Source organism: Prosthecobacter sp., from assembly GCF_029946185.1.
Classification (GTDB): Bacteria; Verrucomicrobiota; Verrucomicrobiia; order Verrucomicrobiales; family Verrucomicrobiaceae; genus Prosthecobacter.
Genome location: NZ_JAQSEA010000073.1, coordinates 1 through 57,671, shown reverse-complemented (window position 1 = coordinate 57,671; position 57,671 = coordinate 1). Strand labels below are relative to the sequence as shown.

Here is a 57,671-nt window from a genome sequence, read left to right as displayed (position 1 = left end):
CCTGACGCGAGCTGGCTGGTAAAGACGATGACCCTGCCTGACACCGACGACATGGCCATGCCCCCTGAAGGCAAGGGCGACCGCGTCACTCCTGCAAACATCGACCTCATCAAGAAGTGGATCACCGAAGGTGCCAGCTTCGGAGCTTGGAAAGGCGTCGAGTAATTTTCTTTTAGCGCTACATCTCATCACGGAGGGCGGAGCCTTGGGCTCCGCCTTTCTTTTTCCCCTTTATGAACACACCTTTTCGTTTCACCACCTGTCGGGCCGGATCTGAAGCCACGCTCAAGCGCGACATCGCCAGCCACTTCGTCGGTGAACTCACGCCTGCGTTCATGAAGCCGCAGTTCATCACCTGGAAGGTGAAGCATCCAGGTTTCAGCCCGCCGAAAAACCTCAGCCACTTTGCGCGGGTCAGCGGCATCTCGCTTGGATTGTGTAAAACAATTGGCGAACTCGTCGAACACACCCGTAATCTCGGCACCAAGCCGCTGCGCCTGCACGTCTTCCCGCGCATCACCGCCGAAGACGGCGTGGAAGCCGCCACCTGGCAGCCCATCGACACGCTGACTGCTGAAATCACCCAGGCACTTGAGCAGGCGGGTGTAGCGCTCGAAACAGCACCCAGCATCTCTCAGGGCGATCTCATTCTCGATGTCATCGTGGGCGAGACTCCGGAAGAGCCGCTCTTCCTCGGCTACCACGAGCATCAGTCCGGCATGCACACGCATCCCGGTGGTCTGCCACGCATCTCACTGCCTGCAGACGTCCCCTCACGCGCCTGGCTCAAGCTTGAACAAGCCCTCGCCTGGCGTGGCTGGGATCAGCTTGATCTGAGCGGACAAACCGCCCTCGACTTGGGTTGCGCCCCCGGCGGTGCCACCTATTCGCTGATCCAACGCGGCATGAACGTCCTCGGTATCGATACGGCTGAAATGGACCCGCGCGTCCTCGATCTCGCCAAGGCCAAGGGCGTCCGATTCGATCACTGGCGCACTGCCGCAGGCCGGCTCAATCTCACCGCCCTGCCGAAAGAAGCCGCGCTGCTGCTGTGCGACATCAATCTCGCCCCGCCGCTGGTGATTCCCGAGATTCAACGCATTCAGGATGCGGTGCAGGCGCGTCGGCTGATCCTCACGATCAAGCTCAACACCCCGGCCCTCGAAGACAGGGCCCACGAGTTCATCGATACTATTCGTGACTTTGCCCCCGCCCCCTTGTTTGCCACGCAGCTTGCGGGCAACCGCCGGGAGATCTGCGTGACGGCAGGGTGATCCCGCTGAAAAGCGCTCCCTCCAACTGTCAGCCTCGTTTCCTGCTTCCACCCTTAGGGTGCTTGTTTTGACAACGAAGGTGAGCATCCCTTTCAAAATCAATCCATTGTGAAATTCACCCTGGAAACAAAGGGTTTTCTACCATCTGGGAATCCTCAGTTCCAGGCCCGCCCTCGGCACGAATGACCGGCACAACGGTCTTTCGTCCGGCGCTGTCGCCGGACTCGGCGTCACATCCATCAGGCCAGCAAGGAACCACTGAACAAAACGTATTGGCATCCTCAAAACAGCCACGCCATGCCCTGCTGCCACATCCAATCTCTTGAGCATCCGGCTTTTCCGGCGACACTGATTCCCGATGCGGAGCGTTTCGCCAATTATGTGGGCGGGGTGCCGCTCAATCGGATCGGAGAACCTCTGCCAGCCAGAGTTCTCACAAGTGCGCTTCATCTGGAGATGAAGCTGTGGAAGCAGCCCAAGAAATTCCGTTGGTATGTCAATGACGCGCAACTAAACTCATGGGGTGTCATGGCGAACCGAACAACTGCTCCTTATGCAGAGTATCCTCGATTTGTGCAGCAAGCTCAGTGCAACATCTTTTCCAAGATCAATCCGCCCGAAAGCGTTACCGATTGCCGTTTAGAAGCATACGACAAATGGCTGCTTAGCACGCAGATGGAATTCAGAAGCAATGGTTTGGCTAATGCAGGTCTTGAAGTTTGGACACCAAACGGGAATAACAAGCCTCCGGAACTCGGCACAATTGGTCTGGCGCAAAAACTCATCAACATTTACGTTAAATACGAGCTTTGTTGGCAGGTGGCTGGCAAGTGCTTGAATGCTGTGCAAGCTGCCTATGCAAATCCGCACATGCCTCACCTGCCCCAGTATCTGTGTGCGTTGCATGCGCCGATTGACCGGATTCTGTTGAAGGAGATATACAAGCTCGGTTTGGGCAGGCAGCTCCAAGAAATGAAGCTTCTCAAAGGAGAAAATCTGATCCAGTCTTTCGACGGATCTTCCCGCCCTTGGTCCAAACTCAACTGCCTGCGTACTTATTACGGCCTGCAACTCATACTGCGACGGATCGCTATGCACACTTGGAAAAAAAGCTGCGCCTGCGCAGAATCAGCCCGCAAGGCAATCCAAGGATGTGCCGATTGGTTTAATGAGAACTATGGCGAAGAACACCCGTGCGGTGAAGGTCAGAAAGACTGGATACAAACCGCCTGCGATTTGCCGGAGCAGTTGATTGAGAAGATGCTTGAACGGTTAGTCTGTAAGACTTAGCCATGAATTCCAGACGAATATGATGGCAAGAGGCTAAAGGTTACTTTTCAGCTTTGCTCAGTCTTGAAGCACGCCAGGCTGAAATCTTCTGTATTGACAAATCGGATAAGCGAGATAGCGGCAAGTCGAACTTTTCGCCATCATCGCGCCTTATCACAACGGTATCTTGCGTCAGCGCTAGAATCTCAGCGCTTATCGTCTGCCCATCTCTGCTTTCAAGCTCCAGAAAAGCGCTTTTCCCAGCGCTCTGTTTTGGTTGGCGTCTTTTAGATTCGGTTTGAACTGGCTTTGCCGACCCGCGCGTTTCCGATTCTGTCTCAAGAACCGGTATGGCTTTGGGAACAGTCGTCGGCTCAACCAGTTCTTTGTTAGCCAAGGTATTTTTGTGATGGCTCACGATTTGGCCCAGGCTTGTCCAGACAAACCAAGCGGAGAGCACTGTTCCTACTGCTATACCCAACAGTACCACAATCCTCCTTCTTCTTAGCATATCGACGAAGCCCCACAATAACCCTGCTGCACATCCCCAAATCAATGCAGCCCCCATCCACCCCATCCAGCAGTTTGTAGATGCCTCAATGCCGTCACCAATAGAAAGGCCGTAATTCTTTTGAAGCAACCAACCCATGGGGGTATGGAAAATTTTGATTGCGAGCCAGAGGGCCAACAACGTGCCGATTACTCCCGCGAGTGCGTTGCTATTATCGCCACCTTGACTCTGGCTGGTGCTGGCAGCCGTGGGTTCAGCAGAAACTGGGGATTGAACGGGAGGTATATAAGACGTTGTGGTGGCTTTTGGCGGATTGACGCTTTTGGCGGAACCGACCCATTGGCTGCTACCAACCTGTCTGCGATTTACATCAACTGTATAAATGTAACCGCTACGTTGAATAGAAACTGTACTGATAGTATATCCCTTCAAACCGTCATCTGGTTCAGTGCCAGCATACTCGCTAAAAAGAAAACGACCACTTTCGTCCAAAACACTCACATAGTTACCATTCTGGTAAGCTGATCCAATAGCCATAAATAAATCCTCCTTCTTTATGTATCAAATGGCATCACCCTTCATTTATTCGCCTGCTTTATGCTAAGCCAATCTTTGATGTGCTCATCGAATTGAGGGTCAAGTGCTATTCCTATGCCAAAAACGACGATCAAAAATCCTGTCCAAAACCGAATTTGCGGAGAGGGATTTTTGATACCAAATACTACGATTACCCATCCAATTGTGCGAAAAATGTCACCAATGATTTTGCCAATAAGGAACGAAATATTCATAAAAAAGAAACAACTCACTTAACCCGTGGGGATTTTTCAACTTAATGCAACACATTCTCTCTTAAACCTCCTACCACCACACCATACAGCCCCTCCCTGCGGCCACCTTCATTCCACCCATAGTGCCTCTAGGGGTGGAAACGGGAAACGAAGCCGACGAAAAGAAATCGTCCCCATGGGGAACCGCGAAAAAAACGCCGCAAACCCAGAAACGGAGCTGGAAATGGGCCGCGCGGCGCATGAGCGCGATGCCATTCCTGCCCGCGCCGGTTAAGCGCGCAGCGGCACGACCTTGCGGTCAAGATCATGGGTGGCGTGAATACGGCGCACGGTACCACTGCGGGTACGCATCAAAATCGAATGCGTTTCCACGCGGTGATCCACCAGACGGCAGCCGGGCAGCAAGGGGCTGTCGCTGATGCCCGTGGCGCAGAACAAGGCGCTCTCCCCCACGATGAGTTCATTCACGCGGAAGACCTGATTCATCTCTGCTGCAGGCGTCATCGCCGCGACCTCAGCACGATGCTCCTCATTGTGAAACCACATGCGCAACTGCATGTCGCCACCGAGACATTTCAGCGCCGCAGCGGCCAGAATACCTTCGGGCGAGCCACCCATGCCAATGTAAAGATCGCAATTCGACTCAGGCATCGAAGGCGCGACCGCAGCCGCGATGTCGCCATCAGTCACCATGCGCAGCGCCGCGCCCGAGCGGCGGATCTCCTCGACGATGTCGTGATGGCGCGGGCGATCCATGGTGGAGACGACAAGGTCGCGTTCACGCTTGCCCAGAGCTTCCGCGACGAAGGAGATGACCTCCTGCAAAGGCATGTCGAGGAAACAGCGGTCACCCCTGCCCTCCAGCGCCTTTTTCACCGCCGGGCCGTAAGCGATCTTGTGGCTGTAAAAGCTCGGGATGCTTTTCATGGCGCATGGGGCACCGTCAGGAATCTGCGCCGCTGCAATGACGGAGATGCTGTTGGGCAGGCCCTTGGCAAGGTTGCTGGTGCCGTCGATGGGATCGAGGGCGATGTTGAAGCGAGGTGACCCATCCCGCCAGGTGCCCAGGTGCTCGCCGACGAAAATACCGGGAGCGTTGTCCTTGATGCCCTCGCCAATCACGACCTCACCACGAATATCGAGGATGTCGAAGACGCCGTAGATCGCGCTGCAGGCCGCGCCATCGGCGAGTTCCTTTTCACCCCGCCCGAGCCAGTGGATCGCCTGCAAGGCGGCGTTTTCCGTGGCACGCACGAATTCAAATTCGAGCACGCGTTCGAGATCGTAAGCACTGCGGAGCGGTGGGAGAGATGAGGACATACTTGGCGATTTTGAATGACAAATGCCGAAACGACGAATGAAAAAATTGCTTCATTCGCATGACCTCTACTTCTGACACGTCGGGCAAAAGAACGTCGAACGCTGCCCCTGCACGATCCGTTTCACCGTCGCCTCACACACCCGGCAGGCTTCGTCCTCGCGATCATATACCCGCAGCGTCACCTTGAAATAACCCGGCTCGCCGCTCTCGTTCACAAAATCACGCAAGGTGGTGCCGCCCATCTTGATCGAAGTCGCCAGCACCTTGCGGATGGCCTGCACTAGCTTGACCAGCTTTGGCTTCGTCACCTTCCCTGCGGCTTGCTGCGGATTAATCCCCGCCATGAACAGCGCCTCGCTCGCATAAATGTTCCCCACCCCCACGACGACATGCGCATCCATGATGACCTGCTTGATCGCCGCCGTCTTGCCTTTGCAGACGGCTTGCAGATGCGCCGCCGTGAAGTCATCGCTCAGCGGCTCCGGCCCCAGATCTCGCAGCAGCGCATGCTCCATGGGGTCGCCCTCAATCCACAGCGCCGCACCAAAGCGACGAGGATCGTGCAAGCGGAGCTGCTTGCCGCTTTCGAGCGTGATGGCGAGATGATCATGCTTCTTGAACGGCGTATCCGCCGGCAGCACCCGTAGATTGCCCGACATGCCCAGGTGCAGCAGCAGCGTGCCTTTGGCGGTGCCAAACAGCATGTATTTTGCGCGTCGCGTTCCTGTCTCAATCCGGCAGCCTTCCAGCTCATGAATCGTGTCTGGCACCGGCCAGCGCAGCCGCTTGTCCCGCACGATCACCTCCCGAACCCGCTTGCCAAGCACATGCGGCGAGACCCCGCGCAGAGCGGTTTCGACTTCGGGGAGTTCAGGCATGGGAATATTTAAAGTTGCGAGCGGATGGCTTCGATCACTGTCGGAGATACGCGAAAATTGGTCTCCTGGGTCAGCCTAAAAACGGCCTGATCAAAATCGAGCAATTGGAGCCGTGCGGCATCAGCAATGACAGCCAGAATACCTGAGACGCGAAATCCGAGGCGTTGGGCAATCTGGCGGCCTTTGCGCTCATCCATGAGCAACAGATCAGCGGCTTGATCGTGGGCCAAGCGAATGGCGGCGGCTTCTCCGGCATCAAGCCGCGCGAGTTCGCTGTGAGTCCATGACGAAACCGGCGTCACCACGGCCAGCCAGACAGGAGGCGTTTTGATCCATTCTCGCAATGTGGCAGGCGATTGTGGATGCTGGCATTCAGCGAACACTTCTGGCAGGCAAAGGATACGGCCATAAAGAATAGGCAGCACATCGACATGACCGATGGCGACGAGATAGCGCAGCGGAGAAGTATCGCTGATAACGATCACGCGACACGAAGGGCGCGGAGGTTGCTGATGTCATCCAGCACTTCATTGGCGGACGGATCAGGCCAAGCGCCGTGAGCAGCCAGAAAATCCTCGGTCTCCCAGCGCGAAGCATGACCGAGCAGCTCGCGGACTTCCGCCGTTGAAAAGGTACCCGAACGATAGGCCTGCACCGCATAGCCCTCGATGAACCGGGAGCGCACTTCATCCACCGCGTTACCAATGGAGGCAGCCAGATTGTCCGGGATGGTCATGGTGAGTGTCATGGATCAAAATACGACCCGAACCAGACCTTACAACCGTTTGCTAAGGGCTGTTTCCACCCTAGCTCGCTCCTACTTCCCCTCCAAGGCCTGCTCCAGCGCGCGCCAGGCGAGCATGGCGCACTTCACGCGCTGCGGGAATTTTTGGACACCTTCGAGAAGGATGAGTTCGCCGAGGGCGTCTTCATTGGCTGGAGCGCCGTCTCCCATAACGACACGCCGGAAGTCTTCGCGCACGGCGGCGGCTTCGTCCTTGGACTTGCCTTTGATCTTCTGCGTCATCATCGACGCACTGGCCTGACTGATGGCGCAGCCCTGGCCGGTGAATTTGAGGTCTTCGATGGCACCTTGGTCGGACAAGCGGACCCAGACGTCGATTTCGTCACCGCAGGAGGGATTGTCGCCATGGGCGTGGAGGCAGGGCGGCGGGAGTTCGCCGCTGTTGCGCGGGTTCCTGGAGTGATCAAGGATCACCTGCTGGTAGAGGTCACGGAGGTCGTCGGAGAGCATGGTCGGAAAACGTATAGCACAGGCTGGCAGCCTGTCTCACGTGAAGAACTTACGCGCGAGGAGCAGTACTTCGACGAGGCGATTGATCTCTTCGAGCGTGTTGTAGAAATAAAAGCTGGCGCGGGTGGTGCCGGGCACCTTGAAACGCTTCATCAGCGGCTGAGTGCAGTGATGCCCGCCACGCATGGCCACGCCATGGCTGTTGGCGAATTCGACGAGATCGTGCGGATGGGCAAAATCGAGGTGGAAGGCGGCGAGCGCGCCACGGTGGCCGGACTGCGGGCCGAGGATGCGGATGCCGGGCACCTCGCCCATGCGCTGCACGGCGTAGTTGGCGAGGTTGTGGTCGTGACGCTGGATGTTTTCGAGGCCGATGGCCTGCAGGTAGTCAATGGCGGCCCCGAGGCCGATCACACCGGCGATGTTGGGCGTTCCGGCTTCAAAACGATGCGGCGGCGCCTTGTAGCTGCTGCTCTCCATGGTGACCGTCAGGATCATCTCCCCACCGCCATGCCATGGAGGCATGGTTTCCAGCAGGGCCATGCGGCCATAAAGCACGCCGATGCCCGTGGGTCCGCACATCTTGTGGCCGGAGAAAACGAAGAAGTCGCAGCCGAGATCCTGCACATTGATGGGCATGTGGCCGGCGCTTTGCGCACCATCCAGCACCGTCACGGCGCCGAGGGCTTTCGCCTTGGCGATGAGCTCCTTGGCAGGGTTGATGGTGCCGAGGGAGTTGGAGATATGAACGAAGGCGAAGAGCTTCACCTGTTCGGTGAGCAGCGTTTCGATGGCCTCGCCATCGAGCGTGCCGTCGTCCAGCACAGGGATGTACTTGAGCGTGGCCCCGGTGCGCTGGGCGAGCATCTGCCACGGGATGATGTTGCTGTGATGCTCCATCCCGGTGATCAGGATGACATCCCCTGCCCGAAGATTCTGCGTACCCCAGGTGTTCGCCACGAGGTTGATGCCCTCGGTGGTGCCACGGGTGAAGATGATCTCGTCCTCCGAAGCGGCACCGATGAAATGCGCCGCTTTTTTCCGCGCTGCCTCAAAGGCCTCCGTGGCACGGTTGCTCAACTCATGCAGCGCACGGTGGACATTGGAGTTGTCGCGCTCGTAATAGAGCGAGAGCGTCTCGATGACCGCACGCGGCTTCTGGCTGCTGGCGGCGTTGTCGAGATATACCAGCGGGTGCCCATTCACCTGCTGGTCGAGGATGGGGAAATCAGAGCGTATGCGGTGCCAGTCCATGATCTTGGACCCAGGCATTAGCGTGAGACCATGCTCTGACGTGGCGCAGCGACGGTGGGTGCCGTCTTGCCAGCTGCGTAGATGCCACGCATTTCGACCTGACGGGCGCGCTCCTGCATGGAGGCAGGCTTGCCGTTTGCAGGCAGATCATTTTCTGCAATGTAGCCGAGCAATGCCGAACCGGTCTGATCCAAAATCCTCACCGGATACGTGTTCTTAAAAGCAGCCCACGTCTGGCTGCAACTGGTGAAGCCGGCAGAAAAAATAACGAGGAAAGCGAGGCGGAAAAATTTCATTACAATTGTTTTTATCATGCCGTTCTAATTCTGTAAACAACTAGATGCTCAGCGATTGAAGGCCACTTGGGAGCCGACAAGGCCGTCCATTGGCTGCATTCCACGCGCCTTCTTGTTCTGCACCTCTCGGGCGCGCATTTCCAAAGTCTGGCCGTCAGCCCTGCCTTGGCCATTCTCGTCAGCAAGCATCAGGGCATAAGGAGCAAGACGCAATGCCGTGCCGATAAGCCCGCAGTTGCTTAGCAACAGACAGGCGGAGATGGCAAAAATCAGGCGGGATTTCACAGGCATTTATCGTTATTATCACAACCGCCTCTGAGAGTAAACATATATGATGGCGCTGGATCAGGACGAAACTTGCGCTTTATGCGGCAAACATTCCCCCTGCCCCGCCGTATTGCACAGCCGTCCGACCAACCCCCATGAAGAAACTGCTTTCTCTCCTCCTCGCCCTCACCGTCTCGCTCCAGGCTGAGATCGAACTCAAGCAGGGCGACAGCATCGCCATCCTCGGCAATGCGCTGCCAGACCGCTCGCAGTATTCCGGCTGGCTGGAGTCGATGCTCACGCAAGCCAATGCCGGCAAGGACCTCACGTTCCGCAATCTGGCCTTCTCCGGCGATGAGGTGCAGACCTGGCACCGCATCGACAACTTCGGCACGCGCGACGAATGGCTCACCAAGGTTAAGGCGGACGTCATTTTCGCCTTCTACGGCTACAATGAATCCTTCAAGGGCTACGAAGGCATTGAGGAGTTCAAAAAGAACCTCGCCAAATTCCTCGACGACACCAAGGCGCAAAACTACAGCGGCAAAGGCGCGCCACGCATGGTCCTGTTCTCGCCCATCGCCCTGCAAAAGCTCGCCAGCGCCAGCCTGCCAGCGGTGGAGGAAAAGAACACCAACATCCAAAACTACGCAGCCGCGATGAATGAAGTCGCCGCCGCGAAAGGCGTGACTTTTGTGGATCTCTTCCAGCCCAGCTCCAAGGGCCTGCCGGAGGGATCGACGCTCGACGGCCTCTACATCACCGACAGCGGTGAAAAAGCCCTCGCCGAGTCCGCTTTCAAGTCCCTCACCGGCAAGGAAGCCCCCCAGGTGAATGAAAAACTGCGCCACGCTATCATCGACAAAAACTGGGAGTGGCACCAGCGCTACCGCACCGTGGACGGCTACAATGTCTATGGAGGCCGCTCCGGACTGGCTTACGCCGCTGGCATAGGCGCTTTCAAACAGAACGAGCGCAATCCCGAGAAGCCCTACATTTCCAATTACGAGGTGATGATGGAAGAAATGGCCCAGCGCGATGTGAAGACGGCCAACCGCGACCTGCGCGTGCACGCCATCGCCAAAGGTGGTGATCTCGTCGTCAAAGACAACGATCTGCCACCTGTGGAAAAAGTCCCGACCAACATGCCCAACCCAAAAGAGGGCAAGGAATTCAACAAGGTCCCGATGACCGGCATGACCTTCACTCCCGAAGGCCTCGTGGCATTCCCGGACGCGAAGGAGGCGATGAAAAACATCCAGCCGGAAGCCGGGCTCAAGATCACGCTTTTTGCCGATGAAAAAATGTTTCCCGCGCTGGTGAATCCGGTGCAGATGGCCTGGGACACACGCGGCCGCCTTTGGGTCAGCGCCTGGCTGAACTACCCTGAGCGCACCCCCACCAGCACCAAGGGCGACAGCCTGCTCATCTTTGAAGACACCAATGGCGACGGCACGGCGGACAAGATGACGGAATTTGCCGACAATCTGAACTGCCCCACCGGATTTAACTTTTACAAAGACGGCGTCATCGTCATGCAGTCGCCGAATCTCGTGTACCTTGAGGACACCGACGGCGACGGCAAAAGCGACAAGCGCACCATCCTGCTGATGGGCCTGTGTGCCGCCGACTCGCACCATGAAACGAATGCGCTGAACTATGACTGCGGCGGCGCCCTGTATCCGAGCGACGGCGTCTTCCACCGCACGCAGGTGGAAACACTCTACGGCCCCGTTCGCAACACGAACGGCTGCATCTACCGCTTTGACCTCAACCGCCGCTCGCTGGAGCGCTTCACGACAGACGCCACGGTCAATCCGCATGGCAAGACCTGGGACCGCTGGGGCAATGCCTTCTTCACCGACGCCACCGGCAACGTGAACACCTTTGCCGAGGCCTCCTCCTGCTACCTGCCACGCGAAGGCGGCGGCAGCGCCAAGCTGCAGGAGTTCTGGAAACGCCCCGCACGCCCCTGCGCCGGCAACAACATCATCTCCAGCCGCCACTTTCCCGACGACTGGCAGAACAATTTCCTCAACTGCAATGTCATCAGCTACCAGGGCATCTGGCGCGTGCCGCTCATGCCAGACGGCGCAGCCTTGAAGGGTGAAGTCAGCAACGAACTCGTCAAAGCCGACCCCGCCGTGTATCCCACCTTTCGCCCCAGCGCCGTCAGCGTCGGACCCGATGGCGCGCTGTATTTCTGCGACTGGGCCAATGCCATCATCGGCCACATGCAGCACCATCTGCGTGACCCGAATCGCGACCACGGTCATGGCCGCATTTACAAGCTCACCTATGCCGGCCGCGACCTGCTGAAGCCCGCGAAGATCCATGGCGAGAGCATCGAAAACCTGCTCGAAAATCTCAAAGCATGGGAGGACAACGTGCGCATGCGCAGCAAGATCGAACTCGCCAAGCATGACGCCGCCAAGGTCGCCGCTGCCGCGAAAGCTTGGGCAGCGAAGCTGGAGACGAGCGACAAAGAATACGAGCACCACCGCCTCGAAGCGCTGTGGACGCACCAGTGGGTCGATGTCGTGGATGTGGATCTGCTCAAAGCCGTTTTGCAATCTCCCGAACCGCGTGCCCGTGCCGCCGCGACGCGTGTGCTCTGCTACTGGAAGGACCGCGTTCCAGGCGCGCTCGATCTGCTCAAGGTCGCCGTCAACGATCCCGCCATGCCGGTGCGCATGCACGCCGTTCGCGCCCTCAGCTTCTACCAGCCCACGCCCGATGCGGAGAAGGCTCTCGAAATCGCCTACGACGTGCTCAAGCAGCCCACCGACTCCTACATCGACCACGTCTTCAGTGAGGCCCGCAAAGGCCTGCAATCCGTGCTCAAGACCAAGATTCTGCCAAAAGATCCCGGTGCCCTCGCCGAATTCATCGCCAAGACCACCGACGCCGATCTCAAAGGCCTGCCCGATCTGGAGCCCGTGCTCATCGAAAAGCTCACCCGTCCGAAGATCACCGCCGACGTTCGCTCGAAGGCCCTCGATGAACTCGCCAAGACCACCGGAGACGACAAGCCCGTCGTTCTCGTGAACATGCTCAAGCGCATCGAAGCTGCCGACGGCAAACTCAACGCCACCGCTGACGACCTCGGCAAGCTCCTGCTCGCGCAATCACCCGGCATGCTGGCCCGTCACGGCACGCTCATCAAGACCTTGGCCAAAGACGCGAAACAGGCCCCCGTGAAACGCGCCTGCTACGCCGCCTACATCGTCGGCGACAAAACGCCCGACAATCTCTGGAAGGCCACGACGGATGGCGGCGAGCGCAACTACCTCATCGAAGCCATAGCCCTCATCCCAGCCAATGAAGCCGCGCTGCGCGCCAAGTTCCAGCCGCTCCTCACCGCCCTGCTGGGAGATACCAGCCTCGATGGCGGCCGCCTGCGCGCCGTGCTCACCGCCCTGCCCCTCATGGGTGCGGAAAACGCCGCCGCGAACTTCCAGATCGTGGCGCAGCACCTCATCGACGGCAAGGAGCGCAACGCCGCCGCCAAGGCCCTCATGAAGTTCCCGAAAGCGAACTGGGATGTCGCCAAGGCCAAGCCGGTCACCGACGCCATCCTCGCCTATGGCAAGACCGTGAAACCCGCCGACCGCAGCAAGCCCGAGTACGTCGAGATCATCGGTGCGGCCAAAGAAATGGCCGCGCTGCAGGGAGACGCTGGCAAAGGCATCCTCGCCGAGCTGAAAACCATCAGCGTCGATGTCTTCGTCGTCCACACCGTGCATGAGCAGCTCCGCTTTGACACCACCCGGATCGAAGTCACCGCTGGCAAGCAGTTTGAAGTCATCTTCGAAAACGACGACGTCATGCCGCACAATTTCGTCATCGTCCCGCCCGGCAAGCACATGGAGATCGGCACCGCCGCCATGACCATGACGCCCGACAAGCTCGACAAACAAGGCCGCGCCTTCATGCCCGCCGCCTTCGAAAAAGAAATCCTTGCCGGCACACATCTCCTCGAACCCGGCCAGAAAGAAACCGTCAAACTCAAAGCCCCGTCACAACCCGGCGAATACGAATTCGTCTGCACCTTCCCCGGCCATGCCGTGCTGATGTGGGGAACGCTGAGCGTGGGGAAGTGATATGGCATAGTCTTCCACGCGACAGCGTCCCGGAGCGCGCCGGTCCTCCGGCGCTTTCGGACGTCCACCTGCATACGCATAGCTCCAGAGGTCTGGAGCACTCCAAAAGGCTGACGCGTTCTCGGTGCTCCAGTCCACGCATGGAAGCGTGGTTCAGCTCTCGCGGATTTTTCCTGCGAGCGAATCGAGCGTGCGCTTGAAGTCGTTGGAGCCGTTGATCAGGTTCGTGACGACTTTGCAGGCGTGGATGACGGTGCCGTGGTCACGACCACCGAACTCATCGCCAATCTGCACGAGCGGCAGTTTGGTAAGGGTGCGCGTGAGGAACATGGCCACCTGACGGGCTTCGGCTATATTCTTCGGACGACGTGGACCGGTGAGGTCGCTGACGCGCAGATCGTAGTGCGTGGCGATGATGCGCTGAATGCGATCCACCGTGACGGTCTTTGACGGATCTTCATCGATCACGTCATGCAGCATCGTGGCGAGCGCGGACTCCGTAGGGACGGTGCCTTCGAGAGAAACGTGGGCGGCCACGCGCATGAGCGCGCCTTCCAGCTTGCGCACATTGACGCGGATACGCTGCGCCATGAATTCGAGGATCCATGGGTCGAGCGAGACATTGAAGTCGCTCTGCTTGCGGCGCAGGATGGCGATGCGGGTTTCAAAGTCGGGCACCTGGATCTGTGTGGCAAGGCCCCATTCAAAGCGTGAGACGAGGCGGCTTTCGAGATTTTTGATCTCGCTCGGCGGGCGGTCGCTGGCGAGGACGATCTGCTTCGCGTTGTTGAAGAGCTCGTTGAACGTGTGGAAGAACTCCTCCTGCGTGCTGTCCTTGCCTTCGAAGAATTGCACATCGTCGATGAGCAGCACATCCACCTTGCGGTATTTCTGGCGGAACTGGCTGAAGGTCTGGCGCTTGATGGCGTCCACAAACTCGTTGGTGAACTGCTCGGAGGTGACATAGCGCACGTTGGCACGAGGTTTGCGCGCCAGCACTTCCTGGCCGATGGCCTGCAGGAGATGCGTCTTGCCAAGGCCGGTGGCACCGTAGAAAAACAGCGGATTGTAGATGCGGCCCGGCTTTTCTGCCACGGCACGGGCCACGGCCACGGAATAGCTGCTGTTCGGACCGATGACGTAGCTGTCGAAGTTGAACTTGGCGTTCAGACCAGCTTCGCTGAAGAAACGGATCGGAGCCTGATCAGCGGCGTTGACGCGCGCCGCCTTGAGTTCGGGCATCGGCGCGTAAGAAACAGGGGTTGGTTCAGTTGCGACATGAAATTCAATGGCTGCTGGCAGTCCGGTGACTTCAGCCACAGCATCGGCCACGGCGACCGTATGGTTGCTCTCGATCCAGAGCTGATGGATCGGATTCGGCACCGTAATGATGAACCGGCCGTCATCCGCAAGACGTGCGGAGGTGCCGCTGAAGCAACGCTGAAAATTATCGCCCCCAAGGCGCTTCACCAAAACTTCGCACACTTGATCCCAAACTGTGGGAACAGGCGTGAACAGTTCTGTGTTTGCATGGTGAGCCGAGCCATTGAGGGAAGAGTGATTCGAGTTTTCATCGTTACGCGCCATGATGATTGTTTCTGGGAGAATGAGGTCGGGATTTGGTTGGGAAGATGCGTCGGAAGAATTTTCAATGGGAGTATTCAGGAGGCCATTGAAGATCTTTTTAAACGACGACTCTTTGTATGTCGAAAGCGACACATGAAACAAGCTCTTCTTCGATATATTTTTGAATTTTGAACCCAAATAAACAAAACAATTATAATAATTTGCATTGGATTGTGAAGATCCCTTCAAACCAGCGTGAACAAGCTGTGAACAGCATGCGAATAGCTGTGTACAACCAGAATAGGCACGCAAAATGCGTGCCTTATTATTCAGACCGCACACCACACCGGCTTTGCCGGTGGGCGGCGGTAAAGATCAATGAGCCTGCTTCACATGCTCACCCAGCAGATCACGGCCAAAGTCGCCGTCAAAGCTGCGCCAGACGCTGTGCACATGATTGGCATCGTTCTGCGTGTTGTCATACTCGAGCAGGAAGGTCTTCCCCTGCACACGGTAGTAGTGTGGCTCTCCGCGCTCCTTGCCACCAGCCCAGGCAAAATACATCGGGCCGCTTTCTTTAAACTCTGCGCGTGCGGCTTCCGCAATATCGGGACGCATCCGGTCAATGTACTCGGCGATGATGCGCGCGAGCATGCTCTTCTGTTTCTCGTTGAGTTCGGAATCTGCCAAACCCGCGGGCGCAAGAGGACTCACTTTGTGCTCCGCCGCGGTCACCATTTCCTTGGGGGCTTCCGTGGCGACGAAGGCCGTCTTGAACTGCTCAGGGGTCAGCGACTTGACCAGTTCACGGCCCAGTTCCTCCTCAACTCCGAGCACGCGCAGTCCGGTCAGCGGTCCCTGGCGGATTTCACCCGGATTAGTGCCCATGAATGAGGGAGTGGCGCGGAGCATCTGGCCGTCTTTGATGGTGAAATTCAATGACAAGTGATGTCCTTCGACGCGCCAGCCCCAGGCTCCTTTGTCAGCGGGTTCGCCGAAAATCGAGACGAAGTATTTTTCCGGATCACGCTTCTCACGCGCAGCAGCACGCTTGGATTCATCCGCACCTTCCATTTGATAGAGCACTTCTTCCAGGCTCATGATCGTCACCGCCTTGGCGGAACCACGAAAACTGAGGCCGGTGTTTAAGAGAGCGTGGGCCAGCAGGCGCTGCTGCGGCGTCATCTCCTTGAGCGGCAACCCTTTGCGCTCACGCGGGATGAAATGCCAGTTTTCACGCTCCTCAGCGGCAAATTCGAAGCTAGCCTTCGCTTTTTGCTCCGGGGTCAGCGCGGCCAGAAAGACCTTGGCGATGGCGGACATCTGCGTACCAGCATCGTGCGCCACGACCGTGCGCGGAGTGAAACATGAAAAAGCAAGGCAGATGCCGAGAAACGGAACGGAGAGGCGCTGAGCGATGTGCATGATGGAGATGTGAGTCGTCTTGTTTGGTTGGCAGGGCAAGTCGAACGCTCATTCCAGCGGCTGTTTGTCATTCATTGTCATCAATTTTCACATTGCGGACGCCGAGACGTTGACACTTTCCTGCGTGAGGTTGTAGTCTGATGATTATCGTAAAATACCGATTTCACGCACCACCCGCCAAGCCGATCCGAATTCATGTACTCCAATGAAGCATACCTCCTCGAACAGCTCCAGGAAACCGGCCAGCTGTCCGAGCGTGACATCCAGCAGGCAAAATCCGGTCTTAAGCCTGGAGAAAGCGCCGTTGCTGTTCTGGTCAAATCGGGAACGATCTCAGATGAGCAGATCGCACGCACGGTGGCCGTCAGCTCCGGCATGGAGTACATTGACCTAAACGGATTCGAAGCACATCCCGGCCTGAAGTCTCTCGTGCCGCTGCAGGTTGCCCAGAAGTACAAAATCGCGCCGTTGGGAATGAACGGGAGCACCCTGCAGATTGCAGTGGCTGACCCGTTTGATTTCGAAACGCTGGATGCGCTGCCACACGTCCTGCAGCCGGACATTGAGTACTACTGCTCCACACCAGCTCTGATCAAGACAGTCCAGTCCAACATCTATGGCAATGATGCCATTCTGGGCATTGAAACTAAAGGCGGAGATCCCAGCGTTTCCTCAGATGCCGACGCCCCGGTCATCAAGCTGGTGCAAAACATGCTGATGGAGGCCTTCAAGCAAAAGGCTTCTGATATTCATGTGGAGCCGCTGGAAAAGGACATCCGCATTCGGTACCGCATGGACGGCGTCCTCGTGGACGTGGAGCATCATCCCAAACGCCTGCATTCGGCGATCATTGGACGCCTTAAAATCATGACCGGCTCCATGCAGCTGGATGAAAAGCGCATCCCTCAGGACGGCCGCATCCAGATGCACTTCAATGACAAGGAGATCGACATGCGTGTGTCGATCATTCCCACCAACAACGGCGAAAGCGTCGTCATGCGTGTGCTCGACAAGAGCAGCCTCAAACTCGGTCTGGTGGACTTGGGCTTCTTGAGTGATGACCAGGCCTCCTTTGAGCAGCTCATCACACTGCCTGACGGCATCATTCTGGTCACCGGCCCCACGGGCTCCGGTAAAACGACCACGCTCTACGCCTGCCTCAATTTCATCAACCGGCCCGACCGCAAAATCATCACAGTTGAAGACCCGGTCGAATACGAACTTGCGGGGATCAACCAGGTCATGGTGAAAGAAGACGTCGGCATGACCTTCGCTGCAGCCCTGCGCGCCATGCTTCGTCAGGCGCCCAATATCATCATGCTGGGGGAAATTCGAGACTTGGAAACGGCCTCCATCGCCATTCAGGCATCCCTCACTGGTCACTTGGTCTTCAGTACGCTGCACACAAACGATGCACCGAGCGCGGTGGCACGTCTCACGGACATCGGGGTCAAACCCTTCCTCACCGCCTCCGCCGTGCGCGCGATTGAAGCGCAGCGACTCGTCCGCAAGCTCTGCCCTGACTGCAAACAGCCCGGCAAGCTCTCAAGTAATGAGCTGCGCTCCCTCGGCCTCGAAGCCGCCCAGATGGCGGAGTCCACCATCATGAGCGCCGTCGGCTGCTCCAAATGCCGCCAGCGCGGATTCCGCGGCCGTATGTCCATTGTGGAGATTTTCAAGATTGACGACGAAGTGCGCGGCATGATCAACCAGCAGCTCACGACTCCCCAACTGCGCAAACGCGCGCGCGAACTGGGCATGCGCACGCTGCGTGAAGACGGCATCCGCAAGGTGCTCTCCGGCTCGACCACCGCCGAAGAAGTGATCGAGGCCACCATGTCCGACGCCGATTGATCTTCACACCTCGACTTACCCAACGAACTTCATTTCTTACAGACGACTATGACTCCCCATAATGTGGTAGAGATGCTCAAAAGCCGGGGCGTGATCGACAAAGGTCTCGCCTATGACATTGAGCAGGATTCCGTGCAAAACGGCAAAGACATTGTCCAGGTGCTGCTGTCCTACGGCATCTACACCAATGAGGATGAATTCTGGGCGCAGGTGGCCGATGAACTCGGTGCCGACCACTTCGATCTCGACAATTTCGAACCACCGCCCTCCGTCGTCGCGCTGATTCCCGCAGGCATGGCACGTCTGTACGGTGCATTTCCGATCACGCTGGATGCCCAAGGCCTCCACGTGGCCTTCACCGATCCGCTCAATCCGCAGCTGGTGGAAGACCTGCGTTTTGGTCTCGAAAAAACGATTGTGCCCGTGGTCGCGCGCCGCAGCCAGGTGCTGACCTTGATCGAGAAGTTTTATGGCGCTGGCGCACCCAGCATTGAGGAAATCTTCGGCCAGCTCGGCAAGGCCGGCAAAGACGGGGTCACCGCCGAAGCCGAGGCAAATTCCGCGCCCATCGTTAAGTTCGTCGATCTGGTGATGCAGCAGGCCATCAAGGAACGTGCGAGCGACATTCACTTTGAGCCGTTTGAGAAAGAGTTTAAAATCCGCTATCGGGTGGATGGTTCGCTGTATGAAATGGCACCTCCGCCCATTCACCTGGCCACGTCGATCATTTCCCGCATCAAGGTCATGGCGAACATGAACATCGCCGAGCGCCGCATCCCGCAGGACGGGCGCATCATGACCAACGTGGGCGGCAAACCGGTGGACATGCGCGTCAATTCCCTGCCCACGCAGCATGGCGAGTCCGTGGTGCTTCGAGTTCTTGATCGTTCATCGATTAACATTGAGCTCGATGCGCTGGGCATGCAGCCCTTCCTTCAAGACTACATCGTCGAGACCATTCACAAACCCAACGGCATCTTCATCGTCACCGGTCCGACCGGAGCTGGCAAGACCACCACCCTCTACGCCTGTCTGCGGCGGATCAACACCATCGACTGCAAGCTGATCACAGCCGAAGACCCGGTGGAATACGAACTCGATGGCGTCATGCAAGTGCCGATTAATGATGCGGTGGGGCTGACTTTTGCCAAGGCCCTGCGTTCCTTCCTGCGTCAAGACCCGGACCGTATCATGGTGGGAGAAATGCGTGACCTTGAGACCGCCCAGATCGCGATCCAGGCATCCCTCACCGGCCACTTGGTGCTCAGCACCCTGCACACCAACGATTCCGCTGGGGCCGTCACACGTCTCGTGGACATGGGGGTGGAACCCTTCCTCGTCTCCGCCACGCTCGAAGGGGTGCTCGCCCAACGTCTTCTGCGTACGATCTGCAAAAGCTGCCGTTCGCCGTATGAGCCCAGCCTGAACATTCTCAATCAGCTCAATCTCACTCCAGAGGACATCGGCGGGAAGCATTTCTACACCGGCTCGGGCTGCTCCGCCTGCGGCAACAGCGGCTACAAAGGCCGCAAAGGCCTCTACGAATTGCTGGATGTCACCGACCCCATCCGTGAGCTCATCACCAGCCGCGCTCCCTCCATCGTCCTGAAGCAGAAAGCCATCGAGCTGGGCATGGTCACTCTGCGTGAAGACGGACTACGCAGTATTTACGATGGAGCAACAACCATCGAAGAAGTCCTGAAATACACTTGATTCCCGCAACGCCAGCCGACGCGCGCACCTGAGTGCATCCCTGCACATTATTTGATGGACAGAATGCCCGCCGTCCCGGTATTCTAAAATTAGCCTGAACAAACGCCGCCAAGATACGCCCTATGCCCACGTTTCAATACATCGCCCTGGATCAGAACGGACAGGAAACCGCCGGAGAACTTGATGCTGCCTCTGAGGCAGATGCCATCAATCAACTGCGCCAGACCGGCCTCTATCCGACCAGCGTCGCCGCCGAAGGCCAGGGGCAGTCGGCAGCCATCAAGAAACGCGCTAAAGCAACGACGAAGGGCAAAACGAAGACCGTCAAAGTTGGTGTGAATGCCAAGGTGAAAAGCAAGAGCCTGATGATTTTCACGCGCCAGCTTGCGACGCTCATCGACGCAGGCCTGCCCTTGCTGCGTGGTCTCACCGTGCTTGGCCGTCAGGAGCCCAATCTGGTGATGAAGGGGACAATCAACACTCTGGCTGACAATGTGCAGACCGGCAGCACCTTTTCCGAAAGTTTGCAGCAGTACCCGCGCATCTTCAACAAGCTCTACGTCAACATGGTGAAAGCCGGTGAACTTGGCGGTGTGCTTGAGCTCGTGCTCAACCGTCTTGCCGAATACCAGGAAAAGGCCCAAAAGCTCAAAAACAAGATTGTCGCGGCGATGGTTTACCCCATCATCGTCATGTTCATCGCCGCAGCCATCATGGTCTTTCTCATGCTGGTCATCGTACCACGCTTTGAAACCATCTTTGAAGACATGCTGGGCAGCAAGGACAAGCTGCCGGCTCTGACTAAATTCGTCATCGGGTTCAGTCGTACCATGTACGATTACATCTGGTATCAAGTATTCGGCATAATCGCGATCGTTGTGGGCTGGCGGATGATGGCCGCCACCAAAGGCGGACGCCGGTGGATCGACCGCGCCAAGCTCAAGCTTCCGCTCTTCGGCGATGTCCAGAGCAAAACGGCCATTTCACGCTTCACCCGTACTCTCGGAACGCTGGTGACCTCCGGCGTGCCTATCTTGCAGGCCTTGAACATCACCCGCGACACCGCCGGCAACACCATCATTTCCGACGCCATCACCAAGGTGCATGATGCCGTCAAAGAAGGTGAGTCCATGGTGGCACCGCTTGAGTCCAGCGGCGTATTCCCTCCCATGGTGATCTCCATGGTCGATGTGGGTGAGGAAACCGGCCAGCTCCCCGAGATGCTCCTGAAAATCGCCGACGTTTATGAAGACGAAGTGGACAATTCCGTCTCCGCTCTCACCTCCATGCTGGAGCCGCTGATGATCGTCGTGCTCGCCGTCGTCGTGGGCGTGATCGTCATGGCCCTCTTCCTCCCGCTTATCGACGTGATCAAAAACCTCAGTGGCGGCGCTGGCGGCTAAGCCAGCCCACCACCCACACATTCTTGGAGTCATGAAAACAACTCGCTTCGCATCTCATTCACGCACGCGCGCCTTCACCTTGGTGGAGATGCTCATCGTCGTCACCATCATCTCGATGCTGGCCGCACTGACCTTGGGTGGATACACCTTTGCCATGCGCTCATCCAAACGGCGCCTCACCACAGGAACCTTTGAGGCGATCAAACTCGCCCTTGAACGTTACAGTACCGAATTCGGCGAGTACCCACAGCCGGCAGGGTCCAATCAAATGGTTCAGTTCCCTCCCGGCGTATCCACCTATGACACCTCTGGGGCTTCCTGCCTCTATCAGGCGCTGACCGGTGACGGTTATGACCAGATCAAGGGTGTCACCTCAGCATCTTCCGACTCCTCCGGCGGCGGATCTGGAGCCTCATCGGATGGTAAAGTGGAAGGACTCTCGGAGATCAAAAACAAAATGCTGGTCGAAATCCCCCAGACCATCTACACCCGAAAAGGCTCCACCTACATCATCATCGATGGCTTTGGACACCCCTTTCAATACCTCAAAGCGGCAATTCCAGCCGCCGTTAATGGTGCAAATGGCACCAACACCAATACCGATACCGCACCCACCACGATCAACACGACGTATGACCTCTGGTCATATTCAGAAGATGAGCAAAACACCACCAAACAAAGCATCAGCACGTTGAACGACCCGACAGTGTCAGTGAAATGGATCAAAAACTGGTGAGTTGAAGCCGCTACATCAGCTGAAAACGACATTGATTGCATGTCTTTGGGCATAATTTGGTAAAGTATGCCCACCAGTCTCGCCATCGTCTCCATCCTAGCACTGTTCATCAGTTTCTGGGTATTGAACGTTGCGCGCGATCCCAGCGTCTGGCGGCTCTGGTGGATGGATTTGCTGGGAGCACTTGATGTTGATTCTCACCGCGAGCAGCGAAGAGGGCAGGAGCGCCAGATGTCCTTCATCTGCTTCACGCTGTTCCTGCTCCTGCTGATAACTGGCCTTAGCGGAGCTTTCTGGACGATTGACCTCGTGAGGGATCACAAACGTGGCAAAACACGCTTTGAGCGCGAACAGCAGAGTTCCAACCGCGAAATCGAGAAGGTCAAAAGTCAGGCCCTGAGCGGCAACCGTTAAGGCGGTGCGCCTAACCGACTGGATTTTGGATTGCACGCGGCGCGCATCGCTGCGAAGGAACGTTTCATTCCAAATCCCGACTCCATGAACCGCCAGGAAAATCTCGAATCCCTCTTTCGCAACGGCAAAACCGTCATCCTTCCCATCGACCACGGTTGCGCCATTCCCGTGCCTGGTTTGGAAAATCCTTTTCAACTCATCGACCAGGTCAACGAGTTCGTCGATGGCTACGTCATGAACCTCGGCGTCGCCCTGCGTGCGGCCGACAGTCTCGCGGGCAAGGGCATCATCCTGCGCACCGACGTCTATAACACCCGCACCACAGGCGAAGGCGCTGGCAGCATCGGCGTCTTTGGCGTCGAGGAGGCGGAAATGGTCGGCGCGAATGCCGTGATGAACATGCTCTACCCCTTCTCCAACTATGAGAAGGCCAACTTCCAGGAATGCGCTGACCTCATCCGCCTCAGTCTCGACACGGACATTCCTGTTATCTTGGAATCCCTGCCCTATGCGCTCGGCTCTCCGGAAAAGTACACCGTGGAAAACATCAGCTTCGCCGTCCGCCTCGCTGCGGAACTCGGCGCGGATGTCGTGAAGACCCCCTACCCCATCAACGGCACGGTGGACGACTTCCGCCGCATCGTGGCGCAGAGCTTCGTACCCGTCATCATCCTCGGCGGAGCCGCCATGGGAGACGACGCCGGCCTCCTGAAAATGGTCGAAGACGCCATGGACGCCGGAGCCGCTGGCATCGCCATCGGTCGCAACGTCTGGCAGCACAAAAATCCCGCCGCCATCGCCCGCAGTCTTGCAGCCGTGGTCCATGAAGACGCCTCCGCGCTCGAAGCCCTCGCGCTGCTGAAAGAACCAGTGCGCTAACGCAGTTTCGTTTCACCCCACCATGAAACGACTGCTTCTTGCCGCCAGCCTGTTCACCGCCTGCTCTCTTCACGCCCAGCAGCTTCAATCCTTCGACATCAAGGTTGACGACTGGGCCGAAGGTGAGCCGCCGCAGGAAGTCTTCGTCGTAGATGGCACCATCAAGATCGCTGCGCGTGATGGCAACAAAGCCATCGTCATTGATCCCAATCCCATCACGGACGCCAGCGCCCAGCTCGCCGTCTCCGCCAGTGGCAATGCCAGCATTGAGTCCCGCATTCTCGCTCTCAAGCGCGGCCGCAGCACGCCGCGCTTCGGCGTCAGCGTGCATGGTATGAGCGGCCACCGCCTCATCGTCAATCCAGCCAAGAAGTCTCTCGATCTGATGAAGAACGACCAGACGCTGGCCACCGTGCCCTTTGCCTGGACCAGCGAAGTTTGGGTGAAGGTCAAACTCGAAGCCAAAAAGGGTGCCGGTGATGCCTGGACCATCACAGGCAAAGCCTGGCCTGCCGATGCCGCAGAGCCCTCCGAGCCGCTGATCAAGCACGAGGACAAGAACCTCAAAGGCCAGGGCAAATGCGCCATCTGGGCCACTCCCTTTTCAGGCGAGCCTGTCTTCTTCGACGACATCAAAATCAGCGTCGAAGCAGCACCAGCCGCCCCTTGATTCAAGGCACCGGTGGTTTGACCGTGGTGCTGGCAGGCAGAGAACCCACCGCATCCTTGCCGCTGAGCAGTTCAAATTGACTCAAGCGGGCGAACATGAACCCGACAAAGACACTCGCATTCATCTCGATGGGAATGCGCAGTTCATCATCCGACACCCAGATGGTCGCCGTCTTCATCTTCTTGTAGGCACTGAGGGCCAGCGTCGTGCGGTCGATTTTTCGAATTTGCAGACTCAGCTTGATGCAGGGTTGCTTCTTCCCGCCATACACAATGGTTTCACGCCCCTGCACCTCAAACGTCGTCAGGTAGGGCGTATCCCAGGGCTGCACCACCCGCGTGATCTTTTGCCCGTTCTTCAGCTCCAGGCTGCGCACGTAGAGGATCACGGAGAGAATGTCATCCATGGGACCATAGGAGCACACGGTGGTCGAAGTGCTCTCAGCGCCCTTCACCGGCTGCACCTTCGTCTCCGTGACGATCCGCTGCCGCTCAAACGACACGCGATAGCGGCAGGTCTCCTCACTGTCCGTTTCACGGTGCTGCAGAAAGTGTGCCCGCAGATCACCGCGATGCATGATGGAGGTCATCTCACAGTCGTACTTCCAGAGCTTCCGCGCCAGGCCGGTGCTCGCGGCGGTGGCATCCGCACGCCAGAATTCTCCCGCCTCACGCACCGTCAGCGTGGCTTGCCCCGCCGTCATCACATGACTCCAGCCGATGTCAAAAGTCAGCTTGCATGGCGGCACTTTCCTGTAGGTTCCGGCAGTGCCTGGCGTGAGTTCTTTGACCCACTCCGGAGACTGGGCAAAGGTCAAAGAATGGCTCAGCACACCAATGAGAGGGATCAGCAGAAAGCGCATGCAGCCAGTATTCCCTCGATTTTCCCTTTTGCCAGTGCGTGTCTTTTCCGCCACAGTCCCGCCAATCATGCACGATCCACGAATTGACGCCCTCTCACGCCAGCTTGTCCGCTATTCCACCAAGGTCAAAAAAGGCGACCTCGTCTGGATCGATCTCTTTGATGTGCCCAACACCGTCGGCCAGAGCCTCATCCGCGAAGTCGTCGCCGTCGGCGGTCTGCCCATGGTCCGCATCAATGACGCCGTGCTCACCCGTGAGCAGATGATCCATGCCACCGAAAAGCAGTACGACATCATCGCGGAAAACAACCTCGCCTTGATGAAGCAGACCGACTGCTACATCGCCGTGCGCGGCAGCCACAACATCACCGAAGCCGCCGACGTGCCGCCGGAGAAAATGAAGCTCGTCATGTCCCAGCTGCGCCCGGTGCAGAACGAGCGCGTGAACAACAGCCGCTGGGTCGTCCTGCGCTGGCCCACCGCCTCCATGGCCCAGCAGGCCGGCATGAGCACCCAGGCTTTTGAAGACTTCTTCTTCCGCGTCTGCCTCCTCGACTACGCCGCCCTCCTGCCTGCCATGAAGGCATTGAAAAAGCTCATGGACAAGACCCAGCATGTCCACATCACCGGTCCCGGCACCGATCTGAGCTTCAAACTCAAGGGCCTCAAGGCCATCCCCTGCGGCGGCAGCCACAACATCCCCGACGGCGAAGTGTTCAGCGCTCCCGTCAAGGACAGCGTCGAAGGCGTCATCAGCTACAACGCGCCCACCATTTACCAAGGCATCGCTTTCGACAGCGTGAAGCTTGAGTTCAACAAGGGCAAGATCGTCAGCGCCACGGCCAACAACACTCCCGCCATCAACAAGATCCTCGATAGCGACGAAGGTGCCCGCTACATCGGCGAGTTCGCCATCGCCTTTAACCGCGAAATCAAAGAGCCGATGCGCGACATCCTCTTCGACGAAAAAATCGCCGGCAGTTTCCACTTCACCCCCGGCCAGGCCTACGAAGGCGTCGCCGACAACGGCAACCGCAGCCAGGTCCACTGGGACCTCGTCAACATCCAGCGGCCTGAATACGGCGGCGGAGAAATCCACTTCGACGGCAAGCTCATTCGCAAAGACGGCCAGTTCATCCTGCCCGAGCTGAAGCCGCTCAACTACTAACGGCTCGGGAATGAAGCGCGGAATTTACTCCGCACCAGTTCGCTCGTGCTCGGCGTGGGTACTCCACGCTGTGGCGTCGCAATCAGAGAGAATCATCAGCCTCAAGAAATGGCAGAGCAACTTCGGCACTTGGGGCATTCGCGGAGTGCTGCAGAAAAATTCCGCGCTCCGCCAGTTGCAGCGCAACTGGGCTACTTCGCCACCGGCGGCTGATAGTTCAGCAGCTCAACCTCCACCGCGTGCTTCCGCTCCGGCAGCAGTTCCACCACGCTGATGCTGCCGTACTCGATGTTGAAAAACGCCATGTTCTTCAGCGGCATTCCCAGCAGCAGCGCGATCATAACGCGAATGATGCCCCCGTGACAAAAGATCGCCACCTTTTGGTGCGGGTGTGCCCGGATGATGCGTAACAGGCACTCCTGCACCCGCTCCTTCAGGCTGTCGATGCTTTCGCCATTCGCGATCCCGTTGTTCTCGATGATCTCCAGCCAGTCAAACGCACTCGCGTTGAAGTTCGTCTGCACCTCATCCCAGCGGCTTCCGGTCCAGTCACCGAAATCGATCTCCATCAGTCCCGGCATCAGCTCCGGCTTTAGGCCGCTCTGCTTCGCCAGCGGCGCCAGCGTCTGCTGCACGCGCAGCATCGGGCTGGCGTAGATCGCCTCCAGTTTCGTGTCCTTCAGCCACGTCGCCACCGCCTCACCCATCCGCACTCCCAGCGGCGAAAGCCCCATGTCAATCCGCGAACCCCCAAACACCTTGTGATACTTCTCCTCAACCTCACCATGGCGGATGAGATAGATCTGCATGGGATGGTTCGGGAGATGGGATTTCACGTTAGTTCGATAAAAGGTGGTAAAATGCGGAAGGCAGCGCCTTTGACGCTGCCTTCCAGAATGTGCTCAATAAATCCGGCGTGGTTTACACCGTGCCGAAGATCGTCTTTCCAGTGCTCAGCAAATCATTGCAAGCTTCCTTCATGCGGTCGCAAAGGCCCTGCTCGCCCTTTTTGAGGTAGCTGCGTGGGTCGTAGGTCTTCTTGTCACCCACTTCGCCATCGATCTTGAGGACGCCAGCGTAGTTCTTCATCATGTGGTCCACGATCGGGCGGGTGAAGGCATACTGGGTGTCCGTGTCGATGTTCATCTTCACCACGCCGTAGCCGAGGGTCTCGCGGATTTCTTCAAGGAGGGAGCCGGAACCGCCGTGAAAGACGAGGTCCATCTCAGACTTGGCACCGTGCTTGGCGGTGACAGCAGCTTGGCCATCGCGCAGGATGGTTGGCTTGAGCTTCACAGCGCCAGGCTTGTAGGTGCCATGCACGTTGCCAAAGGTGGCAGCAAACATGAAGCGGCCGATGCCGCTGAGGGTCTCATACACTTCCAGCATGTCTTCAGGCGAGGTGTAGAGCTTGTCGGCGGCGACACCGCTGGTGTCGTGCCCGTCTTCTTCACCACCGACGACGCCGGCTTCCACTTCGAGGATGATTTCGTGCTTCACACACTCAGCCAGGAGCTCCTTGGAAAGGCGCATGTTTTCGGCCAGCGGCAGTTCCGAGGCGTCGAGCATGTGGCTCTGGAAAAGGTTATTGAGGCCCGCAGCGCGGCGCTTGGCGGTTTCAGCGATGAGGGGCTTGAGGAAACTGTCCACCTTCTTCGGCTGGCAGTGGTCGGTGTGCAGGCCGACGAGGATGTTGTACTTCTCCGCGAGGCGATGGGTCGCTTCGGCGAGCACGATGGCGCCAAAGGCCTGGTCTTTGAGGGAGGTGCCGGAGGCAAATTCGCCGCCGCCCGTGGAAACCTGGATGATGCCGTCGGATTTGGATTCAGCGAAGGCCTTCAGCGCGCCGTTGATGGTCGTGATGGAGGTGACGTTGATCGCTGGGTAGGCATAACCACCCTTCTGGGCGGCATCAAGCATGGCACGGTACTGGGCGGGTGTGGCTACGGGCATCTTTGGAGTATGGGGGTGAGTTGAAAGACCGAGGGAAGCAAGAAACGGGCCGGGTGCAAGAAGCGCTTCGTATTCGGCGGGGGATGATCCCAAGCGGCGCTGCCTATCGGCTTTTGTCTGCCACCCTTGGGATGGTACAGAACCTACCGGCGAAACGCAGGCCGCAGGAGCAGACTCCCTCCTCATTCTCCTCGCACTCCCGGGTTGACGCCCGACTGTTAAGGTCTTTTAACTACCACCAACTCCTTCTCACGCAATGCCGCCCATGGAATCCTTTCTCTCGCCCGGCCTGCAGTATGGCCTTGAACACAGTAATCTGACCTGCTGGATCATCTGCGGTCTCCTCGCGCTGTTTTCGATCACAAGCTGGGCGGTGATCCTGAGCAAGCACTTCCTGCTCTCCCGCGTGCACAAGGCCAACCTGTCCTTCCTCCGCGAGTACCGCGAGAGCAATCATGCGCTGGAGCTGTATCAACAGCGGGAGCCGCATGAGTTTTCCTCCTTTTACCACATCTACCATGCAGCCTGCCGTGAGATGTCCTGGTACCTCCTGGGAGAAGACGAGCCGGGCACCACCTTTGCCGCACGTCTGCAAGGCGCGGGCCGCATCACGCCCTCGCAGATGAATGCGGTGCAAGTCGCCATGGAGCGCAGCGTGGCAGAGGCGGCACTGCGGCTGGAGGCCCGCATGAACTGGGTGGCCACCACCCTGAGCAGCGCACCGTTTCTCGGGCTGCTGGGCACGGTGTGGGGCATCCTGGACACCTTCAGCACCATGATGTCTGCCAGCAGCACCGCTACTATTGCCACCCTAGCACCGGGCATAACCACCGCGCTGGTCACCACAGTACTGGGCCTGCTGGTCGCCATCCCAAGCATGATCGGCTACAATGCTCTGGTAAATCGCATCCGAGGCATGGTGGTGCGGCTCGACAACTTCGCCAGCGAGCTCAATGCGGGCTTTGACCGCACCTTTGTGGACCATCGCTTCAGCAACGAAGCACTCCCTAGCATGAGCTCGATGGGCAGCCCTTCGATGCCTGCCTTCTCCGGTGCCAGCACCTCCCCCCTGCCCTCGTCTATGCAGTCAGTGCAAACCCGCGCATGAAACGCCACTCCAACAGGCATCAGCTCCGTCTCATCACCGAGATCAGCATCACTCCGCTGATGGATTTGGTGCTGGTGCTGCTGTTTGTTTTTTTGCTGGCCGCTCCCCTGCTGAAGGCAGACAAAGCCATGCTGACTGCCGCAGCGCCCCTTGCTCAGCCCTCCAAGATCTCTGCGCCCACGGAAACGATGACGCTGCTGGTGAACAATGACCAGTCCGTCACATTGAATGGCGCGATGCTCGCACGCACCGATCTGCCCGTTTCTTTAAAACAAATCGTCCAGCGCAACTCCGGCATCGGCATCGAAGTGCGCATGCATCGTGACCTGCCCGTGCAGCAACTGGTGGAAACGATGCAATTGCTTGAAGCCGCAGGCATTCAGAAAACCGCCGTCACGACCCATGCCGACGCCCCTTGATTGAAGATGAAACGTAAACGTCCCACGACGCTGGAGCCCATTTCGGCAGCGATGATTGTCATCGTTTCGCTGCATCTGGCCGCCGTGTTTGGGGTCTGGTGGTGGTGGCAGAATGTCGGCAGTCCCCAGCGGGATGCCAAGAGCGCACAGCTTGCATGGATGAATCCTGGGGATTTCAAGTCGCAGGAACCACCGCCCACTGCTGTGCCTCGGTCCAAAGTGGCAGCCGCTGCCCTCAAGGCGGGCCAGAAGCCGCCTGAGGTCGCGCCCGTCAAGCCTGCGGGTGATGCTCTAGTACAGAAAGCCACGCTTATCGCCGCCCCGCCCCAGCAGCACCAGATGGAGCCTGTGCCAAACACTACGGGTGCCCCTCTGTTCGCTGGCTCTGCCGGGCCGGATCCAAAGCCTTCCGCCAATCGCAGCATCACGCTGCGCAGAGCTCCTGAAAAGCGTACCGGACCCGCGCTGTTCGGTGCCACCGTCCCACCGATGACCAACCCGACGCTGATTGACGTCGCCCGGCTTAACGCCTTTCGTCCATCGGCGACTCCCCCCCCCAACAGTGCAACCCCATCCACGGCAGAGGTGGATCTCGATGCCATCGATGAAGCGGTCATTGCGGCATTCCTCATCGGCTGGACCGCCCCGCCCATCGAAAGCGTGCCCGACGGCCAGCGCGCAGGGCGGTTGAACATCTCCATCGGCAGAGACGGCGCGGTCATAAAAGCGCAAATGAGCAAGTTTTCCACCTCTCACGTTCTGGACCAGTCCATTCTCGAGGCCGCATCAAAAGTGAAAAATATTTCCACAACCCTGCCTTCTAATTACTCTAAAGACAGCTACGATCTGGAACTGAACTTCCTACTGCTGCCCTGAACCCCCGCATGAACGCCCGCGCGCTTCTTTTCATTTTCACCCTCGTCCTGTGCCACGGCACGCGGGCGGAGGCTGGCGTCATGGACAGACTGCGCGGCCTGCTCAGCTTCGGGGGTGGCAAAAGCAAAACCGAGGAGCCAAAGAAGATCATGCCGCGCATCCGCGTGGGAACATTCTCCGGCGGCACGGGTGCCAGTGCCCAGCAGGCCCTGCGCCAGGAGCTTCTGGACTCACGCGAGTTCTTCGTCGCCGGTGCGGACGAAAAAGCCGACTACCAGGTCGAGGGCACTTCCTCAGGCGGACGTGTCACCGGCAAGCTGCGTGATGGCAAAGGCAAAGATCTCTTTCAGCGCAGCTATGCCGCTCCTGGTCTCGATGAAAACCTCAAGGCGCTCACCGACGATGTCATTTACACCATCACCGGCAGACCGGGACTGGCCACCAGCCGCATCGTCTTTGTGAGCAATGTGAGCGGCAAGCGCCAGATCTACGTCTGCGATGCCGAAGGCGGAGAAGTACATCAGGTCACCCACGACAAACATGCCGCAGTGTCCCCCTCGCTCTCGCCGGATTCATCCATGATCGCCTTCACCAGCTATCGCACTGGATTCCCCATCATCCGTCTGCTGGATCTGAATGTCGGCTGGGAGCGCGGCGTGACGGACACCCCCGGCAGCAGCTTTGGCTCGGCATTCTCGCCGGATGGCACTCACCTCGCCGCAGTGATGAGCTTCATCGGCAATCCTGAAATTTTTGTAAGCGACCTCAACACAAACACCGCCGCCTGTGTGAGCGATTCCGTCGGCGCACCCTCCAGCCCTTCCTGGCATCCGGATGGTCGTCAGATCGTCTTTTCCAGTGATGATGGAGACGGGCCAAAGCTGTACATTGTCGAAGTACCGCAGAAGGAAGGTGCAGCCTCGCGCCTGTTTCGCTGGCGCACCGGCTACCACTTTTGCACGGATCCTGAATGGTCGCCCGATGGCCGACAGATCGCCTTCACCACGCGCACCAGCGGTGAATGGACCGTCGCCATCAAGTCCTATCCCAATGGCGGCGTGCAGGTGGTGCAGGCTGGCGGAGCGGAGCATCCGTCATGGAGCCCCAACGGACATTTCATCACCTACGTTCAGCACGGCGAACTCTTTGTACATGATCTTCGCAGCGGCAACCGTCGTTCCATTCTGCGCGGTTATGGCCACATCTCCGAACCGCGCTGGATGCGCTGAGCCCAGCTGATGAATGCCGCCCCGCCAATGATGAACCGCAATGCCGCCATTCTTTCGAGCACCCTGTTGAGCTGCCTCATGACCTCTTGCGGCAGCATGAAAATGCCTGCGTTTTTTCGCAATCCATCCTCTGAGGCAGTCGTCTATGCCCTAGGCCCAAGGGATGGCTTCAGCTCCCCGCTGAATGGCAGCCTCAAGCCTGCATGCCCTGCCCTGGTGTTCGATCATGCTGACTTTCAGCTCACCGCCGCGCATCAGCAGGCTCTGAACGGCTTGGCGCAGGAGATGCTCAAGAATAAGAAGGCCCGCCTGCTGATCGCTGGCTACACGGTGCCGAATCTGCCACCGGATCACGCCCGCTCCCTCTCAGAACGCCGTGCCCTGGCGGTGCGGCAGCGTCTGATCGAACTCGGCCTCGACGCCGCCAACGTGCAGACGGTCGGTTTTGGCAATGACTTCTCCCCCAGCGGCCCCTCCTCGGATGTGGTGGTCATTTACCGCCAGAACTGACGGGAAGCGGGCACGGTGTCTCCCCGTAAGATCACGGCATTCCGGCCGTTCCTTCAGCCCCCCAATCATGCCCAACCGTCCCCACCTCCTCGTCGTTCTCGCCTTGGTCGCGCCGTTTGCCTTCATGTCCGCAGCCCCGGACAAACCCGCCAAGGGCAAAAAAGACAAAGGACCTTTCGTCACCGGGAAACCCGCCTTCACCCCTGATCCGGAAACTCCGGCATTCGATCCCACGAAGGTGAAGCCGGATCACCTTGAACCCAGCGCGTTCAAAGTTCCCGAAGGTTTTGAAATCACCGTCTGGGCCACCTCCCCGCAGCTGTTCAATCCGGCGAATATGGACATCGACCACGCAGGCCGCGTCTGGGTCACCGAAGGCGTGAACTACCGCCGCCACTCCGGCCGCAGCCGTGAGGGTGACTGTGTGCGCGTGCTGCAGGACACCGATGGCGATGGGAAATGCGACAGCAGCCATGTCTTCGTGCGCGAAAAGGAACTCGAATGCCCGCTGGGAGTGGCCGTGTTCGACAACGTCATCTTTGTCTCCAACGCGCCAAACATCATCAAATACACCGATGTGGACCGCGACTTGAAATTCGATCCCGCCATCGACAAACGCGAGGTCTTCCTCAGCGGCTTTGAGCAGCCGCAGCATGACCACAGCCTGCACAGCGTGTACGCCGGGCCTGATGGACGTCTGTATTTCAGCAATGGCAACTGCGGCGCGGAATTCAGCGACAAGAGCGGCAACACCTTCCGCATCGGCGGGGCCTACCTGAACAATCCCTATGCCGGAGCCAAAAGTGACGACGGGCACGTCTATGTCGGTGGCTTTACCGCCAGCATCGATGCCGACGGCCACAATGCGCGCATCCTGGGCTACAATTATCGGAACAGCTTTGAAGGAGTGCGCAACAGCTACGGCGACATGTTTCTCAACGACAACGACGATCCGCCCGCCTGCCGCGTGAGCCATCTCATCGAAGGCGGCAGTTTTGGTTTTTTCTCACGTGACGGCAAACGCCAGTGGCGCGCCGACAAACGCCCGGGGCAGAGCATTCCCACCGCTGAATGGCGGCAGGAAGATCCTGGCAGCATCCCTGCTGGGGACGTTTATGGCGGCGGTGCGCCAACCGGCATGTGCTTCTATGAAAACGGTGCGCTAGGTGAAAAATGGGACGGTTTGCTGCTAAGCTGCGAAACCGGACGCAACGTGGTGTTTGGCTACCTGCCAAAACCGGACGGCGCAGGCTTCAAGCTGGAGCGCTTCGACTTCTGCACCACGAACACCACGGGCGTGTTCAAGGGCAGTGATTTCGTGGGCGGTGCCAACAACCTTTCCGATGAACGTCACACGCTTTTCCGTCCTTCGGATGTCTGCGTGGGTGCTGATGGTGCGATCTACATCAGCGACTGGTTCGACAAACGCACGGGCGGGCATCAGGACACGGATGAAAGCTGCAGCGGCACGATTTACCGTATCGCGCCGAAGGGGTTCAAATCGAAGATTCCGGAGCTCAAACTGGATACTGTTGCAGGGCAGCTCGCTGCGTTGCAATCGCCTGCAACGAATGTTCGTCAGGTGGCTTTTGCCCGGCTGAGGGCTGCTGGGGATGTGAATATGCCCGCCGTCCTCCAGTTGCGTGAAAATGCGAATCCTTACATCGCCGCGCGTGCGGTGTGGCTGCTGGCTCAGCTTGGTGAGCCTGGGCTTATTTCGGCACGGGTTTGGTTGGAGTCTGAGGATGCTACGAAGCGCCTGGTTGCACTGCGTGCCATTCGTGCGGCCAGCAGTGATTTGATTGATATTCTCAGCAATTTGACCACCGATCTTTCGCCGATGGTGCGCAGTGAGGTCGCGGTGGCGCTGCGGGATGTTCCGGCGGCGCAAAGCGTGGCACTGCTGTGCAAGCTTTCGCACCATATCGACGGTGGTGACCGTTCTTTGCTGGAAGCCTGGGGCATTGGCTGTGAGGGCAAAGAAGAGGCTGTGTGGACTGCGCTGAAGCCTGTGGGTGCGTGGAGCGATGATTTTGCGCACATCACCTGGCGGCTGCACCCTGCTGCGGCTGTGTCGGATCTGGCAAAAAGAGCCGCCAATGGCAAGCTCTCCGCGGAACAACGGAAGTTCGCGCTCGACACCCTGGCGTTCATTCCGGAGGCCAGTGCGGCACAGGCTGTGCTCGGACTGGCCAAAGATAAAGAGTCACCTATTCATGCAGACATCATGTGGTGGCTCATCAAGCGCAGCACGGATGACTGGTCCACTTTCGGTATTGCCGAGGCTTTGAAGAAGGAGGGTATCTTTGATCCTGAAAGTGCCAAGCTGGTGACCATCGTCACTCCGGCGGCGATCCCCAATACGGTGAAGCTTGATGAAGTGATCAAGCTGACGGGCAACGCCAAAAATGGCGCGCAGTTGGTCACACGTTGTGTGATGTGCCATCAGATCAACGGCCAAGGAGTCGAATTTGGACCGAATCTCGACGGCTGGGGCCGCAGCCAGCCTAGCGAAATCATCGCGCAGGCGCTGATTGAGCCGAGCAAGGACATCGCCCACGGCTACGAGGGTCAGGAAATCGTGACCAAGGACGGCGTGACCATCCACGGGATGATCCTTACTGAAGGTGACATCATGATCATCCGCAGCATGGGCGGGCAGAATCAATACGTGGCCCGCTCCCGCATCAAGAGCCGGAAGAAGCTGAACTACAGCATGATGCTCAGCGCCACACAACTGGGGCTGAACGCCCAAGAAGTGGCCGACATCGTCGCGTATTTGCGTTCTGGCAAATAATGGGCGAAATGGGAGGCCATCCGTATTTTCAAGCTTCTTTCAATCCAGTCATGACATTCTTCCGCCTCGGCCTTCTTGCCGCCGCCATAAGTCTCAGCAGTTGCAGCGTTTCCACCGCTCCTGAACCTGCGGAGTTCCAGCTTTCCGCCGAGGCACTGAGCAAGCAATATCGCGCCACGCGCAAGACTGGCTCCGTTCGCCTTTACGCCCAGAAGATCGAAACCACCCGGGATCAGTGGGGGCGTGAAACCCACCACGCCACTGGTGGCGCCCTGCTGGTGAAGGATATCAACCCGCCGATTTACGCGCAGGCTTCCGAGATTTCGATCACTCCGGAGTTTTCTGAGGTCAGCGGTAGATCGACCGTCAAAAAGAATGACCGTCTCTACCTTGGTGAGGACGAATCTACCAAGATCCGGATCGATGGCAGCGCCATCCAGCCAGAAGGCCCGCATGCCGTTCGAGGCATTGCCGCCGCCGTGGACGAAGCCGCTCTGAAAGCCGAGGCCGAAGCGAAAGCTGCGAAAGAAAGCGAGGCGCAGAAACTCGCTGAAGCCAAGGCCCAGGCGAAAGCCGAGGCTCTGGTTGCGGAGGAATCTGAGGCGAAGGCGAAAGCCGAAACCAAAGCTCAGGCCAAGGCCCTAGCTCTCGCGGAGAAAGAAGCCAAAGCGAATGCAAAAGCTGAAGCTACGGCTCAGGCCAGGTCCCTGGCTCTGGCGGAAAAAGAAGCTAAAGCGAATGCCAAGGCTGAAGCCGAAAAGGCTGAGCGGGAAGCGATGACCCAGGCGAAAGCTGAGAGTGAAAGAGCCACTGCTGAGGCTGAGGCCATGAAGAATGAAGCCAAGGCAAAGGCCGACAAGGAACAGATGCTGGCGGATGCGATGGCCAAAAAGAAAGCTGACGCCCAAGCCAAGGTCGCTGAAGAAAGAGCGAGAGCCGACGAAAGAGCCCGCCTCAAGGCAGCCGCCGTGCCACCTGCCATGCCCAAGAAAGTCACCCGTGCTCCCGCCAAGCCCAAGATGTCCGCCGCCGACTTCGCCCCCAAGCCCAAGCCCGCCGCTGCGAAAGCCAGTGCGCCAACCGCAGCCAAGCCTGCCCCCGTTGCCGTCAAAGACACCCCTCCTCCAGCGCCCAAACCCGCCGCCCCCACGCCCCCCGTGGATCGCTCCCGCCTGCTCAAACTCATGCGCGAGCCGACGGAGCGTTGAGGCTCGAATCGAGCGAAGCCAGGCAGCCTTGTGCCCATTGTAACTTGTTGCGCCGCAACAAGGCTACTTCCACGACGCATCGCTGCAGGCGAAGCAACGAAGCCATATTCCTGCCGAACAAGGAATCCCATGCCCTTGTTGCACAGCGCAACAAGGCTACTTTACAGAGCCTGCTCTCTGGACGCTGCTTCCCCCTGACTCAAAACGGCCAGCGATAGGGGGCGTTGTGGATGAGCTTGGTCTTGGGATACGCGGAGATGCGCACCTGATTTTTTGAGTTGCCGCTGAGGAGCCAAACGTTGGTGGCGTCCTGCGCGTGCAGGAAGCCGATGTGACCGCTGCTGGCCTGATCGACGGTAAGGGGCTGCAGGATGCAGATCGCTCCATATGTGGCGGCGACGGGGCGGCCCCAGCTCCACCAATCGGAGACTTTGGCGCTGCCTTGCGGGCGGTAGCCGGAGCGCAGCACGCACCAGTTCACGAAGGCGGCGCACCAGGCGGTTTCATCGTGCAGCAGGCTGCCGCCGATGCCGCAGCTCTTCAGGTATTCGAGGATGCGGGGGTTGTCCGCCGCTCCTGCCCACTCCTGGACGCCGACCTCCATGATGGCCATTTGCATCCATGGCGGCGGCGCGGCGAAACTGGTCGGGGCGCTGGCGGTGGTCTCAGGCGGCAGGCCGGTGACGACGCCGTTGACGTTGACGATCTGTCCGGGGAAGAGCACCTTCCAGTTGCCGGTGCCCCATTCGACGAGGCCGGGGTTCAGTTTCTGAAACTGCGCGAGGGTCATGCCAAAGGACTTGGCGATCTTGGTGGGATTGTCGCCGGGTTGGACAGAGTATTGAGCCATGGGTGGGATGATTGCTGGGGGTGGGGGGAAAAGCGAGTGGGGATTTTAGGGGTTGGGGGAAAGCAGTAGCCGTGACAGTCGTTGCGACACGCTGTAGCGCCTCATTAGGCGTTGCGGGTTTTGGCTTCATTGCGAAGGAAATTCATTATGCGTTCGTCGTCAGCAAGGAACTCGGCAAAGGTGCCATCGAATTCCACTGTCGGATGCTGTGCATTGATTTCGGTGCTTCCAAGCCATGATAGATGAATGACCGTAAAACGGCCGGGCTGGTTGCGGTGATGAAAGAGAACATCGTCAGTAGCACCCTCGCGCCATGCGAACGCCTCGACTGGAACTCCGTCGAGAAGGTGTCCCCGCGTTAATTCTCTCTGGAACTCGGCGATAAGGCGCTGCGCGTCATCGGCATCGGGGTAATACCAGCCGAGCGGTAACTCGGGGCGGGATGAATCTGGAAAAAAGCCTCGTCTGACTGCAAGAGCACCGAGCGCTAGGCAGCAGCCCACCAAACCTATGTAGAGGTAAACCTCCGCTTGATGCGTGCCGGACGGGTCGCCTGCCAAGACTGGGAGAGCCAAGGCGAGCATAAGCAGGAAGTAAACGCCGCAGACGCCGCGCCACGCGATGGGTGGCATTCGGGAATCGTGACGTAACGCCATCCAGTGATGCCTCAAAGAACAACGCAGGAATGCGAAGATGATGACCAAGCCAATAGCGCCCATCGAGCCCCACAAAATCCAAGCCCAGAGTGGCATGATTGGGCTGTGCGAACTGTAGTTGAGAAGCCAGGGCAACCCGATGACGCAACAGCCCCAGAAAATCGTCGTCCCCGTTGCGAGGAATCCGGTGATGCCAAATATGCGGTTCATGAGTTTGAAGTGTTGAGATGCGAGAGGCTTAACAACTTCAAGCTCAGCTACGCTGGAGGCTGGCGCGGCACTTGAATGGTGGACAGAAAGGCGGTGGCGGAAGCAGGTGCCGCGATGTGCACGCCCGTTGGTTGCAGCGCATGATTTGGCGTTGCGGTCATTGGAAGAGTGCGTCGAGAAGCTCATCAACAGTAAGCACGCCGGAAAACTCTGAGCGTGGAATAACGCGATGATGAACTCGTGCGCGTCGCAGGCCGCGAATGTCGCGGCGCTGAGTGAGTGCTGCGGGTCGCTGTGAAATGTCGAGCATTGCCGCGCCAGCAGGCTCGCCGAAGAAACGGTAATGCTCGATGCCAAGATCAGAAGAACGATACGACATCCAGACGATGCAGCCGCCCTGCGCGGAACCGAGCGCCGTGTGGGCGGAAACGCTGCGAGCGCGTCCATCGGAGTGAGTCGCCTTGAGCTGGATGTGGCGAACGACACTGCCGAGACTGGCGACCAAATCGAAACCGGAATCGTCCACCTCGCTGTTGTAGATGTGGAGCTTCTGTGCGTAGCCGCGTTGCCAGACAGCTCGGAATAAGTCGGAGAGGAAAACGTGCCGGAGCGCGTTCTCAACGTAAGACGAGTGCTGAGAAAGTGCTTCGGTTTTAGTCATTGAGTGCGGATACAAACGCCTAACATTCAATTATCCTACAGAGAGGCGCCGAGTGATTGCTTGGTATGCCACGGTATTGTCGATTTTGGCAAGATTGAAATGGTGAGATAAGGAAAAAGGGCCGTGAGAACCTTGGTATATGCCCGTCAAAAAGGCACACGGTGAAGGCCTGTCATCGTGGATTTTGGAGGTGGCGGTGCTCGATCTGACCCGGCAGGTGTGTGGAGGTGATTCATTGCAGACGCTGCTGGTAGGCATGGGATGTGACGGAGGGGTGGGTTTGCTTCCCGGTAATGATTGCAGGGAACCCTGGGCGTTGCCCAGGGCTGAGATAGGTCGCACCTTTGGTGCTGATGAGTCGTGCGCCGACAAGCTCGATATACATCCTTAACCGAGTGCCAGCATGCGTATCCTTTTTTGAATGAAAGTACGGACATCGAACTCGAAACGCCATGCGCCTCAAACACTGCTCTTACCTTATGTAGGAGAGCTGTATGGTCTAGTTTAGAGCCTTTTAAATAATTATATAGCCTTTCTGATTCATCATATCGCGCGGACATAAAGCCACGCCCCCTCACCCCGGCCCTTTGACTCACTGCGTTCGCCCTGCGGGCTGCCTGCGGCAGTCTATCTTCGCTACGCTGCGGTTCCCCGAAGAAAATGATTTATTGTCATCGTGTGGCAGGGGCGGGGAGAGGGAGAACCGCTTTCGCTGCACTGGATTTATCGGACACATAATAATTTAAAATGCTCTAAGGCGGGGGACGAAGGGCACGGCTGCTGCCTGCGAAGGAACCGCACATGGAATGTGCGGACCACTTCTCGCTGGGTTGGCGGTAATCATGCCGAGAAAAACGCGTCGGACAGTCAAACCGACGGGCAGGAAGGCCATCGGCCTAAGACAGCCGAGACGGCTATCCTACGGGTGCGGGACGCGGCTCAGGCCAGGATTTACGCATGAACGGCCCGTAACGTCTGTCAGACCGGATTCCGGCTAAAGCCGGTACTACAATACGGCGCTGGGTGGCTCGATAGCTGCCGATCCTTGAGAGAGTTCATGAGGCCTGAAATTTGTTCATGCGTAAGCTTGGCCATGGGCGTCCAGAACGAGCTGAAGCTCTGGACTACTTTGTTCAGGCGGCGAGGCCGTAGTGGGGGCCGATGACTTTGCCGCGGAGGCGGTCGGCTTTGGCGCCGGCTTGGTCGTGCTCGATGACGCCGTCGCGGAGGCGGATGATGCGGGTGCAGCGCTGGACCATGCGCTCGTCATGGGTGACGAAGACGAGGGTTTTGCCCTGCTGATTGAGGTCGTCGAAGAGATCGAGGATTTCTTTGCCGGACTTGGAGTCGAGGTTTCCGGTGGCTTCGTCGGCGAGAATGACGAGAGGACTATTGGAGAGGGCGCGGGCGATGGCGACGCGCTGCTGCTGGCCGCCGGAGAGTTCGGTGGGCTTGTGGTGGAGGCGGTGCTCCAGCCCGACCTGGGTGGCGAGGCGGGTGCCGGTTTCGATCATTTCAGACTCTTTGGCACCGCCGTAGTACATGGGCACGGCGATGTTCTCGATGACGCTGAGCTGCTGGATGAGATTGTAGCTCTGGAAGATGAAGCCTAGGTTTTTGTTCCGTGCGGCGGAGAGGTCATCGTCCTCAAGATGAGCGACGTTGAGGCCGCCGAGGTAGTAATCTCCCGAGGTGGGCTGATCGAGACAGCCGAGGACATTGAGCAGCGTGGACTTGCCGCAGCCGGAGGGACCCATGATGCAGACGTATTCGCCGGGGTAGATGGAAAGTGAGACTCCCTGCAGCACGTGCTGGGTGATGTCCCCCATCTGGTAGCTCTTGCAGATGTCCACCAGCTTGATGATGGGATCAGGATGGGGCATCACGGGGTGGCCAGTGCCACGGCTTTATCCTTGGGCTTGGAGGGTTTGGATTTGGGCGCGCCAGCCTCAGGCTCGGGTTTGCCCTGCTCTCCCATGTCGGCCTCAGCTTTCTTCGGGAGTGCGAGGGCGACGGCTTCGCCGCCCTGCAGACCATCACGGACTTCGATGAATTCATCGTTGAAGAGTCCGGTGCTGATCTCCCGGCGTTCCAGGGTGCCGTTGTTGCTGATGTAGCAGAAATGATGATCTTGGTCGACCTCGATGGACTGGACGGGCACGTAGAGCACGTCTGCGAGTTGATCGACGATGATCTCGACCTTGGCGTTCATTCCTGGCTTCATCCAGGGGTGGTAGCCGTTGATGTGAATGGTGCAGGGATAGACCTTCAAATTGGGCGTGTAACGGCTGCTGCTGGAGTCCGGCAGAACGGCAAGTTCGGCGACGCGTCCATCGAGTTCTTTGCCCGGTTCGGCATCGACACGCACTTTGACTGGCTGACCTATGTGAACCTTTTTCATCTGAGATTCATGCACGTTCACGCGCACGCCCATCTGGCTCATGTCTGGAATGGTGAGGAGGGTCTGGCGGAGGCGGACGGTGGACCCTTCCTCGATGCTGTTGTTGTAGTTGTAGGAAGAGCTGGCGTTCAAGTCGCCGTAGGCGACGAGGCCGGGCTGCGGGGCTCTGATCACGCAGGCCTTGAGCTGAAGCTCCAGGTTTTCGCGCTGAGCGAGCTCCATTTCGTAGCGCCGCTTGGCGGTGCTGAACCGGGTCTCGGCCTGGGCCGTGCGAGAGCGGTTGGCGCGGATGGTGCGCTGGAGCTTGTTGAGGGCTTCACGATAAGCGGCGAGGTTGGTGGCGCACTGCTTGCTGAACTCGTATTTTTTAAACAAGGCGAGCGCTGTCTCCGAAGTCTTCACGGAGAGCTCCACCTTGTCGTAACTCACGAGGTCATTTTCCATCTGGGCGGCAGTGACGAATTTTTTCTCCGCCAGACGCTTTGAGGATTCGACCTTCTGTTTGGCCAAAGCGAGTTCAGAGCGGTGCAGCAGCAGATTATCCTCCAACTGCCGGAGCTTCTGCTGAGCTTCACCGTCGCTTTGAGCCTTCTGCTCGAGGAAAGGCGAGAAATCGATCATTTCACTGACGGTAGGAGTAACGACTGATTTCTTGACTGCGCCCAGCTTGGAAGATGCGCTGCGTTGAGTAAGGGCCGCCTCCGAGTTGACCGGGGTATTGGCCTGGGTTTCAAGAACGCCCGCATATTTCTCAAAGGCTTCCACGTCCGGCGGCAGTTTCGCCGCTGTCAGGATGGCACCGGTGACTTCACGACCGAGATATTTCTCGAAGTCCATGAGGGCAAAAATCGCGGTCTGCTTGGTGTCGCGCACCAAGGTTTGATTTTCACTTTTTTGGATCTCCCGATTCTCATCGGCGTCGATGTAGTTTGAAACCGTGGTCTGAAAGTCGATCTCGTGGGTCTCGATCTTGGTTTTGAGGTCGGTGCTGTCGAGTTCGATCAGAACCTTGCCATCTTTGACGTCCTCTTCGGTGATCAGATAGCCCTCTGGAATGAGGCTTAGAATTTTGGTGGGGATTTCGATTTCGCTCTTCACCTCATTGTTATGCAGGGCACGGATTTCTCCGCCTTGCAACACGCTGATCTCGAGCGGGCCACGCTGCACGATGCGCGTTGGCATCTTTTCAGCTGTGGCGCCACCGCCGGACATGCTCCACCAGCCGATGACAGCGAGTGCGCTGACGCCTGCGATGATGATTCCTTTGTTGGATTTTCCTTTCTTCATTCTCCTTTAGGCTTCTCCTTGTTCAATACGTCCACCCAGCCGCCGTCTTTCTCAATGAAGAGCACGCCCATGTCCCGCCACAGTCTCAGCCGCACCAAAGTATGGTTGATGGTGGTGGAAACCATGAGATTTCGTGTGGTGTTCAAGTCGCGCTGAGCATCCACCAGATTGATGGCGGAGCCGAGGCCTTCGGCATTGAAGGCTTCTTCGACCTCCAGACGCTGAGTGCTGATGTCCAGCCCGAGCCGGGCGAGGTCATACTGTTTGCGTGCGAGCTGCAAATCACGCCAGCCGGTGCGGACGTCACTGCGGGTGTTTTCTTCAAACAACTCCAGCGCACGTCGTGCCTGCTGCTCGGCGACGATGGATGAACGCAGCAGATTGCGCTCGGGCTTTTGATTGAGATTGAGGTCGGCGTTCAACCCCATGCTGTAGTTCCTGTTTCCGGGGACGAGGGCGAAGTCGTTGCGGTCAGGATTGTCGAGCATGTTGTAATTCACCAAGGCGTTCACGCTGGGGAGAGCCTGCTGTTTTGCGATGAGGACTTTCCGGCTGGTGTCCTCGACCTGATCGCGGAAATTCCAGAGGTCCAGGCGGTTGGTCATGGCGATGGTGATGGCCTCATCCAGCGTGCCGGAGGATTCGATGATCTGGAGGGCGCTTCTGTCCTTGTAGTCAACCACGAGGCGCTCGGTGACTGGCAGGCCGAGATTGACCTTGAGGTCATCCAACGCCTGCTCGTAGTCGCGGATGGCGTTGAGCCATGAGCGCTCGAATACAATGCGGGACTGCACCAGACGGAAGACGGAGGATTTGGTGCTGTTGGCATTTTCCTTCTGCATGGCGGTCTCACGGGCGACCACGAAATCAAAGGCCTTGAAGGCAAGGTAGGCATTGCGCGCTGTCTCGCGTGACTGGATGATGCCGTAGTACTGGGTGGCGATGTCCACAGCAAAAAGTTTCCGATACTGCGCAAAGTTGCGAATGGCATAGAGCACGGCGCGCTCGCTCTGCGTCAGGACTTCCGAGGCGGAAAGATAGCCGGCACCGCTGAGCAACGGCTGGGCCAGGGAGAAGCCGAGCTGGGAGAGTCCGGCGTCTTTTCCACCGGTGAAGAAGCGCACAAAATTGGTGGTCAGGTTCGTTGCCAGCAGAGTGCCGGTGCGGGTCAGTGCGGAGAAGCCCAAGTTGCCGGTGGTGGACAGGGTGGAGGTGCGCACCAGATTGTTGACGCCGGTGATGGCGTCTGTGCTGGCCTTGGTGGCGGAGCCACTGCCGCCGAAGATGGGGCCGTACTGCTGCCGGACGAGCGTGAGATTGAGCGCGGTCAGGTAAACCGTTTCTTTCTGCAGCAGGTAGGGGCGATTGCGATGCACCGCAAAGTTCAAGGCCTCTGCCAGACTGACCACACGTGCATTCTCTTCGAGGAAGGCCCGTTCGCCCAGAAACTCCTCTTTCTTCATGTTTTTGCGGAGTTCTTCCATCCTCACCGGAGGCGGCGGGGTGATGTCTAGAAACGCCTGCCCTGAGTTTGGCACCTTGCTGGCTTTTTTGCGCAGGATGCCATAGGTCTCCTTGTCCGCCCATTTTTTGTAAAAGCCCGTGCTGCAGGCGCTCAATCCCAAGGCCAGCAGCGTGAGAAACGCGACGGCAGGCAGGAGGGGGCGATGTTTTGGCATGGGAAGTCTGACCGGCATTAAGGGTGGTTGCGCCGGAGTTGGTTTTTGGAGGGCATTTCAATACGCCTTCCCAGCGGAGAATCTATCGTATGGATGACAAAACGTCGTTGCCACCACCCAAGCCGCCGTTACTATCACTCTCCGCATGTCCGACCTCCCCAAAGTCGCTGAAACTGAAGAACTCCTGAAGGAGACCTCTGGATCGCCCCCGACCCGGAAGACGCTCATTGAAAAATTGGACAACTGGGATGACTGGGCGAGCTGGGATGAGTTCTACCGGACCTACTCGGGTTTTGTCTTCCACGTCGCGCGCAAGACGGGCCTGAGTGATGATGAGGCAAGTGATGTGGTGCAGGAGACTTTCATCGGCGTGGCGAAGAATCTGCAGAAGAAGAAGTTCGACACGAGCCTGGGCTCCTTCAAATCGTTCCTGTTGAATCAAGCGCGGTGGCGCATTCTGGATCAGTTCCGCCGGCGCAAGAAGCAGCAGAGCCGCGAGGCGAATCTGTATGCGGATGAGACGGATGAACGGCGCACGGCACCGATCGACCGCTGTGCTGATCCGAATGGGGTGGCGCTTGAAAAGCTGTGGGAAAAGGAATGGCAGGACAAGGTGATGGATCTGGCGCTGCGCCGGGTGCGTGCGCTGGTGTCTCCACGTCAGTTCCAGATTTTCTCTTGCTACGTGATCAAGGGCTGGAGCCCTGAACGCGTGAAGAAGGAGCTGGGGGTGAATGCGGCGCAGGTGTATTTGGCGAAGCACCGAGTGGGACGCATTTTGAAGCGGGAAGCGGCGAAGTTGTCTGAGACTGAGCAGTGAGGCGATGAAAGCCGCCGAGGATATCTGGCGTAGCGGTCTCATGCACCGCATCATTGCCCTCCTTCTCGTTGTTTCATCCCTGCAAGCGGCAGATCCCCTGCCCCTCTTTATCGAGGGCTATGCGGGACAGCGGAGCATCGCGCAGGGGGAGGAGATTCCGATTCATGTGAGCACGACGGCGGCGAAGTATGAGATCGAGGTGGCGCGTCTGGGTGCGGTGCGGGAGGTGGTGTGGAAGAAAGCTGATGTGCCGGGTGTGGCGTATCCTGTGCCGGAGGATGCTTCGGCGAATGGCTGCCGCTGGCCGGAGAGTGTGCGGGTGCCGAGCACGGCGGCGTGGAAGTCGGGCTACTATGAGGTGGTCTTTCGTGCTGCGGATGCAGGGGGCAAATGGATGCAGCGCGGGAAGCGCACGGCGGAGAGCAGCGCGTGGTTCATCGTGCGGCAGGCAAAGCCGGGCACGACCTCGAAGATTCTGCTGCAGCTTTGCACGAACACGTACAATGCGTACAACAACTGGGGTGGCTTCTCGGTGTATGCCTACAACAGTCTGTCGAACAATCAGGGGCATCGCGTGAGCTTTGAGCGGCCGGGGCCTTCGCAGTTTGGGCGGTGGGAACTGCCCTTTGTGCAGTGGGCGGAGAAGAATGGCTATGCGCTGGAATTTGCCGCGAATGATGATCTGGAATTTCGGCCGGAGTTGCTGACGAGTTACAAGTTGGTGCTGAGTGTGGGGCATGACGAGTACTGGAGCACGCCGATGCGTGACCACTTGGAAGACTGGATCGGCAAGGGTGGAAACGTGGCTTTTTTCAGCGGCAACACTTGCTGCTGGCAGGTGCGTGCGGAGGATGGCGGGCGGGCGTTTACGTGCTGCAAGCAGAACTACCATCTTGATCCGGTGTATCAGTCACGGGAGTTCAAAACGCTGAGCACGTTGTGGAGTCATCATCTACTCAAACGTCCTGAGAACGAACTGACGGGGGTGGGGTTTCTGTGGGGTGGCTATCGCAAAAGCCATGGGCAGTTCATGACGGAGCCGGCGGAGTATGAGGTGCATCGGCCGGACCACTGGATCTATGCCGGCACCGGTTTGAAGCGAGGGGACAAGTTTGGCGGCAAGGATACCATTGTCGGCTATGAATGCGATGGGTGTGAACTGAGCTGGATGGACGGGCTGCCCTTCCCGACGTGCAAGGATGGTACGCCGAAGAGCTTTGAAGTGCTGGCCACATGCCCGGTGCGCTGGCACCCGGATGATGCGGAATGGTATGAGAAGTGGGAGAGCGGACGCACGGGCGCGGCTTGCCTAGGACTCTATACGCGGGGAGGGACCGTCTTCACCGCTGGCACGACTGACTGGGCGCATGGACTGATGGGGAATGATGCGGTGGTGATGAGGGTCACGCGGAATGTGCTGGAGCGGCTGGCGAAGTGATTTTTGTCGTGTTTTTTTGCACACGCACGGACGGGCGGGCTGTCGCCACACATGTGTTACTTATTTAGTGGGCCGAGCTTTGGTTCAAGGTCAGCACCACATAGGCTGCATAAATGACTAGAAGGAGGATGCCACGCCAGCGGTGGATATACCCCCCGCGACCGGGAATGATGAGCAGCGTGGTGACGGCACCGAAGAGCAGGGTCGGCTGGATCTCGGGCAGGTTCACCGGATACGGATGGATCAATGCTGCGACGGCAGCCACGAACAGGACATTGAAGATGTTGCTGCCAAGGATGTTGCCGAGTCCCACGTCATGATGGCCGCGCATGCGGGCGATGAGGGTGGTGGCCAACTCTGGCGTGCTGGTGGCCACGGCGATAACGACGGCTCCCACAACGAAGGGGCTCCAGCCGAGTGCGGCGGCCACGCCTGTGCCCCCATGCACCACGAACTGCGCAGCGCCGATGAGCATGGCAAGGCCCAGGAGGCAGAAGCCGAGCATTTTGAGCACAGGAACTTTTTCCACCGGTACTGCCTGTGCCGCTGCATGGGCACGGGCATGACGGATCACCACCGTCAGCCATGCCACGAAGCAGACAATCATGATCATGGCGTCCTGCCGCGAGAACCAGCCATCCATGAGGAGCAGATAGACAAAGCCCGGAACCAGCAGGGAGATGAACCAGTCCCGCCGCATACCGCCGTCCTCCGCCTTCATGCCGGAGAGTGCCAGTACCAAACCGAGCACTAGGGAGACGTTGACGACATTGCTGCCAAGCACATCTCCAAGTGAGATCTGCGGGACGCCATCCAGCGCAGCCTGAACCGCCACCATCAGTTCCGGTGACGAGGTGCCAAACGCGGCCACGGTGACCCCGATGACAGCGGTGGGCCAGCGGGCCCAAGCGGCCAGTCCGATGCCCCCTCTCACAAAGAGTTCACCACCAAACCAGGCGAGCACGACGCCAGCGAGGAGATACACAATGGATTCAGTCATAAGGGAGGTCAGGGGTTGTAGCGCACCCCTCGCCAAAAGTGAGTACTGCGGCAAGTGCGATCGCGGTGTGTTTTTGGAATAGACATGCCATGCAGGCTCATGAGGCCCTGCCCGCAATGCCTGATCACTTCTCTTTTTTAACCACAGGAAGGACGTGGTGGGAGATCTCCTGGCTGAGGAGTTCGGAGGCCTGTTTCTGCCAGTGGAAGTTGTCACCGGCGGCGAGGTCGAGGTGGGCGGCAAACAGAGCGTAGGCATCGATCACTTCAATGCCTTCCTGCTTCATGACCTGGGCGGAGAGGGTATTGAGCCGGAGGACCACGGCGTTTTTGTCGCCGAAGGCGGTGACGGGTTTGTTGGGTGCGGGACGCGCGGCGGTGTGCGGCGTGGTCATGAGGTAGAAGATTTTGGCCTGCGGCGCGCCGGTCTTGAAGCAGCGGGCGAGTTTTTGCATGCGCTCCAGAACGAGTGAGTCGGGGACTTTGTCCGGCGTCCAGCCGAGGGAGTGGAGGCCGTTGTTGAAGACCACGGCGTCAAATTTGAAACGACCGGCCATTTCGGTCAGCGCCTGTTCGGGGACATCACCGCCAACGAAGTGGACGCAGTGGAAGACATAGACGTGCTGCTTGAGCATCTCGGCAATGAAGGAGCCGCTGTAACCGACAGAGATGGAGTCGCCGTAAATGAGCACCTTTGGCCACTCGGGGTGGTCGATCTTTGGAACGTCGAGCGCCCAGCCTTTCCCGGCCACCGCGCCGCGTGGGAACTCGCCCGTGGCCTCCTTCTTGGAGACGTAGCTGTATGAGGAGCCGAAGACCTTCGCGGAGTGTACGGTCACGGGCATGGTTTTTGACTTCGCGTTGTCGTTGCGTCCGATCCACATGGGTCCGTCATTGGGGATGAGTTCCATGAAGCATTTTTTGATGGGAGCGTCATCGATGTAGAAGGTCGCCAGGCCGTTGCGCACGGCCATGGTGAAGGTGACGGGCTTGTTGATCTCCGGCTCGTTGCGGCCATTGAGCGCGCCGCCCACCATGAGGATCTTGTTCACGACGGAGTTCACCTGCCGCGCATAGTAGGGCTTGTCCTTGTAGTTGAAGAACATGGCAAAGCCGTCGTCCTTGTCGGCGCTCTGCTTGTTCATGACGGAGAAGACGGCGTCCTGAACCAATGCATCGAGCGAGAGTGTGACCTGCACGGTGAAGTTCTTCTGATCAGGAAAGGCCTCCGCAGGCACGGCGAAGGATGCGCCATCGCGCAGCTTCACCACGCCGTCGGATTTCTCTACTGCACCTGACTGTTGGGCCGCAGGGATGTCGTTCTTGGCCAGATCCCAGAGAGCGGGTTCAGCGGCGGCGGCTACAGCGCCCGTGAATGCGAGCAGGAGCGTGGAGAGGAGAGTGTGTGGGTGCAGCATGGTGGTGTACTATTTCGCTGTCTTGCTTTCGGTTTTCCCCGCTGAGGCAGCCCAGCGGATGCCTTCCAGTATATGGTTGCGGATGAAGGGGGTGCTGAGTGAGCGGAGATCGTGGCCGAACTCGGTGTAGAAGAAGCGGCCGCCCGCCGCGGGCTCATGCGTCCAGGCGATGGGATGATCTGCACCCATCGGCTTGCCTCCGCGCGTCTTGAAATAATGGCGCACGGGTGTGTAGGTGCTCTCATCCACGCGCAGCAAGACTTGAAAGCCAGGCTGGCCGGTGACGGCGCGGTCGTGATTGGTCCAGTCGGCCTCGATGAAAAACTCCGCAGGCTGGCCCTTTACGGCGGGATGATCCTTTGCGGCGGGCTCCACGGTCACTTTCGCCTTGGAGAAATCGGAGTCACTGTTGAAATCGCAGCCGCCAAGCTGGCTCAACCACGGCCAGTTTGTTTGATGCACGAGTGCTGCGTGCAGGCCGACAACGCCCTTCTTTCCGCCGGCGAACCAAGCTTCGACCGACTGCCGCTGCGCCTCGGGGATGATCTTGTCGAGTTCATTGGCGTTGTTGAGCAGCAACACATCGTATTTGGCGAGCACCTGAGGCATGAGGTCTTTCGGACTTTCGGTGATGTCCACATCGAAACCGTTTTCATGGCCGAGCAGGACCAGCCAGCGGTTGATACCGGGGATGTCGGGATGCCTGTAATAGGCGGCACCGGAAAAGACGAGCACCTTCATGCGGCCCCAATCAGCGGCAGCCGGAGCCGTGGTGTCATGAGCCAGAGCCATGCGAGTGAGCATGGCGAAAAAGAGGAGGATGAAGGTGTGTCGTTTCATTGGGGGCGGGGCACTTCGGGACCGATGAAGTCGGGACTACAATGCGAAGAGATTAGAGACGGCTCGGTGGCAGGCGTGATTGCGGAGCAGTTTGATCGAGGACGAGGACGATTGTGTCCAAGCGCGGTCACTTTTCAGCGCTGGCCGATGACGCTGAAATCGAGATCACCATTCCCGGCATCGACGCTGGCGCGCATGGCGACGGCGGTGCATTCGAGGGCGGGTGTCTTGAGCCTTGCCTCTGCCGCGAGTTCGCGGGCGAAGTCGGCGTCTTTGAGCATGTTGCGCAGAGCAAAGTGCGGCTCGAAGTCGCTCTTGATGATGGCGGGAAGTTTCATGCCGATGAGAGCGGAGAAGTTGGCGTTTGATTCCAGTGCCTCTAGCAAACGTTCGAGGGGGATGCCGTTGGCTTTGGTGATGTCTGCGGCTTCGGAGACGGCTTCGACGATCACGGCGGAGACGAGATTGGTGACGATCTTGAGCACCATGGCATCGCCGATGGCACCGAGTGGGAGGATCTTGGCGGCACTGGCGGCGAGCACGGGTTTGGCGCGCTCGATCAGGAGCTCGCTGCCGCCGATGTAGTAGCTCAGCTTGCCATTCTGTGCAGCCATCTTGCTGCCGGTGAAAGGAGCATCGAGGAAGGCGGCCCCGGTTTCTTCGACGAGCTGGGCGGCTTGCAGCGTGGCTTTTTTGCTCACCGTGGCGTGATTCATGACGAGATGCCCGGCTTTGAGTGCGGGCTTCATGTCTTCGATGGCGTCGAGCAGCGCAGCGCCGTCGCGCACGAAGATTTGGATAATGCCTGCCGCCTCGGCCACTTCATGGGGTGAGGCGAGGAAGTTGGGCACGGGGCGCGCGCTGCGGCTCCACACAAAAACCTCATGCCCGGCTTTGCGCAGATTGTCCGCCACACGACTGCCGATGATGCCGAGCCCGAGAATGCCAACGTTTTGTTTCATGCCACGCCCTTAGCGCGCATTTGCATCTACGCAACCCATGGGGCGCATTCCCCATAGCGGTTGTCGTGATCTAATTTAAAGTTCGCCATGCAGGTCTTACCATCGCTCAACTGGCACGCGGCAGAATCTGAAAAAATTGTGGAGGCGCTTGAGACGGATGCGCAGGTTGGTCTGAGCGGCAGCGAGGCGACCGAACGTCTGAAGCAGCACGGCCTTAACGAACTTCCGGAGGACAAGCACAAGCCGCTGTGGAGGGTGTTTGCCTTGCAGTTCGCGAGCCCCCTGATCTACATTCTGTTCGTCGCGGCGGTAATCTCTTTTGCGATGGGGCATGGCAGTGACGCGGTGGTGATCCTGGTGGTCGTGTTGATCAATGCGCTCATCGGCGCTGTGCAGGAAGGCCGGGCGGAGCACTCGATGACGACGCTTCGCAAGCTCTCGGCGCTGAAAGTGCGCGTCGTTCGGGATGGAAAGGAATCTAACGTCGAAGCACGGGAACTGGTGCCGGGAGACATCCTTCTGCTCGGAGCAGGAGATCAGGTGGGGGCTGATGCGCGACTGCTCGAAGCAGCGGCTTTGGAAGCCACTGAAGCTGCGCTCACGGGAGAATCGCTCCCGGTTCAGAAACACACTGAGTTGGTGGATGAGGACGCAGGGCTGGGTGACCGCAGAAACATGATTTACTCCGGCACGCACTTCACTGCGGGCCGTGGGCGTGCGGTGGTGGTGGCCACGGGTCTGCAAACGGAAGTGGGAAAGATCGCCAGCCTGACGGCAACGGCGGAGGAACCCAAAACGCCGCTGGAAGTTCGACTCAAGCAGTTTGGCAACTGGCTGGTGGGCGCTTCCATCGTGCTCTTTGTTTTGGTCCTCGCCTTTGGTCTGCTGCGTGGCATTCCCTTTGTGACCATTTTCATGGTGGCAATCAGTCAGATGGTTTCGATGGTGCCCGAAGGCCTGCCAGTGGCCATGACCATCGCGCTGGCGGTGGGCATGCAGCGGATGGCGCGCCGAGGGGCCATCGTGCGCCGTCTCGCAGCCGTGGAGACGCTCGGGTCCACCAGCATCATTTGCAGCGACAAGACTGGCACGCTCACGAAGAACGAGATGACGGTCACCACTCTTATTCTGCCGGATGGTCTTCAAATCGAAGCAACGGGAGCTGGCTATTCGCCTGAGGGCAAACTGCTCGGTGCCAGCAAGGATGATGCTGCGCTGAAGTCTTTGCTGGAGGCGATCACGCTTTGCAACGACGCGAACCTTGTGCCGCCCGAGGCGGAAGAAACGCGCTGGCGGCCGCTGGGTGATCCCACTGAGGCGGCTTTGCTGACAGTCGCGCTCAAAGGCGGGGTGGAACTCGAAACGCTGCGCGATGAGTGGCCGCGCCGTGCGGAGATCCCCTTCGACTCAGCGGCGAAGATGATGGCCACGCAGCATGATCGTGATGGGAAGCGCAGGGTACTGTTCAAAGGCGCGCCTGAGAAGCTGCTTGATCTCTGCGATCCTGCGACGCTGGATCTCGCACAGGTTCAGCAAACTTCCGAAAAACTCGCGGGGCAGGCTCTCCGGGTGCTCGCCGTGGCCGAGGTTAGTGACTCCCCACTCGATGAAAAAGCTGGTTTTGAACCCTGGCGCGGCAGGCTGCGCTTTCTCGGTCTGCTGGGCCAGTTAGATCCACCGCGAGAAGAAGTGAAGGAGGCTGTCGCTGAGTGTCTGGCAGCGGGCATCCGGCCGGTGATGGTCACCGGGGATCACAAGGCCACAGGGCTTGCCATCGCGACCGAACTGGGCATTTCAAAGCCCGGCGACATCGCCGTGGACAGTGGGGAACTCGAAGCAATGTCTGAAGCTGATTTGCGCGCCAGTTTGGAACGCATCTCCGTTTTTGCGCGGGTGCAGCCGGAGCAGAAGCTGCGCATCGTGAAGGCCTTCCAGTCGCAGAAGCAGGTCGTCGCCATGACGGGAGACGGCGTCAATGACGCTCCGGCGCTCGCTGCGGCGGATGTCGGCGTGGCTATGGGTATCACGGGCACGGAGGTGGCCAAGGGCGCGGCGAAGATTGTTATCACGGATGACAACTTCGCCACCATCGTCAAGGCCATCGAGGAAGGCCGGCTCGTGTATCAGAATCTCAAAAAGGTTGTGCTGTTCCTGTTTGCCACGTCCATTGATGAGGTCCTTGTGCTGCTGCTCGCGTTGCTGTGCGGCTACCCGCTGCCACTGGCGGCGGTGCAGATCCTGTGGATCAACATCGTGACCGAAGGCGCAGTGACGGTGAACCTGATCATGGAAGGCCCGGAGGGCGATGAAATGCGCCGCCGCCCCACGCCAATGGGCGAGCAGCTCATCACAAGACCGATGCTCCAACGGCTGCTGCTCATGGTCAGCACCTCGGTGGTGGCAATCTTCGGTTTCTTCGTGTGGCGGGAGGCCAGCGGCGTTCCGTTTGAACTCGTGCAGACGGAGACTTTCACACTCATCGCCGTGACCCAGTGGTTCAATGTTCTTAACTGCCGCAGCGCCACCCAATCCTCCTTCAGCCTGGATGTGCTGCGCAATCGCTGGCTCGTCGGCGGTCTCATTCTGGGCAACGCCCTGCACGTCCTCGTCATCTACAACGCATCGATGAACCACATTTTCCACACGGTGCCGATCCCGCTGGCAGATGTCTTTCTTCTCGGTGTCATCGGCAGCAGCGTGCTGTGGGCCGAAGAACTCAGGAAGTGGCGCGCACGCCGCAGAAGCGCCGAGGTCGGCATCAAGGAGCCGGTTCAGCGTGATCAATGACCGCGGTGTGATAAACCACCTGGCGCTGAGAGTTCTCGCGCAGTTCGGTGAGGAGACTCTGCACGGCCTGCTCGCGCCGTTGGCTGATGAGGAGGGCGGTGATTTCGACTTTCGCCTCTTCAAAGGTCGAGAGGCGTGAGGCATGGCGCTCCAATACGCGGATGAGGTGCCAGCCGAGCTGCGTCTGCACCGGTGCGCTGGGCTGGCCGATTTTGAGCTTTTGTACGGCGGCGATGAAATCTGCCGGCATGCGCTCCTGCGTGAACCAGCCGAGGTCGCCGCCCAGGACACTGCTTCGAGCGTCATCGGAATGTTTTTTGGCCAGTTGAGTGAATGTCTTCTCGTGAGCGAGCAGCTGACGATGGATCTCACGTATTTCCGGCTCGCGGTCGGGCTTCGTTTTGTCGTGCCGGGTGAGGAAGATGTGCGCGGCATGGTGTGCGGGTGGGATGCGCAGGGCTTCCTTGAACTCATCGTACCAGTGCTGCACGTCCTGCTGGGTCAGCTCATTGAGACGAGGCTGAATTTGCTCCGCGATCCATGCTTCATCGAGCTGCGCGGCGTAGATACGGGCTTCCAGCGACTGGGGCGTCAGCTGCTGGGCGGCCAGGCGGCCGGGAAACTCTGCGGCATCGGCGAACTGGCGCTGCATTCTCTCAGACTCACGTTTCGCGGCGGGCCGGGACGTATCCGTGTTGAGCATGCTCTTTGTGCGACAGGCACGCACAAGGCGGTCGTTTACAAGATTTTCCAGCGCCAGCCAGCGGGTGTTCTTGCGCGCGACTGGGTCGAGACTGGCCCAAGAGTGATCGTGCTTCCAGAGGTGCTCGCGCATTGATTCCTGCAGTTCCTGCTGGGAGATTGGCTGGCCGTGGACAACCGCTGCGGCCGCCTCCCGGCCCCTGAAGGCATGCATGTCCGCCAAGAGGTAACAGGCAGCAATGGTTGCGGCGGCAAGCCACCACAGAAGGTTCTGGAACGAACGTGGCATCTGAATTGGTAGCCTAGAACAGGGCTTTCCGATAGTAATGCACTGCTTTGGCCATCAAAGAAGTAGGATATTTCCGGTTAAATACTATTTATCGTAATTTTCACAAAATAAATCTAGATTTATTGAGCTAATATTATAAATTCCATACACTCATGACATTCAGAAGGCTATTCCCCCTCGTATTTGCGGCCTGCACCCTCACGGCTGCAGCTGCAACTATCAGCGTGAACGGACTGAACAACAACGGGGAGTCGATTGGCCAGTATGACATCAACGGTCAGACCTATTGGTGGCTGTGCATTGAGCCCGGTACGCCTGCTTTGAGCAACGCGACCATCACTGCAGAAACGTACTCGTTTCATGATGGCTGGACCGTGCAGAACACGGAGCGCAACGCCATCTATCTGTCGGATGCAGCTTTCTACGCACCCATCATTTCAAAGCAGGTGGCCGTGATGGAGTACGTCCTCGACACCTTCCTGCCTTGGGACACCCTGGCAGGTGCCTCGGGCCGCTTCCTTGAACAGAGCGGCGACTACAACAACTTTGTCAATGATGCCGACTTCTACAATGCGATGTACGCCATCCAGGACTTCCTTGCCCAGACTGAGGGCTCGCCGCCCAGGAGCGACTTCAGCGACTTCACCGGCTTGAACAGCTACGAAGACTACTTTGCAAGTCTGGGAACAGCGACGGGTGACGCCCGCTCCGCCATTTTCCAGAGCATTTTGAACGATGTGGCCGCGAAGGATCAGGCGGGCTTTTTTGCCACCTACACCGCCCAGCACAACTACTTCACGGTGAACACACTGTTGGACGAAGAAGACCCCAACAACTGGCAGGACGGTCTCGTCATCGGGGGTTTTGCCCCGGTTCCTGAGCCAGGCGGAGCGCTGCTCATCGCCAGTTGCGGCATCGCATGGACATTGCGCCGCCGCCGTCGGATTGGGTGATTCACTGGGCGGTCGGGCTTCATGCCTCAAACCACGCTTGGTGGCTATCTCGCCGGATCAACCTCGGAAGCTGAGGTCACTTGTGCCCGATGAAGAAAATCGCACAATCGCGGATGTTACCATTTTTGTGTCACCATCTTACAAATCCCTGACTTGCGAGCCTGTAATTTCCATAGATCATGTGTCACGAACGATATTGTTCGTCACTTATGCGCCGCATTTTCACGAGAAACCCGCTTTCCGAAGTGCCTTTCAGGGCATGGGCGATGGTGTTATGCGGTGTCTCGCTGTTGACGCTGGGTGCGGCGGGGCAGGATTTGCACTTGGAGATCGTGCCGATGGTGGATGGTCAGGTGCTGCGGCTGAATGAGCCACTGGGACTGGCGGTGGCGGCGCAGGTGACGCGGCTTGATTGCCTGCTCTCCGGGCTGGCTTTGCAGAAACAGGATGGCACCTGGCTGGAGTCGCAGGACTGGTTTGCGTACCTGAGCACGGCGGAGGGTCGTGTGAGCGCGAAGGTCTCAGGCATGCCTGAGGGCGTGTACCAGGGCATCCGCTTCCGCATTGGTGTGGATGAGACGACGAACAAGTCAGACCCGAATGGTTATGAAGCGAATCATGCGCTCAATCCGCAGGTCAATGGTCTGCACTGGGGCTGGCAGGGCGGGTATATTTTCATGGCGCTCGAAGGCCGATTCTCCAAGGACGGCAAGGAGAATGGGTTCTCGTATCACATCGCCAATGCGCCGCAGTTGATGACGGTGGAACTGCCGGTGGAGTTTCACGGTGGCAGGCCGATGACGCTGGCGGTGGAGATGGATGTGCAACGGGTACTGAAGGACATCGATTTCGCGAAGGATGGGACTTCAACGCATTCGCGTGCGGGCGATGCGCTGGCGGCAAAGCTCAAGACGAACATCGAGCATGCATTCCGCGTGCGCAGTGTGAACTATGATGTGTATCAGAAACCGGCGTTCGCGACGGAGCCTGCACCCCTGCCCGCTGGCACCCATGCCCTGACGCCAGCGATGACGCAGCGTTTTCCACAGGTGCAACTGCCTGCCGACAATCCGCTGACGCAGGAAGGCGTGGCGCTGGGCCGACAGTTGTTTCATGACACGCGGCTGTCGGTCAATCAGACGCAGTCCTGCGCGTCCTGCCATGACCAAGCGCATGCCTTTGCCGATGCGCGGCGTTTCAGCCCCGGCGCGCAGCAGCAGCAGGGCAGGCGGAATGCGATGCCGTTGTTCAATCTGGCCTGGCAGCAGTCCTTCTTCTGGGATGGCCGTGCGGCCACGCTGCGTGAGCAGGTGCTGATGCCGATCCAGGATGCTCACGAGATGAATGAGACGCTGCCGAAGGTCATCGCCAAATTGAGTGCGGATGCGGAGTGCACGCAGGCGTTTGCGAAAGCCTTTGGTTCCGCACAGATCACGTCTGAGCGCGTGGCGAAAGCACTGGAGCAATTTTTGCTCACGCTTGTGTCACAAGAGTCGCGCTTTGACCGAGCGGTACGCAAAGTGGCGGAACTGACAGAAAGCGAGAAGCGCGGACTGCAGCTCTTCGTGACGGAGTTTGATCCGAAACGTGGGCTGCGAGGCGCTGACTGCTTTCACTGCCATGGCGGCACGCTGTTTGTGAGCCAGTCGTTTGCCAGCAACGGCCTTGAGCTTGCGGAGGATGATCTTGGGCGCATGGCGGTGACGCAGAACGCGGCTGACCGTGGGAAATTTAAAACACCGAGTCTGCGCAATGTCGCACGCACTGCGCCCTACATGCATGATGGCCGCTTCACCACGCTGGAGGAGGTGGTGGAGCATTACAGCAGCGGCGTGCAGCGCAACGCCACGCTGGACCCGAATCTGGCGAAGCATCCAGAGGGCGGCATTCAACTCACGACGCAGGAGAAGGCCGATCTGGTGGCCTTTCTCAAGACGCTGACGGATGAAAGCTTCACCGGCACCGCAGCCACCGCCGCACGATGAAGCGACTGCTGCTCACATTGCTGCTGGCCAGCCAACTCTCTCAAGCAGATGACGTGACGCATGCGCAAAGCGATGCGCTCGCCGCGGAAGCCGCAAGGCTCATGCCCGACAAGCCAGCGCCGAAGATGCAAACGCTGCCGCCGACACCGGCGCAATATTCAACCCTCGGACTGTGGAGCGGAGTGATACCGTGGACGCCGCATATTCCGGTGACCTGCGCCCAACTGCCGGACGGACGTCTGCTGACTTTCGCCTCCAGTCAGCGCACCGGTTTTCCCGTGGGTCATTTCACGTATGCGGCCACGTGGGACTATCGCACCGGAGAATTCGTGGAGATCAACAATCCACGTCACGACATGTTCTGCGGCGGTGTTTCGCTGCTGCCGGACGGCCGCCTGCTGGTCAATGGAGGGAACAACACCATCCGCGACTGCAGCCTGTTTGACTGGCGCAGCAACACCTGGAGCGCAGCCGCCGACATGCAGGACCCGCGCTGGTACAATACGAGCGTCGCGCTGCCAGATGGCAGCGTCTTCACCGCCGCTGGATCCGGTGGCAGTAAAACGGCGGAGCGCTGGCAGGAGAGAAGCGGGTGGACGCGCTTCACGAACATCAACTGGGCGCTGGCCACGAATGAAGGCGGTGACGAGTCCATCTGGCATCCCTTTCTGCATGTGGCACCGGATGGCCGCATCGCGCATACCGGACCGACGCGCAGCATGCAC

At 58.6% G+C, this 57,671-nt stretch carries 49 protein-coding genes and 1 pseudogene (1 of these 50 running past the window's edge); 25 read left to right on the top strand and 25 right to left on the bottom strand.

What is annotated here, in order from left to right:
- The 3 genes from PSV43_RS05435 to PSV43_RS05425 form a co-directional block, all read left to right on the top strand.
- Positions 1-165, top strand: the 3' portion of a protein-coding gene (locus PSV43_RS05435) for a c-type cytochrome domain-containing protein (RefSeq protein WP_300194520.1). 270 nt of this gene lie to the left of the window's left edge; 165 of the gene's 435 nt are visible here — the last part of the coding sequence; its start codon lies off the left edge, out of view; its stop codon occupies positions 163-165.
- A gap of 68 nt (positions 166-233) precedes the next feature.
- The gene (locus PSV43_RS05430) at positions 234-1,274 is read left to right on the top strand and encodes an SAM-dependent methyltransferase (protein ID WP_300194519.1); all 1,041 of its coding nucleotides are present in this window, start codon (positions 234-236) and stop codon (positions 1,272-1,274) included.
- A 297-nt stretch (positions 1,275-1,571) separates the two neighbouring features.
- Complete coding sequence (locus PSV43_RS05425; RefSeq protein ID WP_300194518.1) at positions 1,572-2,564, top strand: hypothetical protein; 993 nt, start codon at positions 1,572-1,574, stop codon at positions 2,562-2,564.
- A gap of 40 nt (positions 2,565-2,604) precedes the next feature.
- Here PSV43_RS05425 and PSV43_RS05420 read toward each other — a convergent pair whose 3' ends face one another.
- The 9 genes from PSV43_RS05420 to PSV43_RS05380 form a co-directional block, all read right to left on the bottom strand.
- Positions 2,605-3,591: a hypothetical protein gene (locus PSV43_RS05420; protein ID WP_300194517.1), complete on the bottom strand. Its 987-nt coding sequence runs from the start codon at positions 3,589-3,591 to the stop codon at positions 2,605-2,607.
- 524 nt (positions 3,592-4,115) lie between these two features.
- The gene (locus PSV43_RS05415; protein ID WP_300194516.1) at positions 4,116-5,165 is read right to left on the bottom strand and encodes a fructose-bisphosphatase class II family protein; all 1,050 of its coding nucleotides are present in this window, start codon (positions 5,163-5,165) and stop codon (positions 4,116-4,118) included.
- A gap of 66 nt (positions 5,166-5,231) precedes the next feature.
- Complete coding sequence (gene mutM, locus PSV43_RS05410) at positions 5,232-6,044, bottom strand: bifunctional DNA-formamidopyrimidine glycosylase/DNA-(apurinic or apyrimidinic site) lyase (RefSeq protein ID WP_300194515.1); 813 nt, start codon at positions 6,042-6,044, stop codon at positions 5,232-5,234.
- A gap of 8 nt (positions 6,045-6,052) precedes the next feature.
- Positions 6,053-6,529, bottom strand: a complete 477-nt coding sequence (locus PSV43_RS05405; RefSeq protein ID WP_300194514.1) for a hypothetical protein — start codon at positions 6,527-6,529, stop codon at positions 6,053-6,055.
- Positions 6,526-6,792 carry a UPF0175 family protein gene (locus PSV43_RS05400; RefSeq protein WP_300194513.1) on the bottom strand — a complete coding sequence of 89 codons (267 nt, stop codon included), beginning with the start codon at positions 6,790-6,792 and terminating at the stop codon, positions 6,526-6,528. The genes PSV43_RS05405 and PSV43_RS05400 overlap by 4 nt, the downstream gene beginning before the upstream one ends.
- A gap of 69 nt (positions 6,793-6,861) precedes the next feature.
- Positions 6,862-7,299 (bottom strand): Fe-S cluster assembly sulfur transfer protein SufU, encoded by a 438-nt coding sequence (gene sufU, locus PSV43_RS05395; protein ID WP_300194512.1) that lies wholly within the window; start codon positions 7,297-7,299, stop codon positions 6,862-6,864.
- A 36-nt stretch (positions 7,300-7,335) separates the two neighbouring features.
- Positions 7,336-8,553 carry a cysteine desulfurase gene (locus PSV43_RS05390; protein WP_300194511.1) on the bottom strand — a complete coding sequence of 406 codons (1,218 nt, stop codon included), beginning with the start codon at positions 8,551-8,553 and terminating at the stop codon, positions 7,336-7,338.
- Between the two features lie 17 nt (positions 8,554-8,570).
- Positions 8,571-8,849 (bottom strand): hypothetical protein, encoded by a 279-nt coding sequence (locus PSV43_RS05385; RefSeq protein WP_300194510.1) that lies wholly within the window; start codon positions 8,847-8,849, stop codon positions 8,571-8,573.
- Between the two features lie 48 nt (positions 8,850-8,897).
- Positions 8,898-9,134: a hypothetical protein gene (locus PSV43_RS05380; RefSeq protein ID WP_300194509.1), complete on the bottom strand. Its 237-nt coding sequence runs from the start codon at positions 9,132-9,134 to the stop codon at positions 8,898-8,900.
- 137 nt (positions 9,135-9,271) lie between these two features.
- Here PSV43_RS05380 and PSV43_RS05375 point away from each other — a divergent pair, with 137 nt between their 5' ends.
- Positions 9,272-13,219, top strand: coding sequence for a PVC-type heme-binding CxxCH protein (locus PSV43_RS05375; protein WP_300194508.1), 3,948 nt, complete (start codon positions 9,272-9,274; stop codon positions 13,217-13,219).
- 153 nt (positions 13,220-13,372) lie between these two features.
- Here PSV43_RS05375 and dnaA read toward each other — a convergent pair whose 3' ends face one another.
- Together dnaA and PSV43_RS05365 are read right to left on the bottom strand one after the other, a co-directional pair.
- Entirely contained in the window at positions 13,373-14,806 is a 1,434-nt protein-coding gene (gene dnaA, locus PSV43_RS05370; protein WP_300194507.1) for a chromosomal replication initiator protein DnaA, read from the bottom strand.
- A gap of 354 nt (positions 14,807-15,160) precedes the next feature.
- Positions 15,161-16,210 (bottom strand): DUF3500 domain-containing protein, encoded by a 1,050-nt coding sequence (locus tag PSV43_RS05365; protein WP_300194506.1) that lies wholly within the window; start codon positions 16,208-16,210, stop codon positions 15,161-15,163.
- 195 nt (positions 16,211-16,405) lie between these two features.
- Between PSV43_RS05365 and PSV43_RS05360 the strand changes: the two genes are divergently transcribed.
- The 7 genes from PSV43_RS05360 to PSV43_RS05330 all read left to right on the top strand — a co-directional run bounded on the left by PSV43_RS05360 (position 16,406) and on the right by PSV43_RS05330 (position 23,879).
- Positions 16,406-18,064 (top strand): ATPase, T2SS/T4P/T4SS family, encoded by a 1,659-nt coding sequence (locus PSV43_RS05360; RefSeq protein WP_300194505.1) that lies wholly within the window; start codon positions 16,406-16,408, stop codon positions 18,062-18,064.
- Positions 18,065-18,112: 48 nt separating this feature from the next.
- On the top strand, positions 18,113-19,777 hold the full coding sequence (locus tag PSV43_RS05355) for a GspE/PulE family protein (RefSeq protein WP_300194504.1): 1,665 nt from the start codon (positions 18,113-18,115) through the stop codon (positions 19,775-19,777).
- Between the two features lie 122 nt (positions 19,778-19,899).
- A complete protein-coding gene (locus PSV43_RS05350) occupies positions 19,900-21,180 on the top strand; it encodes a type II secretion system F family protein (RefSeq protein ID WP_300194503.1) in 1,281 nt (426 codons plus the stop codon).
- Positions 21,181-21,211: 31 nt separating this feature from the next.
- Complete coding sequence (locus PSV43_RS05345) at positions 21,212-21,916, top strand: type II secretion system protein (protein ID WP_300194502.1); 705 nt, start codon at positions 21,212-21,214, stop codon at positions 21,914-21,916.
- 66 nt (positions 21,917-21,982) lie between these two features.
- Positions 21,983-22,330 (top strand): hypothetical protein, encoded by a 348-nt coding sequence (locus tag PSV43_RS05340; RefSeq protein WP_300194501.1) that lies wholly within the window; start codon positions 21,983-21,985, stop codon positions 22,328-22,330.
- 84 nt (positions 22,331-22,414) lie between these two features.
- Complete coding sequence (locus tag PSV43_RS05335; protein ID WP_300194500.1) at positions 22,415-23,209, top strand: hypothetical protein; 795 nt, start codon at positions 22,415-22,417, stop codon at positions 23,207-23,209.
- Positions 23,210-23,231: 22 nt separating this feature from the next.
- Positions 23,232-23,879 carry a hypothetical protein gene (locus PSV43_RS05330; protein ID WP_300194499.1) on the top strand — a complete coding sequence of 216 codons (648 nt, stop codon included), beginning with the start codon at positions 23,232-23,234 and terminating at the stop codon, positions 23,877-23,879.
- Position 23,880: 1 nt separating this feature from the next.
- On the opposite strand, the gene PSV43_RS05325 is transcribed toward PSV43_RS05330, so the two are convergent.
- Complete coding sequence (locus tag PSV43_RS05325) at positions 23,881-24,741, bottom strand: DUF3108 domain-containing protein (RefSeq protein ID WP_300194498.1); 861 nt, start codon at positions 24,739-24,741, stop codon at positions 23,881-23,883.
- A 67-nt stretch (positions 24,742-24,808) separates the two neighbouring features.
- Here PSV43_RS05325 and PSV43_RS05320 point away from each other — a divergent pair, with 67 nt between their 5' ends.
- Positions 24,809-25,909, top strand: a complete 1,101-nt coding sequence (locus PSV43_RS05320; RefSeq protein ID WP_300194497.1) for an aminopeptidase — start codon at positions 24,809-24,811, stop codon at positions 25,907-25,909.
- A gap of 191 nt (positions 25,910-26,100) precedes the next feature.
- Here the strand turns inward: PSV43_RS05320 and PSV43_RS05315 are convergent, their stop codons facing one another.
- Complete coding sequence (locus PSV43_RS05315) at positions 26,101-26,745, bottom strand: histidine phosphatase family protein (protein ID WP_300194496.1); 645 nt, start codon at positions 26,743-26,745, stop codon at positions 26,101-26,103.
- An 85-nt stretch (positions 26,746-26,830) separates the two neighbouring features.
- Complete coding sequence (gene fbaA / locus PSV43_RS05310) at positions 26,831-27,862, bottom strand: class II fructose-bisphosphate aldolase (RefSeq protein ID WP_300194495.1); 1,032 nt, start codon at positions 27,860-27,862, stop codon at positions 26,831-26,833.
- A gap of 265 nt (positions 27,863-28,127) precedes the next feature.
- Between fbaA and PSV43_RS05305 the strand changes: the two genes are divergently transcribed.
- From PSV43_RS05305 to PSV43_RS05275, 7 genes are all read left to right on the top strand, one after another.
- Positions 28,128-28,970 carry a MotA/TolQ/ExbB proton channel family protein gene (locus PSV43_RS05305; RefSeq protein WP_300194494.1) on the top strand — a complete coding sequence of 281 codons (843 nt, stop codon included), beginning with the start codon at positions 28,128-28,130 and terminating at the stop codon, positions 28,968-28,970.
- Positions 28,967-29,389, top strand: coding sequence for a biopolymer transporter ExbD (locus tag PSV43_RS05300; protein WP_300194493.1), 423 nt, complete (start codon positions 28,967-28,969; stop codon positions 29,387-29,389). The genes PSV43_RS05305 and PSV43_RS05300 overlap by 4 nt, the downstream gene beginning before the upstream one ends.
- 6 nt (positions 29,390-29,395) lie before the next feature.
- Positions 29,396-30,265, top strand: coding sequence for a hypothetical protein (locus PSV43_RS05295; RefSeq protein ID WP_300194492.1), 870 nt, complete (start codon positions 29,396-29,398; stop codon positions 30,263-30,265).
- 8 nt (positions 30,266-30,273) lie between these two features.
- Entirely contained in the window at positions 30,274-31,494 is a 1,221-nt protein-coding gene (locus PSV43_RS05290) for a hypothetical protein (protein ID WP_300194491.1), read from the top strand.
- A gap of 9 nt (positions 31,495-31,503) precedes the next feature.
- A complete protein-coding gene (locus tag PSV43_RS05285; RefSeq protein WP_300194490.1) occupies positions 31,504-32,004 on the top strand; it encodes an OmpA family protein in 501 nt (166 codons plus the stop codon).
- A 67-nt stretch (positions 32,005-32,071) separates the two neighbouring features.
- Positions 32,072-34,801, top strand: coding sequence for a PVC-type heme-binding CxxCH protein (locus PSV43_RS05280; RefSeq protein WP_300194489.1), 2,730 nt, complete (start codon positions 32,072-32,074; stop codon positions 34,799-34,801).
- Between the two features lie 50 nt (positions 34,802-34,851).
- Positions 34,852-36,009 carry a hypothetical protein gene (locus PSV43_RS05275; protein WP_300194488.1) on the top strand — a complete coding sequence of 386 codons (1,158 nt, stop codon included), beginning with the start codon at positions 34,852-34,854 and terminating at the stop codon, positions 36,007-36,009.
- A 199-nt stretch (positions 36,010-36,208) separates the two neighbouring features.
- Here PSV43_RS05275 and PSV43_RS05270 read toward each other — a convergent pair whose 3' ends face one another.
- From PSV43_RS05270 to PSV43_RS05245, 6 genes are all read right to left on the bottom strand, one after another.
- Positions 36,209-36,859: a LysM peptidoglycan-binding domain-containing protein gene (locus PSV43_RS05270; RefSeq protein WP_300194487.1), complete on the bottom strand. Its 651-nt coding sequence runs from the start codon at positions 36,857-36,859 to the stop codon at positions 36,209-36,211.
- 104 nt (positions 36,860-36,963) lie between these two features.
- The gene (locus tag PSV43_RS05265) at positions 36,964-37,725 is read right to left on the bottom strand and encodes a hypothetical protein (protein WP_300194486.1); all 762 of its coding nucleotides are present in this window, start codon (positions 37,723-37,725) and stop codon (positions 36,964-36,966) included.
- A gap of 157 nt (positions 37,726-37,882) precedes the next feature.
- The gene (locus PSV43_RS05260; protein WP_300194485.1) at positions 37,883-38,386 is read right to left on the bottom strand and encodes a hypothetical protein; all 504 of its coding nucleotides are present in this window, start codon (positions 38,384-38,386) and stop codon (positions 37,883-37,885) included.
- A gap of 1,133 nt (positions 38,387-39,519) precedes the next feature.
- Positions 39,520-40,269, bottom strand: coding sequence for an ABC transporter ATP-binding protein (locus tag PSV43_RS05255; protein WP_300194522.1), 750 nt, complete (start codon positions 40,267-40,269; stop codon positions 39,520-39,522).
- Positions 40,269-42,074, bottom strand: coding sequence for an efflux RND transporter periplasmic adaptor subunit (locus PSV43_RS05250; protein WP_300194484.1), 1,806 nt, complete (start codon positions 42,072-42,074; stop codon positions 40,269-40,271). The genes PSV43_RS05255 and PSV43_RS05250 overlap by 1 nt, the downstream gene beginning before the upstream one ends.
- Positions 42,071-43,753, bottom strand: coding sequence for a TolC family protein (locus PSV43_RS05245; RefSeq protein WP_300194483.1), 1,683 nt, complete (start codon positions 43,751-43,753; stop codon positions 42,071-42,073). The genes PSV43_RS05250 and PSV43_RS05245 overlap by 4 nt, the downstream gene beginning before the upstream one ends.
- A gap of 145 nt (positions 43,754-43,898) precedes the next feature.
- Here PSV43_RS05245 and PSV43_RS05240 point away from each other — a divergent pair, with 145 nt between their 5' ends.
- Both PSV43_RS05240 and PSV43_RS05235 read left to right on the top strand, forming a co-directional pair.
- Positions 43,899-44,573, top strand: coding sequence for a sigma-70 family RNA polymerase sigma factor (locus PSV43_RS05240; protein ID WP_300194482.1), 675 nt, complete (start codon positions 43,899-43,901; stop codon positions 44,571-44,573).
- A 4-nt stretch (positions 44,574-44,577) separates the two neighbouring features.
- Positions 44,578-46,011, top strand: a complete 1,434-nt coding sequence (locus tag PSV43_RS05235; protein ID WP_300194481.1) for a N,N-dimethylformamidase beta subunit family domain-containing protein — start codon at positions 44,578-44,580, stop codon at positions 46,009-46,011.
- A 64-nt stretch (positions 46,012-46,075) separates the two neighbouring features.
- Here PSV43_RS05235 and PSV43_RS05230 read toward each other — a convergent pair whose 3' ends face one another.
- The 4 genes from PSV43_RS05230 to PSV43_RS05215 form a co-directional block, all read right to left on the bottom strand.
- Positions 46,076-47,011 carry a calcium/sodium antiporter gene (locus PSV43_RS05230; RefSeq protein WP_300194480.1) on the bottom strand — a complete coding sequence of 312 codons (936 nt, stop codon included), beginning with the start codon at positions 47,009-47,011 and terminating at the stop codon, positions 46,076-46,078.
- A 124-nt stretch (positions 47,012-47,135) separates the two neighbouring features.
- Positions 47,136-48,428 carry an SGNH/GDSL hydrolase family protein gene (locus tag PSV43_RS05225; RefSeq protein WP_300194479.1) on the bottom strand — a complete coding sequence of 431 codons (1,293 nt, stop codon included), beginning with the start codon at positions 48,426-48,428 and terminating at the stop codon, positions 47,136-47,138.
- Between the two features lie 9 nt (positions 48,429-48,437).
- Positions 48,438-49,268, bottom strand: a complete 831-nt coding sequence (locus PSV43_RS05220; protein WP_300194478.1) for a ThuA domain-containing protein — start codon at positions 49,266-49,268, stop codon at positions 48,438-48,440.
- A gap of 134 nt (positions 49,269-49,402) precedes the next feature.
- Positions 49,403-50,230 (bottom strand): NAD(P)-dependent oxidoreductase, encoded by an 828-nt coding sequence (locus PSV43_RS05215; RefSeq protein ID WP_300194477.1) that lies wholly within the window; start codon positions 50,228-50,230, stop codon positions 49,403-49,405.
- A gap of 87 nt (positions 50,231-50,317) precedes the next feature.
- Here PSV43_RS05215 and PSV43_RS05210 point away from each other — a divergent pair, with 87 nt between their 5' ends.
- Complete coding sequence (locus PSV43_RS05210; protein ID WP_300194476.1) at positions 50,318-53,017, top strand: HAD-IC family P-type ATPase; 2,700 nt, start codon at positions 50,318-50,320, stop codon at positions 53,015-53,017.
- On the opposite strand, the gene PSV43_RS05205 is transcribed toward PSV43_RS05210, so the two are convergent.
- Entirely contained in the window at positions 52,989-54,008 is a 1,020-nt protein-coding gene (locus PSV43_RS05205; RefSeq protein WP_300194475.1) for a peptidylprolyl isomerase, read from the bottom strand. The two genes, PSV43_RS05210 and PSV43_RS05205, sit on opposite strands and share 29 nt — an antisense overlap.
- A 152-nt stretch (positions 54,009-54,160) precedes the next feature.
- Between PSV43_RS05205 and PSV43_RS05200 the strand changes: the two genes are divergently transcribed.
- The 3 genes and pseudogenes from PSV43_RS05200 to PSV43_RS05190 form a co-directional block, all read left to right on the top strand.
- A complete protein-coding gene (locus tag PSV43_RS05200; protein ID WP_300194474.1) occupies positions 54,161-54,961 on the top strand; it encodes a hypothetical protein in 801 nt (266 codons plus the stop codon).
- Positions 54,962-55,170: 209 nt separating this feature from the next.
- Entirely contained in the window at positions 55,171-56,946 is a 1,776-nt protein-coding gene (locus tag PSV43_RS05195; protein WP_300194473.1) for an MbnP family protein, read from the top strand.
- A pseudogene (locus tag PSV43_RS05190) lies at positions 56,943-57,671 on the top strand (hypothetical protein); the annotation flags it as partial. The gene PSV43_RS05195 and the pseudogene PSV43_RS05190, both read left to right, overlap by 4 nt.

Excerpts from the sequence above, each read along its gene's own strand:
- PSV43_RS05430 (WP_300194519.1), top strand. The coding sequence starts at position 234 with ATGAACACACCTTTTCGTTTCACCACCTGTCGGGCCGGATCTGAAGCC.
- PSV43_RS05425 (WP_300194518.1), top strand. The coding sequence starts at position 1,572 with ATGCCCTGCTGCCACATCCAATCTCTTGAGCATCCGGCTTTTCCGGCG.
- PSV43_RS05420 (WP_300194517.1), bottom strand. The coding sequence starts at position 3,591 with ATGGCTATTGGATCAGCTTACCAGAATGGTAACTATGTGAGTGTTTTG.
- PSV43_RS05415 (WP_300194516.1), bottom strand. The coding sequence starts at position 5,165 with ATGTCCTCATCTCTCCCACCGCTCCGCAGTGCTTACGATCTCGAACGC.
- mutM (WP_300194515.1), bottom strand. The coding sequence starts at position 6,044 with ATGCCTGAACTCCCCGAAGTCGAAACCGCTCTGCGCGGGGTCTCGCCG.
- PSV43_RS05400 (WP_300194513.1), bottom strand. The coding sequence starts at position 6,792 with ATGACACTCACCATGACCATCCCGGACAATCTGGCTGCCTCCATTGGT.
- sufU (WP_300194512.1), bottom strand. The coding sequence starts at position 7,299 with ATGCTCTCCGACGACCTCCGTGACCTCTACCAGCAGGTGATCCTTGAT.
- PSV43_RS05390 (WP_300194511.1), bottom strand. The coding sequence starts at position 8,553 with ATGGACTGGCACCGCATACGCTCTGATTTCCCCATCCTCGACCAGCAG.
- PSV43_RS05385 (WP_300194510.1), bottom strand. The coding sequence starts at position 8,849 with ATGAAATTTTTCCGCCTCGCTTTCCTCGTTATTTTTTCTGCCGGCTTC.
- PSV43_RS05375 (WP_300194508.1), top strand. The coding sequence starts at position 9,272 with ATGAAGAAACTGCTTTCTCTCCTCCTCGCCCTCACCGTCTCGCTCCAG.
- dnaA (WP_300194507.1), bottom strand. The coding sequence starts at position 14,806 with ATGGCGCGTAACGATGAAAACTCGAATCACTCTTCCCTCAATGGCTCG.
- PSV43_RS05365 (WP_300194506.1), bottom strand. The coding sequence starts at position 16,210 with ATGCACATCGCTCAGCGCCTCTCCGTTCCGTTTCTCGGCATCTGCCTT.
- PSV43_RS05360 (WP_300194505.1), top strand. The coding sequence starts at position 16,406 with ATGTACTCCAATGAAGCATACCTCCTCGAACAGCTCCAGGAAACCGGC.
- PSV43_RS05355 (WP_300194504.1), top strand. The coding sequence starts at position 18,113 with ATGACTCCCCATAATGTGGTAGAGATGCTCAAAAGCCGGGGCGTGATC.
- PSV43_RS05350 (WP_300194503.1), top strand. The coding sequence starts at position 19,900 with ATGCCCACGTTTCAATACATCGCCCTGGATCAGAACGGACAGGAAACC.
- PSV43_RS05345 (WP_300194502.1), top strand. The coding sequence starts at position 21,212 with ATGAAAACAACTCGCTTCGCATCTCATTCACGCACGCGCGCCTTCACC.
- PSV43_RS05340 (WP_300194501.1), top strand. The coding sequence starts at position 21,983 with ATGCCCACCAGTCTCGCCATCGTCTCCATCCTAGCACTGTTCATCAGT.
- PSV43_RS05335 (WP_300194500.1), top strand. The coding sequence starts at position 22,415 with ATGAACCGCCAGGAAAATCTCGAATCCCTCTTTCGCAACGGCAAAACC.
- PSV43_RS05330 (WP_300194499.1), top strand. The coding sequence starts at position 23,232 with ATGAAACGACTGCTTCTTGCCGCCAGCCTGTTCACCGCCTGCTCTCTT.
- PSV43_RS05325 (WP_300194498.1), bottom strand. The coding sequence starts at position 24,741 with ATGCGCTTTCTGCTGATCCCTCTCATTGGTGTGCTGAGCCATTCTTTG.
- PSV43_RS05320 (WP_300194497.1), top strand. The coding sequence starts at position 24,809 with ATGCACGATCCACGAATTGACGCCCTCTCACGCCAGCTTGTCCGCTAT.
- fbaA (WP_300194495.1), bottom strand. The coding sequence starts at position 27,862 with ATGCCCGTAGCCACACCCGCCCAGTACCGTGCCATGCTTGATGCCGCC.
- PSV43_RS05305 (WP_300194494.1), top strand. The coding sequence starts at position 28,128 with ATGGAATCCTTTCTCTCGCCCGGCCTGCAGTATGGCCTTGAACACAGT.
- PSV43_RS05300 (WP_300194493.1), top strand. The coding sequence starts at position 28,967 with ATGAAACGCCACTCCAACAGGCATCAGCTCCGTCTCATCACCGAGATC.
- PSV43_RS05295 (WP_300194492.1), top strand. The coding sequence starts at position 29,396 with ATGAAACGTAAACGTCCCACGACGCTGGAGCCCATTTCGGCAGCGATG.
- PSV43_RS05290 (WP_300194491.1), top strand. The coding sequence starts at position 30,274 with ATGAACGCCCGCGCGCTTCTTTTCATTTTCACCCTCGTCCTGTGCCAC.
- PSV43_RS05285 (WP_300194490.1), top strand. The coding sequence starts at position 31,504 with ATGAATGCCGCCCCGCCAATGATGAACCGCAATGCCGCCATTCTTTCG.
- PSV43_RS05280 (WP_300194489.1), top strand. The coding sequence starts at position 32,072 with ATGCCCAACCGTCCCCACCTCCTCGTCGTTCTCGCCTTGGTCGCGCCG.
- PSV43_RS05275 (WP_300194488.1), top strand. The coding sequence starts at position 34,852 with ATGACATTCTTCCGCCTCGGCCTTCTTGCCGCCGCCATAAGTCTCAGC.
- PSV43_RS05270 (WP_300194487.1), bottom strand. The coding sequence starts at position 36,859 with ATGGCTCAATACTCTGTCCAACCCGGCGACAATCCCACCAAGATCGCC.
- PSV43_RS05265 (WP_300194486.1), bottom strand. The coding sequence starts at position 37,725 with ATGAACCGCATATTTGGCATCACCGGATTCCTCGCAACGGGGACGACG.
- PSV43_RS05260 (WP_300194485.1), bottom strand. The coding sequence starts at position 38,386 with ATGACTAAAACCGAAGCACTTTCTCAGCACTCGTCTTACGTTGAGAAC.
- PSV43_RS05255 (WP_300194522.1), bottom strand. The coding sequence starts at position 40,269 with ATGCCCCATCCTGATCCCATCATCAAGCTGGTGGACATCTGCAAGAGC.
- PSV43_RS05250 (WP_300194484.1), bottom strand. The coding sequence starts at position 42,074 with ATGAAGAAAGGAAAATCCAACAAAGGAATCATCATCGCAGGCGTCAGC.
- PSV43_RS05245 (WP_300194483.1), bottom strand. The coding sequence starts at position 43,753 with ATGCCAAAACATCGCCCCCTCCTGCCTGCCGTCGCGTTTCTCACGCTG.
- PSV43_RS05240 (WP_300194482.1), top strand. The coding sequence starts at position 43,899 with ATGTCCGACCTCCCCAAAGTCGCTGAAACTGAAGAACTCCTGAAGGAG.
- PSV43_RS05235 (WP_300194481.1), top strand. The coding sequence starts at position 44,578 with ATGAAAGCCGCCGAGGATATCTGGCGTAGCGGTCTCATGCACCGCATC.
- PSV43_RS05230 (WP_300194480.1), bottom strand. The coding sequence starts at position 47,011 with ATGACTGAATCCATTGTGTATCTCCTCGCTGGCGTCGTGCTCGCCTGG.
- PSV43_RS05225 (WP_300194479.1), bottom strand. The coding sequence starts at position 48,428 with ATGCTGCACCCACACACTCTCCTCTCCACGCTCCTGCTCGCATTCACG.
- PSV43_RS05220 (WP_300194478.1), bottom strand. The coding sequence starts at position 49,268 with ATGAAACGACACACCTTCATCCTCCTCTTTTTCGCCATGCTCACTCGC.
- PSV43_RS05215 (WP_300194477.1), bottom strand. The coding sequence starts at position 50,230 with ATGAAACAAAACGTTGGCATTCTCGGGCTCGGCATCATCGGCAGTCGT.
- PSV43_RS05210 (WP_300194476.1), top strand. The coding sequence starts at position 50,318 with ATGCAGGTCTTACCATCGCTCAACTGGCACGCGGCAGAATCTGAAAAA.
- PSV43_RS05205 (WP_300194475.1), bottom strand. The coding sequence starts at position 54,008 with ATGCCACGTTCGTTCCAGAACCTTCTGTGGTGGCTTGCCGCCGCAACC.
- PSV43_RS05200 (WP_300194474.1), top strand. The coding sequence starts at position 54,161 with ATGACATTCAGAAGGCTATTCCCCCTCGTATTTGCGGCCTGCACCCTC.
- PSV43_RS05195 (WP_300194473.1), top strand. The coding sequence starts at position 55,171 with ATGCGCCGCATTTTCACGAGAAACCCGCTTTCCGAAGTGCCTTTCAGG.